General features: G+C 64.7%; 54 protein-coding genes (1 of these 54 only partly in view). 40 read left to right on the forward strand and 14 right to left on the reverse strand.

What is annotated here, in order from left to right:
* Positions 1-62 precede the first annotated feature (62 nt).
* From EDE08_RS02410 to fixL, 4 genes are all read right to left on the reverse strand, one after another.
* Positions 63-761 (reverse strand): helix-turn-helix domain-containing protein, encoded by a 699-nt coding sequence (locus tag EDE08_RS02410; protein ID WP_061878671.1) that lies wholly within the window; start codon positions 759-761, stop codon positions 63-65.
* A gap of 103 nt (positions 762-864) precedes the next feature.
* A complete protein-coding gene (locus EDE08_RS02415; protein ID WP_131866796.1) occupies positions 865-1278 on the reverse strand; it encodes a response regulator transcription factor in 414 nt (137 codons plus the stop codon).
* 43 nt (positions 1279-1321) lie between these two features.
* Entirely contained in the window at positions 1322-1939 is a 618-nt protein-coding gene (gene fixJ / locus EDE08_RS02420) for a response regulator FixJ (protein WP_131866798.1), read from the reverse strand.
* Between the two features lie 3 nt (positions 1940-1942).
* On the reverse strand, positions 1943-3460 hold the full coding sequence (fixL, locus tag EDE08_RS02425) for a sensor protein FixL (protein ID WP_131866800.1): 1518 nt from the start codon (positions 3458-3460) through the stop codon (positions 1943-1945).
* Positions 3461-3676: 216 nt separating this feature from the next.
* Between fixL and EDE08_RS02430 the strand changes: the two genes are divergently transcribed.
* The 10 genes from EDE08_RS02430 (at position 3677) to ccoS (ending at position 13228) form a co-directional block, all read left to right on the forward strand.
* Positions 3677-4510 (forward strand): universal stress protein, encoded by an 834-nt coding sequence (locus tag EDE08_RS02430; protein WP_131866802.1) that lies wholly within the window; start codon positions 3677-3679, stop codon positions 4508-4510.
* Positions 4511-4547: 37 nt separating this feature from the next.
* Positions 4548-4973: a CBS domain-containing protein gene (locus tag EDE08_RS02435; RefSeq protein WP_131866804.1), complete on the forward strand. Its 426-nt coding sequence runs from the start codon at positions 4548-4550 to the stop codon at positions 4971-4973.
* 343 nt (positions 4974-5316) lie between these two features.
* Positions 5317-6966: a cytochrome-c oxidase, cbb3-type subunit I gene (ccoN, locus tag EDE08_RS02440; protein WP_131866806.1), complete on the forward strand. Its 1650-nt coding sequence runs from the start codon at positions 5317-5319 to the stop codon at positions 6964-6966.
* Between the two features lie 12 nt (positions 6967-6978).
* The gene (gene ccoO, locus EDE08_RS02445; RefSeq protein WP_131866808.1) at positions 6979-7713 is read left to right on the forward strand and encodes a cytochrome-c oxidase, cbb3-type subunit II; all 735 of its coding nucleotides are present in this window, start codon (positions 6979-6981) and stop codon (positions 7711-7713) included.
* A gap of 13 nt (positions 7714-7726) precedes the next feature.
* On the forward strand, positions 7727-7891 hold the full coding sequence (locus EDE08_RS02450) for a cbb3-type cytochrome oxidase subunit 3 (protein WP_028179361.1): 165 nt from the start codon (positions 7727-7729) through the stop codon (positions 7889-7891).
* Positions 7892-7897: 6 nt separating this feature from the next.
* The gene (ccoP, locus tag EDE08_RS02455) at positions 7898-8773 is read left to right on the forward strand and encodes a cytochrome-c oxidase, cbb3-type subunit III (RefSeq protein ID WP_131866810.1); all 876 of its coding nucleotides are present in this window, start codon (positions 7898-7900) and stop codon (positions 8771-8773) included.
* A gap of 118 nt (positions 8774-8891) precedes the next feature.
* Positions 8892-10358, forward strand: a complete 1467-nt coding sequence (ccoG, locus tag EDE08_RS02460; protein ID WP_131866812.1) for a cytochrome c oxidase accessory protein CcoG — start codon at positions 8892-8894, stop codon at positions 10356-10358.
* A gap of 16 nt (positions 10359-10374) precedes the next feature.
* Complete coding sequence (locus tag EDE08_RS02465) at positions 10375-10860, forward strand: FixH family protein (protein WP_131866814.1); 486 nt, start codon at positions 10375-10377, stop codon at positions 10858-10860.
* A gap of 11 nt (positions 10861-10871) precedes the next feature.
* Positions 10872-13061, forward strand: coding sequence for a cation-translocating P-type ATPase (locus tag EDE08_RS02470; RefSeq protein WP_131866816.1), 2190 nt, complete (start codon positions 10872-10874; stop codon positions 13059-13061).
* Positions 13061-13228, forward strand: a complete 168-nt coding sequence (gene ccoS / locus EDE08_RS02475; RefSeq protein ID WP_061878267.1) for a cbb3-type cytochrome oxidase assembly protein CcoS — start codon at positions 13061-13063, stop codon at positions 13226-13228. Before EDE08_RS02470 ends, ccoS begins: the two co-directional genes overlap by 1 nt.
* Here ccoS and EDE08_RS02480 read toward each other — a convergent pair.
* Positions 13225-14427: an MFS transporter gene (locus EDE08_RS02480; RefSeq protein ID WP_131866818.1), complete on the reverse strand. Its 1203-nt coding sequence runs from the start codon at positions 14425-14427 to the stop codon at positions 13225-13227. The genes ccoS and EDE08_RS02480 overlap by 4 nt on opposite strands.
* A 100-nt stretch (positions 14428-14527) precedes the next feature.
* On the reverse strand, positions 14528-15010 hold the full coding sequence (locus EDE08_RS02485; RefSeq protein ID WP_131866820.1) for a cupin domain-containing protein: 483 nt from the start codon (positions 15008-15010) through the stop codon (positions 14528-14530).
* 238 nt (positions 15011-15248) lie between these two features.
* On the opposite strand from EDE08_RS02485, the gene EDE08_RS02490 reads away from it, so the two are divergent.
* Both EDE08_RS02490 and EDE08_RS02495 read left to right on the forward strand, forming a co-directional pair.
* Positions 15249-15533 (forward strand): hypothetical protein, encoded by a 285-nt coding sequence (locus EDE08_RS02490; RefSeq protein ID WP_131866822.1) that lies wholly within the window; start codon positions 15249-15251, stop codon positions 15531-15533.
* An 83-nt stretch (positions 15534-15616) separates the two neighbouring features.
* Positions 15617-16333, forward strand: coding sequence for a peroxiredoxin-like family protein (locus EDE08_RS02495; protein ID WP_131866824.1), 717 nt, complete (start codon positions 15617-15619; stop codon positions 16331-16333).
* Positions 16334-16493: 160 nt separating this feature from the next.
* Here EDE08_RS02495 and EDE08_RS02500 read toward each other — a convergent pair whose 3' ends face one another.
* Positions 16494-17381: a LysR family transcriptional regulator gene (locus tag EDE08_RS02500; RefSeq protein ID WP_131866826.1), complete on the reverse strand. Its 888-nt coding sequence runs from the start codon at positions 17379-17381 to the stop codon at positions 16494-16496.
* A gap of 176 nt (positions 17382-17557) precedes the next feature.
* On the opposite strand from EDE08_RS02500, the gene EDE08_RS02505 reads away from it, so the two are divergent.
* The 3 genes from EDE08_RS02505 (at position 17558) to EDE08_RS02515 (ending at position 20621) form a co-directional block, all read left to right on the forward strand.
* Positions 17558-18382 carry a 3-hydroxybutyrate dehydrogenase gene (locus EDE08_RS02505; RefSeq protein ID WP_131866828.1) on the forward strand — a complete coding sequence of 275 codons (825 nt, stop codon included), beginning with the start codon at positions 17558-17560 and terminating at the stop codon, positions 18380-18382.
* Between the two features lie 70 nt (positions 18383-18452).
* Positions 18453-19595: a DUF3734 domain-containing protein gene (locus EDE08_RS02510; protein ID WP_131866830.1), complete on the forward strand. Its 1143-nt coding sequence runs from the start codon at positions 18453-18455 to the stop codon at positions 19593-19595.
* 78 nt (positions 19596-19673) lie between these two features.
* Positions 19674-20621, forward strand: a complete 948-nt coding sequence (locus tag EDE08_RS02515) for an oxygenase MpaB family protein (protein ID WP_165935716.1) — start codon at positions 19674-19676, stop codon at positions 20619-20621.
* A 165-nt stretch (positions 20622-20786) separates the two neighbouring features.
* Here the strand turns inward: EDE08_RS02515 and glgA are convergent, their stop codons facing one another.
* Positions 20787-22202 (reverse strand): glycogen synthase GlgA, encoded by a 1416-nt coding sequence (gene glgA / locus EDE08_RS02520; RefSeq protein ID WP_061878261.1) that lies wholly within the window; start codon positions 22200-22202, stop codon positions 20787-20789.
* A gap of 192 nt (positions 22203-22394) precedes the next feature.
* Here glgA and EDE08_RS02525 point away from each other — a divergent pair, with 192 nt between their 5' ends.
* The 8 genes from EDE08_RS02525 to EDE08_RS02560 all read left to right on the forward strand — a co-directional run bounded on the left by EDE08_RS02525 (position 22395) and on the right by EDE08_RS02560 (position 31390).
* Complete coding sequence (locus EDE08_RS02525) at positions 22395-23591, forward strand: CaiB/BaiF CoA transferase family protein (protein ID WP_131866831.1); 1197 nt, start codon at positions 22395-22397, stop codon at positions 23589-23591.
* Between the two features lie 130 nt (positions 23592-23721).
* Positions 23722-25257 carry an ABC transporter substrate-binding protein gene (locus EDE08_RS02530; protein WP_131866833.1) on the forward strand — a complete coding sequence of 512 codons (1536 nt, stop codon included), beginning with the start codon at positions 23722-23724 and terminating at the stop codon, positions 25255-25257.
* A gap of 7 nt (positions 25258-25264) precedes the next feature.
* Complete coding sequence (locus tag EDE08_RS02535; protein ID WP_131866835.1) at positions 25265-26215, forward strand: ABC transporter permease; 951 nt, start codon at positions 25265-25267, stop codon at positions 26213-26215.
* Positions 26202-27074 (forward strand): ABC transporter permease, encoded by an 873-nt coding sequence (locus tag EDE08_RS02540; protein ID WP_131866837.1) that lies wholly within the window; start codon positions 26202-26204, stop codon positions 27072-27074. The genes EDE08_RS02535 and EDE08_RS02540 overlap by 14 nt, the downstream gene beginning before the upstream one ends.
* Complete coding sequence (locus tag EDE08_RS02545) at positions 27071-28063, forward strand: ABC transporter ATP-binding protein (RefSeq protein ID WP_131866840.1); 993 nt, start codon at positions 27071-27073, stop codon at positions 28061-28063. The genes EDE08_RS02540 and EDE08_RS02545 overlap by 4 nt, the downstream gene beginning before the upstream one ends.
* Positions 28060-29031 carry an ABC transporter ATP-binding protein gene (locus tag EDE08_RS02550; protein WP_131866842.1) on the forward strand — a complete coding sequence of 324 codons (972 nt, stop codon included), beginning with the start codon at positions 28060-28062 and terminating at the stop codon, positions 29029-29031. The genes EDE08_RS02545 and EDE08_RS02550 overlap by 4 nt, the downstream gene beginning before the upstream one ends.
* Before the next feature lie 83 nt (positions 29032-29114).
* Complete coding sequence (locus EDE08_RS02555) at positions 29115-30182, forward strand: alcohol dehydrogenase (RefSeq protein WP_131866844.1); 1068 nt, start codon at positions 29115-29117, stop codon at positions 30180-30182.
* A gap of 128 nt (positions 30183-30310) precedes the next feature.
* Entirely contained in the window at positions 30311-31390 is a 1080-nt protein-coding gene (locus EDE08_RS02560; RefSeq protein ID WP_131866846.1) for an isocitrate/isopropylmalate dehydrogenase family protein, read from the forward strand.
* Positions 31391-31424: 34 nt separating this feature from the next.
* Here the strand turns inward: EDE08_RS02560 and EDE08_RS02565 are convergent, their stop codons facing one another.
* Positions 31425-31703: a hypothetical protein gene (locus tag EDE08_RS02565; RefSeq protein ID WP_131866848.1), complete on the reverse strand. Its 279-nt coding sequence runs from the start codon at positions 31701-31703 to the stop codon at positions 31425-31427.
* A gap of 104 nt (positions 31704-31807) precedes the next feature.
* Positions 31808-32629, reverse strand: coding sequence for an enoyl-CoA hydratase (locus EDE08_RS02570; RefSeq protein ID WP_131866850.1), 822 nt, complete (start codon positions 32627-32629; stop codon positions 31808-31810).
* On the opposite strand from EDE08_RS02570, the gene EDE08_RS02575 reads away from it, so the two are divergent.
* Positions 32619-32957, forward strand: coding sequence for a hypothetical protein (locus EDE08_RS02575; RefSeq protein ID WP_131874985.1), 339 nt, complete (start codon positions 32619-32621; stop codon positions 32955-32957). The two genes, EDE08_RS02570 and EDE08_RS02575, sit on opposite strands and share 11 nt — an antisense overlap.
* Here the strand turns inward: EDE08_RS02575 and EDE08_RS02580 are convergent.
* A complete protein-coding gene (locus EDE08_RS02580) occupies positions 32912-33283 on the reverse strand; it encodes a helix-turn-helix domain-containing protein (RefSeq protein ID WP_020608151.1) in 372 nt (123 codons plus the stop codon). The two genes, EDE08_RS02575 and EDE08_RS02580, sit on opposite strands and share 46 nt — an antisense overlap.
* A 29-nt stretch (positions 33284-33312) precedes the next feature.
* Positions 33313-34362 carry a LysR family transcriptional regulator gene (locus EDE08_RS02585; RefSeq protein WP_131866855.1) on the reverse strand — a complete coding sequence of 350 codons (1050 nt, stop codon included), beginning with the start codon at positions 34360-34362 and terminating at the stop codon, positions 33313-33315.
* A 482-nt stretch (positions 34363-34844) separates the two neighbouring features.
* Between EDE08_RS02585 and EDE08_RS02595 the strand changes: the two genes are divergently transcribed.
* The 4 genes from EDE08_RS02595 to EDE08_RS02610 all read left to right on the forward strand — a co-directional run bounded on the left by EDE08_RS02595 (position 34845) and on the right by EDE08_RS02610 (position 38374).
* A complete protein-coding gene (locus EDE08_RS02595) occupies positions 34845-35111 on the forward strand; it encodes a hypothetical protein (protein WP_061878250.1) in 267 nt (88 codons plus the stop codon).
* 207 nt (positions 35112-35318) lie between these two features.
* On the forward strand, positions 35319-36050 hold the full coding sequence (locus EDE08_RS02600) for a cytochrome c biogenesis CcdA family protein (RefSeq protein ID WP_061878249.1): 732 nt from the start codon (positions 35319-35321) through the stop codon (positions 36048-36050).
* 242 nt (positions 36051-36292) lie between these two features.
* Positions 36293-36565, forward strand: coding sequence for a hypothetical protein (locus tag EDE08_RS02605; protein WP_131866859.1), 273 nt, complete (start codon positions 36293-36295; stop codon positions 36563-36565).
* A gap of 261 nt (positions 36566-36826) precedes the next feature.
* Complete coding sequence (locus tag EDE08_RS02610; protein ID WP_131866861.1) at positions 36827-38374, forward strand: peroxidase family protein; 1548 nt, start codon at positions 36827-36829, stop codon at positions 38372-38374.
* Positions 38375-38515: 141 nt separating this feature from the next.
* Here the strand turns inward: EDE08_RS02610 and EDE08_RS02615 are convergent, their stop codons facing one another.
* Positions 38516-39973, reverse strand: a complete 1458-nt coding sequence (locus tag EDE08_RS02615) for a sensor histidine kinase (protein WP_131867440.1) — start codon at positions 39971-39973, stop codon at positions 38516-38518.
* A gap of 380 nt (positions 39974-40353) precedes the next feature.
* On the opposite strand from EDE08_RS02615, the gene EDE08_RS02620 reads away from it, so the two are divergent.
* From EDE08_RS02620 to EDE08_RS02630, 3 genes are all read left to right on the forward strand, one after another.
* A complete protein-coding gene (locus tag EDE08_RS02620; protein WP_131866863.1) occupies positions 40354-41352 on the forward strand; it encodes a TRAP transporter substrate-binding protein in 999 nt (332 codons plus the stop codon).
* 83 nt (positions 41353-41435) lie between these two features.
* Entirely contained in the window at positions 41436-41951 is a 516-nt protein-coding gene (locus EDE08_RS02625) for a TRAP transporter small permease (protein ID WP_131866865.1), read from the forward strand.
* Positions 41948-43267, forward strand: coding sequence for a TRAP transporter large permease (locus tag EDE08_RS02630; RefSeq protein ID WP_131866867.1), 1320 nt, complete (start codon positions 41948-41950; stop codon positions 43265-43267). Before EDE08_RS02625 ends, EDE08_RS02630 begins: the two co-directional genes overlap by 4 nt.
* Before the next feature lie 65 nt (positions 43268-43332).
* Here the strand turns inward: EDE08_RS02630 and EDE08_RS02635 are convergent, their stop codons facing one another.
* Complete coding sequence (locus tag EDE08_RS02635) at positions 43333-44607, reverse strand: serine hydrolase domain-containing protein (RefSeq protein WP_131866869.1); 1275 nt, start codon at positions 44605-44607, stop codon at positions 43333-43335.
* A 163-nt stretch (positions 44608-44770) separates the two neighbouring features.
* On the opposite strand from EDE08_RS02635, the gene EDE08_RS02640 reads away from it, so the two are divergent.
* From EDE08_RS02640 to EDE08_RS02680, 9 genes are all read left to right on the forward strand, one after another.
* Positions 44771-45688 carry an intradiol ring-cleavage dioxygenase gene (locus EDE08_RS02640; protein ID WP_131866871.1) on the forward strand — a complete coding sequence of 306 codons (918 nt, stop codon included), beginning with the start codon at positions 44771-44773 and terminating at the stop codon, positions 45686-45688.
* Positions 45689-46199: 511 nt separating this feature from the next.
* On the forward strand, positions 46200-47516 hold the full coding sequence (locus EDE08_RS02645) for a CmpA/NrtA family ABC transporter substrate-binding protein (protein ID WP_131866873.1): 1317 nt from the start codon (positions 46200-46202) through the stop codon (positions 47514-47516).
* 60 nt (positions 47517-47576) lie between these two features.
* Positions 47577-48473, forward strand: a complete 897-nt coding sequence (gene ntrB, locus EDE08_RS02650) for a nitrate ABC transporter permease (RefSeq protein ID WP_131866875.1) — start codon at positions 47577-47579, stop codon at positions 48471-48473.
* A gap of 11 nt (positions 48474-48484) precedes the next feature.
* The gene (locus EDE08_RS02655; RefSeq protein WP_131866877.1) at positions 48485-49279 is read left to right on the forward strand and encodes an ABC transporter ATP-binding protein; all 795 of its coding nucleotides are present in this window, start codon (positions 48485-48487) and stop codon (positions 49277-49279) included.
* 341 nt (positions 49280-49620) lie between these two features.
* A complete protein-coding gene (locus EDE08_RS02660; protein ID WP_131866879.1) occupies positions 49621-51000 on the forward strand; it encodes an MFS transporter in 1380 nt (459 codons plus the stop codon).
* Positions 51001-51129: 129 nt separating this feature from the next.
* The gene (locus tag EDE08_RS02665) at positions 51130-51558 is read left to right on the forward strand and encodes a globin family protein (protein ID WP_131866881.1); all 429 of its coding nucleotides are present in this window, start codon (positions 51130-51132) and stop codon (positions 51556-51558) included.
* A 10-nt stretch (positions 51559-51568) separates the two neighbouring features.
* Complete coding sequence (locus EDE08_RS02670) at positions 51569-52786, forward strand: NAD(P)/FAD-dependent oxidoreductase (protein WP_165935684.1); 1218 nt, start codon at positions 51569-51571, stop codon at positions 52784-52786.
* Between the two features lie 15 nt (positions 52787-52801).
* The gene (locus EDE08_RS02675) at positions 52802-55504 is read left to right on the forward strand and encodes a nitrate reductase (protein ID WP_131866885.1); all 2703 of its coding nucleotides are present in this window, start codon (positions 52802-52804) and stop codon (positions 55502-55504) included.
* 227 nt (positions 55505-55731) lie between these two features.
* On the forward strand, positions 55732-56353 hold the 5' portion of the coding sequence (locus tag EDE08_RS02680) for an SMP-30/gluconolactonase/LRE family protein (protein WP_131866887.1). 275 nt of this gene lie beyond the right edge of the window; 622 of the gene's 897 nt are visible here — the first part of the coding sequence; its start codon is at positions 55732-55734; the stop codon falls past the right edge of the window.

Here is a 56353-nt window from a genome sequence, read left to right on the forward strand (position 1 = left end):
GGCAAAGGAGAAGGCCGGCCGAATCGGATTCGGCCGGCCAAGTCACGGGGGGAGAAAACCGATCAGGCGTCGAGATTGTGCAGGCGCTGGCGGTTGCGCAGCACGATCTGGCGGGCGCCGGAGAAACCGAGAATGCCCTGGGCGTGAAGCTGCGACAGTGCGCGCGACACGGTTTCGAGGGTGAGGCCGAGATAGTCGCCGATATCGCGGCGGCACATCGGCAGCGCCATCATGCCGGCAACGGCGAGGCGGCGGTCCATTTCGAGCAGGAAGGTCGCAACACGCTCCATCGCGGTCTTGCGGCCCAGGAGCAGCATGTGGTCCTCGGCATGACGAAGCTCACCGGCGGTCATCGTCCAGAGCTTGCGGGCAACCTGCACGTCGGTGCCGGCGGCCTTCTCGAGGCTCGCGCGCTTCACGAGGCGGACGGTGGTGTCGATGATGGCTTCCGCGGCGAGGCGGTGAGTGGGACCGGATTCGAGGCCGAACACGTCGCCGGCGAGATGGAAGGCGCCGATCTGACGGCGGCCGTCGGAGAGAAGCTTGTAGCTGCGCACCGCGCCGGTGACCACCTGATAGACGTATTCGGACGCCTCGTCCTCGCCGTAGATCTCCTCGTCCTTGCCGTAGGAGAACTCGGTGGCGACCAGGCCGACGTGGCCCGTGATCGCGCCGAACTGGTCGGTTACGGGGTGGGCAGGGGCAATCTTGCCACCGATTTGGGTGTTGATCGCCTGGGTGTTGATTGTCTGGGTCAGCATCTGCGCCATCTCCGTTGTGATGGCGCTTTCCTACGCGGTATCGGGGGCTTCGAAAATTTCGAGCGATATCTTAAGGAGGGTGCCTTACGTAGAATCCCGTAGGTCAGGCGCGGGTGCGGTCCTGGATGGCGCGGCGGATGCACTTGACCAGGTTTTCGTCGAGTAGCGGCTTCAAAACAACGTCCTTGATGCCCGCCGTCGCCGCCCTGGCCGAGATGTTCTCGTCGGGATAGCCGGTGATCAGGACCACAGGCGCGTCGCGGTCGGATTTGCGCAAGCGGCCGGTTAGCTCGATGCCATTGATGTCTGGCATCTTGTAGTCGATGACGTAGCAGTCCGGTCCGGGCGCGCTGACATTGAGCAGCGCCGTGCCGCTCCTGAAGGTCCGCACGGCGAAGCCGTCGGTCTCCAGCAGGAACCGCAGGGATCCCAATACGGCGGCATCGTCGTCGACCACAAAGACGGTGGGCTGTGGGGAGGACGACGTCCACGCACGATGTGAGCTGACCTCGATCATGCTTTCCGGTTAGCATGGCCCCGAAAAGGCGCTTTGACTTGCCTCAATCGTTGAGCATGCCGGCGCGCATCGCCAGGCGGACCAGTTCTGAAAGGCTGCTCGCCTGCATCTTGGTCATGACGTTGGCCCGGTAGACCTCGATGGTGCGCGGGCTGATGTCGTATTCGCGGGCGATCAGCTTGTTGGAGAGGCCCGCGACCAGCCCCTCCATGACCTGGCGCTCCCTGGGACTCAAGGACGCGACGCGGGCGGCGATGTCCTGCGCGACGGCTTCGTTCTTGGCGGCGGGCTCGGCCTGGCGGATCGCCGAATCGATCATGGCGGTGAGACGGTCGTCATCGAAAGGTTTTTCCAGGAAATCGACTGCGCCGAGCTTCATGGCTTCGACCGCGAGCGGCACGTCGCCGTGACCGGTCATGATCACGATCGGGAAGGGGCTTTGCTGCGCCTTCATCCGCTTCAGCAGCTCGATTCCGTCGAGGCCGGGCATGCGCACGTCGGAGACCACGCAGCCGAAATCGAGGCCCGGCAGGGCTTCGAGAAAGGCCAGGGCATCGTCGAACAGGGTGACGCCGAAACCGGCGGAATCCAGCAGGAAATTCAACGAGTCCCGCATCGCTGCATCGTCGTCGATGACGTAGACATGTCCCTTGGTCGTCATGATTCAGCTCTCGTCGGTTGCCGGCAAGGTGAAGCGGAATGTCGCTCCACCCGCCGCGTTGCTCTCGGCCCACATGCGGCCGCCGTGAGCCTCGATGATCGAACGGCTGATGGACAGTCCCACGCCCATGCCGGTGTCCTTGGTGGTGAAGAAGGTCTGGAACAGGTTCGGAATGACGTCGTCCCGGAAGCCCGAGCCGGTGTCGGAAACCTCAACCTCGATCATGTCGTCAGCGACGCGAGCGTTGGCGACGACGAGCTCGCGCCGCGGCGACTGCGCCATTGCTTCCAGCGCATTGCGGAACAGATTGACCAGCACCTGCTGGATCTGCACCCGGTCGGCAAGGACGAGATCGGCGTCAGGATCGAGGCTGAAGCGGAGCTGCACGTTCTGCTCGCGCGCGCCGGCGAGCCCGAGTGCGCCGGCTTCCTCGATCAGCTTCGACAGGCTCTCGACCCGCTTTTCCGATTCGCCGCGGGAGACGAAGTCGCGCAGCCGGCGGATGATCTGGCCGGCACGCAAGGCCTGCTCCGCCGCCCGATCGAGCGCGCTTTCGACCTTCGCCGAGTTGGGATCGCTGCTGCCGGCGAGGAGGCGCCGCGATCCCTTCATGTAGTTGCTGATCGCCGCCAGCGGCTGGTTGAGTTCGTGGGCGAGCGCGGAAGCCATTTCGCCCATTGCGGTCAGCCGCGACACATGCACGAGCTCGGCTTGCAGTTCCTGGAGCCGCGCCTGGGTCCGCTGGTGCTCGGTGAGGTCCCGCACGAAGCCGGTGAAATGGGGCTCGCCCGCGCGTTGCGTCTGCCCGACGGAGAGATGCATCGGGAAGGTCGTGCCGTCGCGGCGCTTGCCCGTCACAATCCGGCCGATGCCGATAATGTGCGGATCGCTCGTCCTGAGGTAGCGCGCAAGATAGCCGTCATGACGCGACTGATCGGGCTCCGGCATGAGAATGCTCACGTTTCGGCCGATGGCTTCCTGCTTGCTGTAGCCGAACAGCCGCTCCGCGGCGCTGCTGAAGAGCTGCATGATGCCGCGCGAATCGATGACGATCATGGCGTCGGGCACCGTTTCGAGAATCGAGCGAAGATGATTCTCCTGGGAGCGCAGGGCCTCCTCGAGCTGCTTTTCCTCGTTGATGTCGAGGAATATCCCGCTGAGATGACGTGGCGTGCCCGAATCGTCCCGGATCACGCCGGCCCTGGCCCGGATCCATTGACCGTCTCCGGACGCGGTGCCGAGCTTGAAGGACAGATCAAGCTCCCCGCCGCCTTCCGAGGTGCGCCCGATCGCCCTCAGGAAATTGTCCCGGTCGCTCGGCTCGAGCAGGGACAGAAAGAGATCGTAGCTGACGGCCCGATCCCGCTCGAGGCCAAACAGCCGCTTGGCCATCTCCGACCATTCAAGCTCGCGCGTCTTCAGATCGAGGTCCCAGGTGCCCACCCCGAATCCCTCGATGCGGCCCCGGAAATGCTCGCCACGAACCTCGTCTGCCGGATGGGTCACGCGGTTCGGCGCCAAGCTCTGCTCCTGTTCTCAGCGGGCAGGCAGGATGCCTTTACCGCTACGGCAATTTCGCCCAAGGCTCGCCCAGAGGCAAGCGCGGACGTTGAATTCGCGGCCGTATCTCTCATCGAACAGCGAGAGAGCCAGAAAACGCCCGTTTGATCTATCTCATCCTGCCGCGCGGCAGCAGGCTTACGATTTGAGAAAGTTTGGTGATGCTGGAGATACCCGATGACATACGCGACCGTCATGGTCAGCTTGGCGCTCGATCAGCCCAACGAAGCGCGTCTTCAGGTCGCGGGGGAACTCGCCGAGCGCTTCGAGGCTGCCATCGTCGGGGTCGCCGCAGCGCAGTTCGCGCCGCCGCTCTATTTCACCGACGGCACCGAGGCGCAGGCGCTGATCGACGAGGGCGAAGCTTCGGTCAAGCGGCGGTTGGCCGACCTTGAAGCACAATTCCGCGCAGCGACGAAGAATCGCGGCGGACACGTCGAGTGGCGCAGCGCAATGGATTTTCCGACGCGATTCGTGCTGGCGCAGGCGCGTTGCGCCGACATCGTCGTCAGCGGAGGGCGGAGCCCGGCCTTCTCCGATGCTTTCTCGCTCGCGAGCCCCAAGGATCTGGTGCTGCAGGCCGGCCGTCCGCTTCTCGTCGTCCCCGATCGGGCCAACTGGCTCGACCTGCGCAACGTGCTGGTGGCGTGGAAGGACACGCCGGAGGCGCGGCGGGCGGTGGCGGCCGCGCTGCCGTTGCTGCGCAAGGCGAGGGACGTCACCATCGTTGGAATTCCAGAGCAGGACGACGACCGCTCGGCCGTGATGGCCGGCGTCATCGACGTCGCCGCCTGGCTCGGCCGTCACGGCGTCACCGCGACCGCGCGCGTCTCGGAGGCCGCAAGAGACGAAAGCCCGGCGGCGCATCTGGAGAAGGTCGCCGGCGACGTCGGTGCCGGCCTGATCGTCGCGGGCGCCTATGGTCATTCGAGATTTCGTGAGCTGATCCTCGGGGGCGTCACCCAGTATCTGGTCACGCAAACCGCCCGGAGCGTGCTGCTGTCGCACTGACCGCCGCCCAGTCAGTATCGAACGAGGAGGACGCGTCATGTACAAATTTCTTGAACAGACTGTCGACGGCTACATGACGCGCAACGTCAAAACGGTGCAGCGCAGCCTCGATTTGTTCCAGCTCAGCGAGATGTTCGAGACCGACGATTTCAACTCCTATCCGGTCGAAGACGACGGGCAGGTGGTCGGCATCGTCACCAAATTCGACATCCTGAAGTGCTTCGCCTTCACGCCGACCCAGATGTTGCCGCGCTATGATGACCTGATGAGACGCAAGATCGGCGACGTCATGACTCCCGAGTTCATCTATGTCGGCCCCGACACGCGGCTGACACGCGTGCTCCAGATCATGGTCGAGCACCGCATCAGGAGCATCATCGTGCTCGACGGTGCACAGAAGCTGGTCGGCATCATCGCCCGTGAGGACGTCATCGCGGCGCTCAAGGCGACGGCGCGGGACTGACGTCTGGATCCTTCGGTCCACCTCCGTGATTTCACGGAGGTGGAACCTTCGCTAGCCGCCTCATCCTTCGAGACGGCGCTTACGCGCCTCCTCAGGACTAATCGGCGCCGGCGCGTCATGAAAACGTTGCCACCCACTCAGTCCTCATCCTGAGGAGCCCGCCCCAAGCGGGCGTCTCGAAGGATGGCCGCAGGGACAAACTCTCGCATGCGATGCGTGCGCGCGGGAAGAATTGGCGGCGCATTGCCTCACATTAACAGAAATCCATCCAGCTTGATTTCAATCAATTCCCCGAGAGGATGAATGTGATTTCTGGCGTTGTGTTCTTTCAGAGAGAATCCGCATGAGCCAGCCCTCCATCCCCAAATCCATGACCATCGGTGAAAGCGGCTTGGCTGTCGTGTTCGCAGTCACCGCTTTTCTTTGCGTGATCGCCTCGGCCAAGGCGCTCGATGCGCCCTTCGCCTTTCACGCCGCGCTCAGCGCGGCGGCGAGCCTGGCTGCGGTGTTCTTCATCGTCAACCGCTACTTCGAACGGCCGGCGGCGTTGCCGCCCCAGGAAATCAACGGCCGCCCGAACTACAACATGGGGCCGATCAAGTTCTCCGCCTTCATGGCGATGTTCTGGGGCATTGCCGGATTCCTCGTCGGCCTCATCATCGCCTCGCAGCTGGCCTGGCCCGCGCTGAACTTCGACCTGCCCTGGATCAGCTTCGGCCGCCTGCGGCCGCTGCACACCTCCGCCGTGATCTTCGCCTTCGGCGGCAACGTCTTGGTCGCGACCTCCTTCTACGTGGTGCAGAAGTCCTGCCGCGCGCGCCTCGCCGGCGACCTCGCGCCGTGGTTCGTCGTGCTGGGCTACAACTTCTTCATTCTGATCGCCGGTACGGGCTATCTGCTCGGCGTCACCCAGTCGAAGGAATATGCCGAGCCGGAATGGTACGCCGATCTGTGGCTGACCATCGTCTGGGTCGTCTATCTGCTGGTCTTCCTTGCCACCATCTTCAAGCGCAAGGAGCCCCACATCTTCGTCGCGAACTGGTTCTATCTCGCCTTCATCGTGACGATCGCGGTCCTGCATCTCGGCAACAACCCCGCGCTCCCGGTCTCGGTGTTCGGCTCGAAGTCCTACGTCGCCTGGGGCGGCATCCAGGACGCCATGTTCCAGTGGTGGTACGGCCACAACGCGGTCGGCTTCTTCCTGACCGCCGGCTTCCTCGCCATCATGTACTACTTCATCCCGAAGCGGGCCGAGCGGCCGATCTATTCCTACCGGCTCTCGATCATCCACTTCTGGGCGTTGATCTTCCTCTACATCTGGGCTGGCCCGCACCATCTGCACTACACGGCGCTGCCCGACTGGACGCAGACGCTGGGCATGACCTTCTCGATCATGCTGTGGATGCCCTCCTGGGGCGGTATGATCAACGGCCTGATGACACTGTCGGGCGCCTGGGACAAGCTGCGCACCGATCCCGTGCTGCGCATGCTCGTGGTCTCCGTCGCCTTCTACGGCATGTCGACCTTCGAAGGCCCGATGATGTCGATCAAGGTGGTCAACTCGCTCAGCCACTACACCGACTGGACCATCGGTCACGTGCACTCCGGCGCGCTCGGCTGGGTCGGCTTCGTCTCCTTCGGCGCACTCTACTGCCTGGTGCCGTGGGCCTGGAATCGCAAGGGCCTCTACAGCCTGAAGCTCGTCAACTGGCACTTCTGGATCGCGACCCTCGGCATCGTTCTCTACATCTCGGCGATGTGGGTGTCCGGCATCCTCCAGGGCCTGATGTGGCGCGCCTACACCTCGCTCGGCTTCCTCGAATATTCCTTCATCGAGACCGTCGAGGCGATGCATCCCTTCTACATCATCCGCGCCGCCGGCGGCGGCCTGTTCCTGATCGGCGCGCTGATCATGGCCTACAATCTCTGGATGACGGTTCGCGTCGGCGAACAGGAAGCCCAGATGCCCGTCGCTCTTCAGCCGGCGGAATGAGGAGCTAAAGAAATGTCGTTCTGGACACGCCACCAAATCTTCGAAAAGAACTCGATCATCCTGGTCGTCGGCATCCTGCTGGTGATCGCGATCGGCGGTCTCGTCGAGATCACGCCGCTGTTCTACCTCAAGAGCACGATCGAGAAGGTCGACGGGGTCAGGCCCTACACGCCGCTGGAGCTCGCCGGACGCAACGTCTACGTCCGCGAGGGCTGCTACCTCTGCCATTCGCAGATGGTCCGGCCGCTGCGTGACGAGGTCGAGCGCTACGGCCACTTCTCGCTCGCCGCCGAGAGCATGTTCGACCATCCGTTCCAGTGGGGCTCCAAGCGCACCGGTCCGGACCTCGCCCGCGTCGGCGCCAAATATTCCGACGACTGGCACGTGACCCATCTGACCAACCCGCGCGCGATCGTGCCGCAGTCGGTGATGCCGGGCTATCCGTTCCTCAGCAGGGCCGAGGTCGACCCGGACGCGATCGCTGGCGACATGCGCACGCTCAGGACGGTCGGCGTCCCCTACAGCGACGAGCAGATCGCCAACGCCGCCGTCGACCTGAAGGCTCAGGCCGATCCGGACAACGCCGGCACCGATGCCTTCGGCAAGCGCTACGCCAAGGCCGTCGTGCGCAATTTCGACGGCAAGACCGGCACGCCGACGGAGATGGACGCGCTGATCGCGTACCTGCAGATGCTCGGCACGCTGGTCGACTTCAAGATCTACAACGAGAAAGCCAATCTTCGCTGAGAAGGCATGAACGATGAAAGCCATCCTGACCGTCCATAATCTTGCGTCCGATCTCGTGACGACGATCTGGACACCGGTGTTCGTCGCGATCTTTCTCGCGATCGTCGCCTACGCATTCTGGCCCCGTAATAAGGCTGTGTTCGACAAAGCGGCGCACCTGCCGTTGCGGGAGGAGTAGAGAACCATGACCGATCATTCTAGCGACATCGATTCCGTCTCCGGCAAGTCCACGACCGGACACGAGTGGGACGGCATCAAGGAGCTCAATACGCCGCTGCCGCGCTGGTGGGTGATCACCTTCTATCTCACCATCGTCTGGTCGATCGGCTACTGGATCGTCTATCCGGCCTGGCCGCTGATCTCCAGCAACACCACCGGCGTGTTCGGCTACTCCTCGCGCGCCGACGTCGCGGTCGAGCTCGCCAACCTCGAGAAGATCCGCGGTGACAAGATGGCGGCGCTGGGAGCGGCCTCGCTCGCCGACATCGAGAAGGACCCGGCGCTGCTGGCGCTCGCCCGCGCCAAGGGCAAGACCGTGTTCGGCGACAATTGCGCGCCGTGTCACGGCTCCGGTGCCGCCGGCGCCAAGGGCTATCCCAACCTGAACGACGACGACTGGCTGTGGGGCGGCACGCTCGACCAGATCATGCAGACCATCCAGTTCGGCGCACGGTCCGGCCATGCCAAGACGCATGAGGGCCAGATGCTCGCCTTCGGCAAGGACGGTGTGCTGAAAGGCGACGAGATCGTCACGGTCGCCAATTACGTGCGGTCGCTGTCGGGCCTTTCCACCCGCAACGGCTATGACGCCGCCAAGGGCCAGAAGATCTTTGCGGAGAATTGCGCCGCCTGTCACGGCGATGCCGGCAAGGGTAACCAGGAGCTCGGCGCACCGAACCTGACCGACAAGATCTGGCTCTACGGCTCCGACGAGGCGAGCCTGATCGAGACCATCAGCCAGGGCCGCGCCGGCGTGATGCCGGCCTGGGAAGGCCGGCTCGATCCCGCCACCATCAAGGCGATGGCGGTCTATGTCCACTCGCTCGGCGGCGGCAAATAGCCGATCCGCGACCGACGACTTCCGGCGGGGGCGAAGAAAAGCGCCCCCGTTTGCGTTGGATCAAGGGCGTTTCCGGCGCCGGGTCTAGGTTTAATCGCACCTCTTGAAAGATTCAGCGATGAACAAGGCCGTCAATCCGAACGAACTCAAGCCAGCGGACGACAGCGGGCCACTCTATGCGGCCCGCAAGAAGGTCTACCCGCAGAGCGTCTCGGGCACGTTTCGGCGGATCAAATGGAGCCTGATGGCGGTCTGCCTCGGCGTCTACTATTTCCTGCCGTTCGTACGGTGGAATCGCGGCCTCGGCGCCCCCAGCCAGGCGGTGCTGATCGATCTTCCCAACAGCCGCTTCTATTTCTTCTTCATCGAGCTGTGGCCGCAGGAGGTCTACTACTTCACCGGCCTGTTGATCGTCGCCGCGGTGGCGCTGTTCCTGATGAATTCGGTCGGCGGCCGCATCTGGTGCGGCTATCTCTGCCCGCAGACGGTGTGGACCGACCTGTTCTACGCCGTCGAACGTCTGGTCGAGGGCGACCGGCGCGAGCGCATGAAGAAGGACAAATCGTCCGATCCGCTGAAGCTCGAGCGCATCTCCGAGATCGTGCTCAAGCATTCGATCTGGATCTTGATCGCGTGGTGGACCGGCGGCGCCTGGGTGCTCTATTTCAGCGACGCGCCGACGCTGGTGAAGGAGCTCGTCACCTTCCAGGCGCCGATGATCGCCTATGTCTGGATCGGCATTCTCACCGCGACGACCTACGTCCTCGCCGGCTTCATGCGCGAGCAGGTCTGCACCTATATGTGCCCGTGGCCGCGGATTCAGGCCGCGCTCACGGATGAATGGGCGCTCAACGTCACCTATCGCTACGACCGCGGCGAGAAGCGTACCTCCGTCAAGAAGGCCGCCGAGCTGCGCGCGCTCGGCCAGCAGGTCGGCGATTGCGTCGACTGCTATCAATGCGTCGCGGTCTGCCCGACCGGCATCGACATCCGCAACGGACCGCAGCTCGAATGCATCCAGTGCGGGCTCTGCATCGACGCCTGCGACAACGTGATGGCGAAGATCGGCCGGCCGAAGCGCCTGATCGGCTACGACAACGACATCAACATCCACCGCCGCCAGGAAGGCAAGGCGCCGATCTACCGCATCGTCCGCGCCCGCACCGTCGTCTACAGCGCGATCATCGCGGCGGTCGGCGGCATCATGATCTACACGCTCGCGACCCGCAGCCTGCTCGACGTCAACGTGCTGCACGACCGCAATCCGGTCGCGGTCAAGCTCAGCGACGGCTCGATCCGCAACGCCTACACGGTGCGGCTGCTCAACAAGAGCGGCTATGACCGCGTGATCGCGATCGACGCTGACGGGCCGGTCAATTCGACCGTTCACGTCGTCGGCGTCGATTCGGTGACCCCGGATCGGCCGATGATCGTGATCCCGCGCGACTCGACGAGCGAGCTCCGCCTTCTCGTCACCGCGCCGGCCGACAACAACCCGGAGAAGTCGATTCCGGTCAGCTTCCACGTCACGGACATCGGACTCGGCGTCGTCGCGTCCGCCACCGATAATTTCGTCTCGCCCTAAGGATCAGGAGACTGCCATGGCTTCCAAGCCTCTGACCGGAACCAAGGTCTTGCTGATGCTGGTCGCCTTCTTCGGCGTCGTGATCGGGGTCAACGGGACCATGATGAAGCTCGCGATCGCGACGCTGCCCGGCACCGACGTCGACAGCCCCTACGCCGCTGGCCTCGTCTATGACCGCGAGATCTCGGCGGCGCAGGACCAGGCCGCGCGCAAATGGAAGGTCAACGCCCATATCGAGCGCCGCAGCGACGGCGGCGCCTCGGTCCAGGTCGAAGCCCGCGATGCCGGCGGCCAGCCGATCTCCGGGCTCAAGTTCGGCGGCCGGTTGGAGCGGCCGACCGACAAGCGTGCCGACCTCGCCGTCGAGCTCACCGAATCCGGCATCGGTCTCTATCGCGGCAGTGCAGAGTCCGTCGCGCCGGGCCAATGGGACCTGGTGATCGAGGGCGAGGCGCGGGGAACACGCGTGTTCCTGTCGCGCAACCGCGTGATCCTGAACTGAAGGACTTCGTCATGCACGTCACGCGGGATTTCTCGCACTACGTCCGAAGCGCGGGTGAGGGCATTCAGCACATCGATCTCGCGGTCGAAGGCGTTCACTGCGCCGGGTGCATGGCCAAGATCGAACGCGGCCTGTCCGCCATTCCGGACGTCACGCTGGCGCGCGTGAACCTCACCGACCGCCGCGTCGCGCTGGAATGGAAGGCGGGCACGCTCGAGCCCGGCCGTTTCATCGATCGCCTCGAGGAGCTCGGCTACAAGGCCTATCCGTTCGAGACCGAAAGCGCTGAGGAGGCCGAGGTCGCCGAATCGCGTTTCCTGCTGCGGTGCCTCGGCGTCGCGGCATTCGCCACCATGAACGTGATGATGCTGTCGATCCCGGTGTGGTCGGGCAACGTCTCGGACATGCTGCCGGAGCAGCGCGACTTCTTCCACTGGCTGTCGGCGCTGATCGCGCTGCCGGCGGCGGCCTATGCCGGCCAGCCGTTCTTCCGCTCGGCCTGGCGCGCGCTGTCGGCGAAGACCACCAACATGGACGTGCCGATCTCGATCGGTGTGATCCTGGCGCTCGGCATGTCCGTGGTCGAGACCATCCACCACGCCGAGCACGCCTATTTCGACGCCGCGATCATGCTGCTGACCTTCCTCCTGGTCGGCCGCTTCCTCGACCAGAACATGCGGCGGCGGACCCGCGCGGTCGCCGGCAATCTCGCCGCGCTGAAGGCGGAGACGGCTGCGAAGTTCGTGGGCCCCGGCGAAATCTCGCAAGTGCCGGTAGCTGCCATCCATCCCGGCGACATCGTGCTGCTGCGGCCGGGCGAGCGCTGCGCGGTCGATGGCACCGTGATCGAGGGACGTTCCGAGATCGACCAGAGCCTGATCACCGGCGAGACGCTCTATGTCACGGCGGAGCAGGGCACGCCGGTCTATGCGGGATCGATGAACATCTCGGGCACGCTGCGGGTGCGGGTCTCGGCCGCCTCGGAGGCGACGCTGCTCGCTGAGATCACGCGGCTGCTCGACAACGCGCTGCAGGCGCGCTCGCGTTACATGCGGCTCGCCGACCGCGCCTCGCGGCTGTACGCGCCGGTGGTGCATGCCACCGCGCTTCTGACCATCCTCGGCTGGGTCATCGCCGGCGCGAGCTGGCACGACGCGATCGTCACCGGCGTTGCCGTCCTCATCATTACCTGCCCCTGTGCGCTGGGCCTTGCCATTCCGACCGTGCAGACGATCGCCTCCGGCGCGATGTTCAAGTCCGGGGTGCTGCTGAATTCCGGCGACGCGATCGAGCGGCTGGCGGAAGCCGACCACGTCATCTTCGACAAGACCGGCACGCTGACGCTGCCCGATCTCGAAGTGATGAATGCGGCCGACATCCCCGCCGACATCTTCGAGCTCGCGGGCCGGCTCGGGCTGTCGAGCCATCATCCGGTCGCCGCCGCCGTCGCTCAGGCTGCCGGTGCGAAGTCTCCGATCGTCGGCGCGGTCGAGGAACCCGGGCAGGGCGTCCGCGCTACCGTGGACGGCGTCGAGCTTCGCCTCGGCCGTCCGTCCTACTGCGGTGCCGAGGCGCTGGTCGGCGGTGCCACGCTCGATCCCGAAGCCTCCGTCGTCGCCTTCAGCAAGGGCAGCGAGAAATTCGTCCTCTCGGTGCGCCAGGGCCTGCGTCCGGATGCGCAGGCCGTGGTCGCGGCCCTGAAGGCGCGCAACATCGGCATCGAGATCCTGTCCGGCGACCGCGAGCCGGCGGTCAAGGCTGCGGCGCATGCGCTCGCCATTCCCGAATGGCGCGCCGGCGTCACGCCGGCCGGCAAGATCGCGCGGATAGAGGAGCTGAAGCAGCGCGGCGCCAAGGTGCTGATGGTCGGCGACGGCATGAACGATGCGCCGTCATTGGCGGCTGCCCATGTGTCGATGTCGCCGATCTCGGCCGCGCATCTCAGCCAAGCCACCGCCGATCTCGTCTTCCTCGGCCGGCCGCTCGCCCCAGTGGTTGCCGCGATCGATGCTTCGCGCAAGGCGCTGCACCTGATGCGGCAGAACCTCTGGCTTGCGATCGGCTACAACGTGCTTGCCGTTCCGGTCGCGATCAGCGGCATCGTGACGCCCCTGATTGCTGCAGCGGCCATGAGCGGATCCTCGATCCTGGTCATGCTGAATTCGCTGCGTGCCCGCAGCGCCTCGCGGGAGATCGTGTGATGGAGATCCTGGTCATCCTGGTGCCGCTGGCTTTGATGCTCGGAGGTGCCGGTCTCGTCGCCTTCCTCTGGTCGCTGCGCAGCGGCCAATACGACGATCTCGACGGCGCCGCCTGGCGCGCGATCGCCGACGACGAGCCGCCGCAGGAGGCCCCGGTCGAGCGTTAGCGCTTCAGGTCGAAGGTGAGCAGGGCCGCCAGCGCGAGCGCCACGCCCACACCGGCGACGCAGGCCTGCCAGCCCAAGGCATCGAACAGCCGGCCGAGCACGGCCGTGCCGACGAGCCCGCCGCAGAAATAACATGCAAGATAAGTCCCGCTGGCGATGCCGCGGTTGTCGGTTGCGGCCTGTCCGACGAAGCCGGTCGCGGCGGCCTGCGCGAAGAATGTGCCGACGCCGACCAGAACCATGCCGGCGAGCACCGTGCCCAGATGCGGAGCCAGCATCAAGGGCAGACCCAGCCCGGCGACAGCGAGCGCGCTCCAGATCGTGGGCCGCGTTCCCAGCCACGCGGCCACCTTGCCGGCCAGCAGCGTCGTGACGACCGACGGCAGGAAGACGAAATAGACGAGGCCCAGATCCATCATGCCCAGCGACAGCGGTGGCTGCACCAGCACGAAATTGACGAAGGTGAAGATGCCGATGAAGGCGAACAGGATGCAGAAGCCGATGCCGAAAGCGGCGCGCAGCCGCCGATCGCGCCAGTGCGCGATGGTGGCGGAGACCGGCGAAGCCGCCGGCATCATCGCATGCATCGGCCGCACGCGCTGGATGGTGAAATAGACCAGTAACGCGCCGGCCAGGTTCAGCGCTGCGAAGAAGTAGAAGTTCCAGGCGAGTCCGAGGCTATCGGCCACGGCCGCCGAGATCAGCCGGCCGACAAGGTTGGTGGCGACATTGCCGGTGATGTAGGCGGCAAACGCACTGCCGGCGTCCTTGGCACTGCATTGCTCGCCGAGATAAGCGAGGGTGAGCGCGAAGGCGGCCGCCATGCACAGGCCCTGCGCGACGCGCAGGACGGTGAAGACGGCAAGATTTGGCGCGGACGCCAGCAGGCCGGTGGGAATCGCAAGAAGTGCCAGGCTGAGCAGGATGCCCGTTCGCCGGTCGATATGCGGGCTGAAGAAGCCGACGACGAGACCTGCGACCGCCATGCCGAAGGTGCTGGCATTGACGGCAAAGCCCATCGCTGCGGGCGTGACGCCGTAGTGCCGCGTCAACGAGGGCAGGATCGCCTGCGTCGCGAAAAGGTCGACGACGGTCAGGAAGGCGGTGAGGCCGATCACGAGCGAGCGAAGCGCGAGACCAGGGGAATGCGCCTCGTTCGTCATCACGTCCGGTTCGATGGGAGCGGAAAGATCGGTCATGGCCTGATTTTCCTGTGAGGAATGTGGCGCCCGGTACGCCGGCGGCATGGGGGATCCCGGGCGCCACACCCGGTAACGAGTGCTGGGGCTGGGGCGCTCGTTACATGTGATTATCGTGGAGATCCTTGCGGACGTCGCCGACGTAGAGGATGACCGTCTCCTTGCCGAGATTCTTCCACCAATGCGAGGTGCCGTAGACTTCGGGGCGGATGTCGCCGACCTTGTGCACGATCGGATCGACGCAATTGGAGGCGTATTCGACGATCTCGCCCTGCTGCACGAAGATCAGGGCGGGGCGGTCGTCATGGCTGTGCCAGGGCACAATGCCGCCGGGCGCGATGGTCAGCCTGCGGAAGCGCAGCTCTCGGCCCTCGATACGGGCAGGCTGCTTGCCGAGATCGATTGCGCCGAGCGTGACGTCGGTGACGCCGACGGCCTTGTGGTCGACCATCTGCTGTGCGTTCGGCTTGATCTTGCCGGCTGGGCATTCGCCGGCGACTACCGGCTGCGCCGAGAGGGTCAGCGCGCCGACGATTGCAAGGCCTGGCCAGGTCAGGCGCGACAGAGCGTGGCTCGTGAACATGGGGAGGTCTCCTGTGTTGGCCGCAACCTCGCTGGTCGCCGGCTGTGGCAGGAGTTTCTTCGAGCCACGGCCCGTCCTGAAATGCCCTTTCGCTCTCGGTGCGATAGCGCGGCGCTATGCCGATAGGCGACGGCTATCGAACCGATTGTGGATCGGCATTTCCGCTTGCGCGGCTTCCACCGTTCGATGGCGAAGCGCCCGATTGGCGGGCGTTCACGTCAATCCGGAGGAGCATCCCATGACAAGACTGTCCAAGACCCTGATCGCCACCGCCGCGTTTGCGGTCATCGCCACATCGGCCCTCTCGGAGGCCACCTGGGATTTCAAGGCCGGCATGGCCTATATCTATGGTGGGCCCGGCAAGATGTCGGCGATGGCGATGGCGCCGGCCGAAAAGAACCACGAGGCCATGATGAAGCACGCGAAGAAGGTGCCCGACAACACGGTCTTCTTCATGGACAACGGCACGCTGTACTCTGCCTCGGGGCGGCTCGATCCCACCGGCAACTTCTACGTGAACTGAACCGATCCTGGCAGCGCGGCCGCCCCTTGCGGGCGGCCGAACCGGGAAACTACTATTCGCCCAGGGAATGCCGGAGCAGAAAGATGACGTCTCTCTCGCCAGCCGACGCCGAACAGCTCAGGCTCGCCTTCCAGCGCTGCCGCGACATGGACGGTACGCTGAACGAACAGCTCCGTGCCTATGCCGATGCCAGCCGCGAGGTCTTCCCGGCCTATGGCGAGGCGGTCGATCGGCTGGTGGCGCGATTGGACGGAAACGGCGGTGGCGCGACGGCGCCGCGCCCGGGCGATCCGATGCCGCCGTTCATGCTGCCCGACGAGGGCGGGCGTCTCATCGCGCTGCCCGCGCTGCTGGCGCGCGGCCCGCTCGCCGTGATGTTCTTCCGCGGCCATTGGTGTCCCTATTGCCGGCTCAATGTCCGCGCCGTGGTCCAGGCGCTCGATCGCATCAGGGCGATGGGAGCGCAGGTGGTCGCGATCATGCCGGAGACGCAGGAATATACCGGGCAGCTCAAGGCCGAATCCGGCGCGCCGTTTCCGATTTTGACCGATCTCGACAACGGCTACGCGCTGTCGCTCAATCTCGCGATCTGGCTCGGCACCGAGATTCAGCAGCTGCTGTCCTATCAGGACATGGCGAAATTCCACGGCAATGACGGCTGGATGCTGCCGATCCCGGCCGTGTTCGTCGTCGGCCGCGACGGCATCGTGAAGGCTCGTTTCGTCGATCCGGATTTCCGCAAGCGCATGGAGATCGACGATCTGGTTGAGGCGCTGGAGAACGCGAGCCGGGAGAACTAGTCTAGGTCTGCGCGGGCGGGCTGCTCGTCTTTCTCCCCTTGTTGTCGAACAGATACATGATGCTCTTGCAAGCAGTGAGATGCACATTGAAGTGCCCTCTCCCACAAGGGGCGAGGGCGCAGCAATGCGCATCTCGCTTGGTGCGAGAATGCTTCCCCAGCTACCCCGCGATCTCCCGCCAGTCTGCGCCGCGCAGCATGCGCATCACGGCATTGCCTACGGCCGTGCGCTGCCGGCCGGCGACCCCATAGAGGTTGACGGTACGGCGGGCATCCAGCCCCGCGACTGCGGCGCGCGTCAGCCGCTCAGGCACGGGCGAGGTGTGCGGCACCATGGCGACGCCGATGTCGGCTTCGACCAGCTCGATCAGATCGCGCTCGTTCGAGACCTCATGGCCATGTTCGATGTCGACGCCGTGTTCGCGCAGGCTCTCGGAGATGCGGCGCGCGTGCTCGCAGAAGGTGCGGCTCAGCAGCTGCTCGGATCGCAAATCTTCCAGATCGACGCTGGCGCGGCCGGCCAGGCGGTGTCCGTCGCCGACCACGAGCTCGAAATTCTCGGTGAACAGCGGCCAGACGTCGAGCCGGTCCCAGGCCTCGTCGATCTCCGCGGCGATGCCGAGCTCGGCTTCGCCCTTCTTCAGGAAATCGCCGACCTCCCGGTTCGAGCCGCGCAGAAAGCGGAATTCGAGCCGGTTGAACTGCCGCTTGATCTCGTTGAGATGCGGAATGAGCAGGGCGAGGTCGATCGAATGCGTCAGCGCAATGCGGAGCGCACCGATCTCGCCGCTCCTGAACGAGGAGGCGAGCGAGCGTGCGCCGGCGGCGGCGTCATAGCACTGCTTCAGAAGCGGATGCATGCGTTGACCGAGCTCGGTCAATTGCGCCGCCGGCCGTTCGCGGCGGAACAGGTCGCCGCCGAGCTCGGCCTCGAGCTGCTTGATCGCGCGCGTCAGCGACGGCTGCGTGACGTTGCACTCCTCGGCCGCGCGCGTGAAGTTCAAGAGCTGCGCCACCGCGAGGAAATAGCGGACCTGGTGCATTTCCATGGATCGGCTCCGAGCGAGAATGAACTCGATCTTATCGGATCGGCCGGCGAATGACATCCCGCCCGTAATAGCGCGCGCCTATGGATTCGGAAGCCAGCCGGTATTTCCGCTTGGGCGGGCGATGCTCCAGCTTCTGCGCAGGCTGGAAGCCAGCCATTGCCAATGGAGACCGCGTCATGAACATACCGGTGAAGCCGCAGACATCTCAACCTGCCCGCGCGCTGGCGGGCAAGGTGGCGCTGGTCACGGGCTCGACCAGCGGAATCGGCCTCGGCATCGCGCGTGCGCTGGCCGCGGCCGGCGCCGACATCGTGCTGAACGGGCTTGGCGTCGCCAGCGAGATCGGCCGGACCCGCGAGCAGATCGCCGCCGAGTTCGGCGTCAAGGCGAGTTACTCGCCCGCCGACATGACGAAGCCCAAATCGATCGCCGAGATGATCGCGGCCACCATCGCCCAGTCGGGCCGGCTCGACATTCTCGTCAACAATGCCGGCATCCAGCATGTCGCGCCGCTCGACCAGTTTCCAGTCGAAAAATGGGATCAGATTCTCGCGATCAATCTGACCGCGGCGTTCCACACGACGCGGCTCGCACTGCCGGCGATGCGGCGGAACGGCTTTGGCCGGATCATCAATGTCGCCTCCGCGCACGGTCTGGTCGGCTCGCCATTCAAGGCGGCCTATGTCGCCGCCAAGCACGGCATCGTCGGACTCACGAAAGTCACCGCGCTCGAGACTGCGGAGGAGGGCATCACCTGCAATGCGGTCTGCCCGGGCTACGTCTATACGCCGCTGGTCGAGGCGCAGATCGACGGGCAGGCCAAGGCGCACGGCATCTCCCGCGACGAGGTGATCCGCGACGTGCTTCTGGCACAGCAGCCGAACAAGCGTTTTGCGACAGTCGAAGAGCTCGGCGCGCTCACGGTGTTCCTGTCGACAGACTCGGCCGCGTTCATCACGGGCGTCGCGCTGCCTGTCGACGGCGGCTGGACCGCGCACTAACATGAGCCGGCGTAACAAGCCGCAGTCGGCAGCGAATAACCGGGCAGTGCAGGCTGATCAGGAGCGACCCATGAATGGCACGCAGACCAACATACAGCGCAAGGATATCCCGGGTCAGGTCGTGCTGGTGCTTCAGGGCGGCGGCGCGCTCGGCTCGTACCAGGCGGGCGTCTACCAGGCGCTGCACGAGGCCGGCATAGAGCCGGACTGGGTCATCGGCACCTCGATCGGCGCCATCAATGCGAGCCTGATCGCGGGCAACGCGCCGGCGCAAAGGCTCGCGCGCTTGAGGGAGTTCTGGAAACGGATGGAGCAGCAGCCGGTATGGGACTGGCGTGCCGCATTTCCCGGCTTCAACGAAAAGCTGGCCTATTGGTCGACCGTCACCCACGGCATTCCAGGCTTCTTCCGCCCCAATCCGCTGGCGCATGCCGGAGATTCCTATCCGCTGGGTCCCGATCACGCCGGCTATTACTCGACCGTTCCGCTGCAGAAGACGCTGAGTGAGCTCGTCGATTTCGATCTGGCCAATCGCTGCGCGCCGCGCCTGACGGTCGGTGCGGCTCATGTCGGCACGAGCGAAATGCGCTATTTCGACAGCCGCGACGGCGAGCTGACGGTAAGGCATGTGATGGCTTCGGGCGCGCTGCCGCCGGCTTTCCCGGCCGTGCGCATCGACGGCGAACTCTATTGGGACGGCGGCATCCTGTCGAACACGCCGACGGAAGCGGTGTTCGACGACAATCCACGCAAGGATTCGCTGATCTTCTCCGTGCATCTGTGGAATCCCGTCGGGCCCGAGCCGACCACGATGGCCGAGGTGCTGAACCGGCACAAGGACGTGCAATATTCCAGCCGCATCGCGAGCCAGATCGTGCGACAGCAGCAGGCCCATCGCCTGCGCCATGTGATCAACCAGCTTGCGGCACGGCTACCCGAGAGCGAACGCAACGACCCCGCCGTGCGTGAGCTGACGAGCTACGGTTGTCCGACCCGCATGCATGTGGTGCGGCTGCTGACGCCGCAACTCGAGCGCGAGACGCATACCAAGGACATCGATTTCAGTCCGTCCGGGATCACGCGGCGCTGGCATGCCGGCTATGCTCATACGAAGGCGGTGCTGGCGCGCAAGCCGTGGATCGGCGAGTTCGATCCGCTCGCCGGCGTGGTGCTGCACGAGCACATGGACGAGATGCCGATGGCGGCGGAATAGGGGCGGCGTCTCTCTTCATCGAATTGCCACGAGCCTTGCGGATCGTCGGTGTTGGCCCGCAGTCGAAAGTTCTCGCAAGTGGTGTCCGGGAGCGATCTGGAACTGTCCCTCGATCAGGTCCGTGCTCGCGCGGCGGGCCCGGTTGCCGGCGTGTTCGGCCCTGACACCGTCACCTGGCGGATCGACCGCGAGGCCGTGATCTTTCTCGGCGCGGGCCGCGCGCTGTTGCTGCAACTGGCCCACCCCTGGGTCGCCGCGGCGATCGCCGAGCATTCCAAGACCTTTGCCGATCCGATCGGCCGCTTCCATCGCACATTCGGCATCGTGTTCGCCATGGTGTTCGGCTCGCTCGACCGGGCGCTGTTGTCGTCGCGGCAGCTGCGCCGGCGCCACGACATGATCGTCGGCGAGATGCCCGAGACCGTCGGCCCGTTCGCGGCAGGCTCGCGTTACTGCGCCAATGACATTCCGTCGCTACGCTGGATCCACGCCACGCTGGTCGAGACCGCGTTGATGGCGCATGACCTCGTTCTGGCACCGCCCACTCTGGAAGAGCGCGAGTGCTACTGGGCCGAAAGCCGGATGTTCGGTGCCCTGTTCGGGCTGACAGGGAATGACCTGCCGGCGGACTGGACCGGCTTCGCCGATTACGCCGCGGCGATGTCGCAGTCGGAGACGCTGACGGTCAGCACGGCGGCACGCGAGATCGCCACGCAGATCTTCGCGGGCGCGCGTCCCTGGTTGCGGCCACCGCGATGGTACCGCGCCCTCACGGTGAGGATGCTGCCCGAGCGCTTGCGCGCCGGATTCGGGTTTGAGCTTGACGAGGGGGATATCAGGGCCGCCGACAACGCACTGAGTTGGATCAGGCGCGTCTATCCGAGATTGCCTGACAGGCTGCGCTATGTCGGCCCCTACCAGGAGGCGCAGGCGCGGCTGCGCGGCGAGACGCAGCCCGACTGGATGATCCGCTGTCTCAACCGCGCCTGGATCGGCCGGCCGCAGATGGACGTACGCGGGAAGTAGGGTCTTGGAAGTCGGTTATTCGCGCAGTTCACGGACCGCCGTCATTCCTCGGTCATTCCGGGGCGCGCGGAGCGCGAGCCCGGAATCCGTTTCTCAGAGCATTCCGGCCGCACGATGGATTCCGGGCTCGCGCCAAGCGGCGCGCCCCGGAATGACAGCGGCGCCTCACACCGACGCCAGCTTCCGGTACAGTGCGCTGTAGCTGCCGGCCGAGATGCTCCAGGAGAACGATCGTCCCATGGCGCTGCGGCGCATGGTATCGAGCTGGTCTTGCGCCATGAAGGCCGAGAAGGCCCGGCGGACGCCGCCGAGGAAGGACTCGTGCGAGGGCTTCGAAAACAGGAATCCGGTCTCGCCGTCAGTGATGGTCTCGGCGAGGCCGCCGGTCTGGTGCCCGATCGGCAGCGAGCCGAAGCGCTGAGCATACATCTGGCTGAGGCCGCACGGCTCGAAGCGCGACGGCATCAGCGTGAAGTCGCTGCCGGCGAAGATGCGCCGCGCCTGCGCGTCGTTGAAGCCGATCGCGACGCCGATGGCGTCGGGGCGGCGGCGATGCGCGTCGATCAGGGCCTGCTCGAGCGCCGGCTCGCCGGAGCCGGTGACCACGATCTGCCCGCCGGCGTCGACGATCTCGTCGGCTGCCGACAGCACGAGGTCGATGCCCTTCTGGTGTACGAGCCGCGCGACGATGCCGAACATCGGGCCGCGCGAGACCGCTAAGCCGAACTGCTTGCGCACGTAATCCGCATTGGCCCTCTTGCCGACCCAGTCGCCGGCGCCGAACTGCTGGGCGAGCTGGGCGCAGGAGCGCGGGTCCCAGCTCTCGTCGATGCCGTTGAGGATGCCGGTGAGCTCGGCCGCATCCGAGCGCAGGCGAAGCAGGCCTTCGAGGCCGCAGCCGAATTCGGCCGTGGTGATCTCCCGCGCATAGGTGCCGCTGACGGTGGTGAGGTGCGAGGCGTAGACCAGCCCGGCCTTGAGGAAGGAGACCTGGTCGTAGAACTCGACGCCGTCGATGTGGAAGGAGCTCTCCGGTGCGCCGATCCGCCGCAGCGAGTCCTTCGGGAAGAGGCCCTGATAGGCGAGGTTGTGAATAGTCAGGATCGACGGCAGCTTGGCGCCGCGCCAGGCGAGGTACGCCGGCACGAGCGAGGCCGGCCAGTCATTGGCATGGATCAGGTCCGCTGCCCAATTCTTGTCCAGCTTGCCCATGGCGAGCTCAGCCGCCGCCGAGGCAAAGCGCGCGAAGCGGATGTCGTTGTCGGGCCAGTCGCGTCCGGCCTCGTCGCCATAGGGATTGCCGGGCCGGTCGTAGAGCTGTGAGCACAACAGCACATAGACCGGCAACCCGTCCTTGGTAGCGGCCCGGCCGAGCGAGCAGGCCGGCATCTCCGCAAATGCAGGGCAGCGGCCGACGATCTGAATATGCGTGAGTTGCTCGATGATGTCGCGATAGCCGGGCAGCATGATCCGGATATCGGCGAAGGAGCGAAGTGCACGGGGAAGAGCGGCGGAAACGGCGCCCAGTCCGCCAACGCGGATGAAGTCATCCATCTCAGTGGTGACGAACAAGACCCTCAAGAACAGCCGCCCTCTTCCGATCCCGCTTGCTGCTATGCAAGAACGGGTCCAGTTGTCCTGGAATTTCCAAGCCCGCCCACGCGACGCGTCCGTGCGGTAACCACTTTCCTACTCGGCCGCCGCCCTCTAGGGTCGCCGCATCAACAACAAAGCACTTCGTTGGTTCCTAAGAGACCCAAGGCGTGAGCAGGCATGCAGTTATCAGATAAGCATGAGGGGACGTTGACAAAGGTCATGGCAGGTTTGCGGGTCCTGGATTTCTCGACCACCATCGCCGGCCCCCATTGCACGCGGATGTTCGCCGACATGGGCGCCGAGGTCATCAAGATCGAGACCGACGGCGGAGAGACGATGCGGACCCGGCCACCGCTGCGCAAGGGGTGTAGCACCGTGTTCGGCCAGCTCAATGTCGGCAAGAAGAGCGTGGTGCTCGACCTCAAGTCCGAGGACGGCAGGGAGGCGGTCCACCGGCTGGTCGGGACGGCCGACATTCTGGTGGAGAATTTCCGCCCGGGCGTGATGCACCGGCTGCGGCTCGACTACGACAGGCTGTATCAGGTCAATCCGAGGCTGATCTACTGCTCGATCTCCGGCTACGGCCAGACCGGCCCCTCGGCCGAGCTGCCGGCCTACGCGCCCGTGATCCATGCGGCCTCCGGCTACGACATGGCGCATCTGGCCTACCAGCCGGGCCGCAACCGTCCCGATTATTGCGGCATCTACCATGCCGACGTCGTCACCGGCGTCTACGGCTTCGGCGCGATCGCCTCGGCGCTCTATCAGCGCACGGTCACCGGGCTTGGCCAGCACATCGACGTCTCCATGCTGGAATCGATGCTGACCTTGACCGTGATCGAACTGCAGAGCGCGCAATTCGCGGTGAAGCCGCCGCCGCGCCCGATGTTCGGCCCGACCGAGACGGGAAACGGCTATGTCATGATCACGGTCGCCAGCGAGAAGACGTTTCAGGGATTGATGGGCGTGATCGGACGCCCCGAATGGATCTCCGATCCCCGCTTCGCCACCTACGCCGCGCGCCGCGAGAACTGGGCGGACTTGATGGATGGCGTCGAAGTCTGGTCGCGCCAGCTCACGACCGACGCATGCCTCCTTGCGCTCGGTGCGGCCGGCGTGCCGGCCTCGGCCTATCGCACTGTGTCCGAAGCGCTGGCCGATCCGCAGCTCGCGCATCGGCGGGCGCTTTCCGAAGTGCAGGACGAGGGTGGCTCCTTCCGGGTGCTCAATTTGCCGTTCCGGATGTCCGGTGCCGATACCACACCGGGCGAGACGGTCGCCGCGCTTGGCGAGCACACGGATGCGCTGCGCGACGAGCTCGGCCTCGCAGGCGATGGGAAAATTCCGCCAGGCAAAACAGCCGCGACATATTGAGCAACATCGCCGCCGCGTGAGGCGTTGAACTCCCGTGCGTTCCTCTTGCGGTGGCGAGCATTTGTCGCCAATCTCGCCCTCAAGTCGTTCAGCGATCCGAAACATCGGACGCGGGATCCCGGGAGGAACCATGACGAACATTGCTGCCGCAGTGCGCAAGCACGTGCCGATTTTTCTCGTTGCGGCGTTTGCGCTGGCCGGGCCCGCCCAGGCGCAGAAGCCGGGAGGCAGCATCACGGTCGGCCAGGAGCTGGATATCCCGGGCTTCGATCCCCTCAAGGTCGGCGTCTACGACACCTCGACCTTCACCGCGGCCGCCGCGATCTTCGACACGCTGACCACCCTCGACGACAAGGGCGAGGCCGCGCCAAAGCTTGCGGTGTCCTGGACTCATTCCGACGATTACATGACCTGGACCTTCAAGCTGCGCGAGGGCGTGAAATTCCACGACGGCACGCCGTTCAATGCGCAGGCCTTCAAGGAGAATTTCGACCGGCAGAAGGATCCCGCCAACAAGTGCCGCTGCGCCTTCTACATCACCAACGTCAAGGAGGTGCTGGCGCCGGACGACTACACCCTCGTCTACAAGCTCACCGACCCCTCGGTGAACCTGCCGGCGGTGATCACGATCCAGAGCCAGAATAACGCGATCCACTCGCCGACGGCCTGGAAGACCAAGGGCGACGACTACAACCGCAATCCCGTCGGCACCGGTCCCTACATCCTGAAGTCCTGGACCGCCGGCGATCGCATGGTGCTGGAGAAGAACCCAAACTACTGGGACAAGGGGCGGCCGTATCTCGACCGCATCGTCCTGAAGCCGTTGCCTGACGCGCAGTCGCGCTTCGCCTCGCTGCAATCGGGCGAGGCCGACATCATCTGGGACGACGAGAACGACGCCGACAACATCATGAAGGCGCAGAAGGACCCCAAGCTCACCGTGCACACCTACAAGGGCTCGGGCGCGCAGGTCTACGCCTTCAACACCAAGGTTGCGCCGTTCGACGACGTGCGCGTGCGCCAGGCGCTGGTGATGGCGATCGATCGTCCGAAGATGTCGCAGGCCATCAGCAACGGCCTCAGCCGGCCAGCGAGCAATCCTTACGGCGACGGCTCCTGGGTCAAGTGCAAGGACGACGGCGCGCTGCCGTTCGACGTCGAAAAAGCCAAGGCGCTGATCAAGGATTACGGCAAGCCGGTCGAGTTCAAGATGCTGGTGACGGCAACGCCGCGCGGCCGCATGATCGGCCAGGTGCTCCAGCAGTTCTGGAAGCGCGTCGGCGCCAACATGGAAATCGAGCAGGTCGACCAGGCCACCATTCCGTCGCGTGCCTTCACCCGCCAGTTCCAGCTGACGCCGTGGCGCATCGTCGATCTCGCCGATCCCGATCCGCAGATGTACGCGAACTTCCGCAGCGGCAGCCCGCTGGCGCTCTCCGGCTTCTCAAATCCCGAGCTCGACAAGCTTCTGGACCACGCGCGCGTCACTGCCGATCTCGGCCAACGTACCGAGGATTACTGCGCCATCAGCCGCCTGATCAACAAGGACGCGATCTGGTTCTGGACCTTCCAGAATACCTATTACGCGCTGTCCAGCGCCAAGCTGAAGGGTTTCCCGAAGATGTACAACGGCGTGATCGACGTCTCGAGGACCTGGCTGGAATGATGGCGCGATGCTGAACTTCATCGTTCGGCGGCTGCTCGCTTTGCTGCCGGTGCTGCTCGCCGTCTCGCTGCTGACGTTCCTGATCGCCGCGCTGCTGCCGGGCGATCTGGCACTCGTCATCCTCGGCGATCAGGCAACGCCGGAGAATGTCGCGGCGCTGCGTCGTGACATGGGGCTGGATCAGCCGCTGTGGTGGCGTTACCTGAGCTGGCTCGGCCACGTGTTGCAGGGCGATCTCGGCCGTTCGTTTCGCACCGGGCAGACGGTGCTGCAGGCGGTCGCCGAGCGCATTCCGGTCTCGCTGCAGCTGATGCTGATGGCCGAGTTCATCGGCCTCCTGATCGGTGTGCCAGTCGCGATCGCCTGTGCCGCGCGCGCCGGCGGCGCGTTCGACCGCTTCATGACCGGCAGCGCCTTCGCCTTGCTGTCGATGCCGTCTTTTCTCACCGCGATCCTGCTGATCTATCTGTTCGCGGTCGAGCTGCGCTGGCTGCCGGCCACCGGCTATGTGCCTTTCACCGAAGCGCCGCTGGCGAATCTGCGCTTCTTCGTGCTGCCCGCCCTGACGCTGGCGCTGGCGGAATGGCCGGGCATCATGCGCGTGCTGCGCTCCGACATGATCGCGACCTTGCAGGAGGATTATATCGCGCTCGCAAAGGCAAAGGGCCTCAAGCCATCCCGCATCCTGTTCGTTCATGCGCTCAAGCCTTCGTCGCTGACCCTGGTGACGGTGACAGGCATCAATATCGGCCGGCTGCTCGGCGGCACGCTGATCGTGGAATCGATCTTCGCGCTGCCCGGCATCGGCCGGCTGCTGGTCGGGGCGATCTACACCCGCGATCTCGTCATTCTCCAGGGCGTGGTGCTGCTGGTCGCCTGCGGCTTCGTCATCGTCAATTTCATCGTCGACATGCTCTACGCCGTGCTCGACCCGAGGATCCGCCATGGCCACGCTTGAGCTGTCCATTCAGGACGAGGCAGCGTCCGTACCCGTTCGCGGCGGGCGCAGGCTCGGTTTCCTGTTCTGGCTCGCGAGCGGCTGGGTCGCGATCATCCTGTCGCTCGCCATTCTTGCGCCGCTGCTGCCGCTGCAGAACCCTGTCGACATGGACATGCTGGAGCGCCGCGCGCCGTTCTCGACCGAGCACTGGCTCGGCACCGACGGGCTCGGCCGCGACGAGCTGGCCCGGCTGATCTTCGGTGCGCGGGTGTCGCTGACCGTCGGGCTGATCGCGCCGATGATCGGCCTCGTCGTCGGCGGCGCGCTCGGGCTGCTCGCCGGCTATTTCCGCGGCAGGTTCGAGACGCTGGTGGTCGGCAGCATGGACGTGCTGCTCGCCTTTCCGCCGCTGATCTTCGCGCTTGCCGTGACGGCCTATCTCGGCCAGTCCATTCCCAATCTCACCTTGATCCTCGGCGTGCTCGGCATTCCCGCCTTCATGCGCGTGGCGCGCGCTGCGACGCTGACCCTGGCGCGGCGCGAGTTCGTGATCGCGGCCGAGGCGCTCGGCGCCAGCCACGCACGTATCCTCCTGCGCGAGCTGCTGCCCAACGTGATCCTGCCGCTGCTCGCCTTTTTCCTGCTTGGCGTTGCCGTCACCATCGTTGTCGAGGGCGCGCTGTCCTTCCTCGGTCTCGGCGTGCCGCCGCCGATGGCGAGCTGGGGCAGCATGATCGGCGAGGGCCGCGAAAGCCTCGACGTCGCGCCGCGGCTGGCGTTCCTGCCGGCGGCGGCCCTGTTTGTGACCGTGCTGGCGTTCAACCTGGTCGGCGACACCTTGCGGGCGCTGACCGATCCGCGGCAGGGGGCACTGTGAGCGCGCCGCTGCTGACGATCGAGGACGTCGCGGTCGAGCTGCCGACCCCGCGCGGCAATTTGCGCGCCGTGGATCATGTCGATCTGTCGCTGGAGGCCGGCCGCACGCTCGGCATCGTCGGCGAATCCGGCTGCGGCAAGACCATGCTGTCGCGCGCAGTGCTTCAGCTGCTGCCGAAGAAGGCCCGGCTCACGGGCCGCGTGATGTTCGATGGTCAGGACCTGGTGCGGCTCGCGCCTGAAAGGCTGCGTCGACTGCGCGGGCGCGATCTCGCGGTCGTCTTCCAGGATCCCATGACTTCGCTCAATCCGGTGCTGACCATCGGCACGCAATTGATGGAGACGATCCAGGAGCATCTGGAGCTGGATGCTCCGGCGGCGCGCAAGCGCAGCATCGAGCTGCTGGCGGCCGTCGGCATTCCCGCGCCGGAGCAGCGGCTTGCGCAATATCCGCATCAATGTTCCGGCGGCATGCGCCAGCGCATCGCGATCGCGATCGCATTGTCCTGCGAGCCGAAACTGCTGATCGCGGACGAGCCCACCACCGCGCTCGACGTCACCATCCAGGCGCAGATTCTCGATCTGCTCGCGCGCGAGCAGCGCCGCCGGCACATGGCCATGATCATCATCACCCATGATCTCGGTGTCGTCGCCGGCCGTGCCGACGAGGTCGCGGTGATGTATGCGGGCCGGGTGGTGGAGCGCGCGCCGACACAGGCGTTGTTCAGGTGCATGCACATGCCCTACACCGAGGCGCTGCTGGCCGCGATCCCGAAGCTGGAGACCGCGCCGCATACGCCGCTGCCGGCCATCTCCGGCCGACCGCCCGACCCGACACGCCCGCTTCGCGGCTGCTCCTTTGCGCCGCGCTGTCGCTATGCCGCGGCACGCTGTCACGAGGTCAAGCCGGAGTTGAAAGGCGCCGAGATGCCCGGGCACCTCTATGCCTGCTTCCATCCGATCCGAATGACGGAAAGGATCGGCGCATGATGCAGCTTGCCGTGCGCCCCGAGCCGCTTCTGAATGTCGACAATCTCGTCGTCGAATATGGTCTCGGCAACAAGACGGTGCACGCCGTCTCCGGTGTCAGCCTCAAGGTCGCACGCGGCGAGACGCTGGGCTTGGTCGGCGAATCCGGCTGCGGCAAGTCGACGCTGGGACGCGCGGTACTGCAGTTGCGCCGCGCCAAATCAGGTCGCGTGCTGTTCGACGGCGAGGACCTCACCGCGATGGAGGGCGAGGCGCTGCGAAAGATGCGCCGCCGCGTGCAGCTGATCTTCCAGGATCCGATTGCTTCCCTCAATCCGCGCCGTCGCATCGGCGACATCGTGGCCGAGCCGCTGATCATCGCCGGCGTCAAGGATGCCGCCGAGCGCAAGCGGCGCGTGAATGAGGTGCTGTCGGCGGTCGGGCTCGATCCTGATCTCGTGGCAGGCCGCCTGCCGCACGAATTCTCCGGCGGCCAGTGCCAGCGCATCTGCATCGCACGAGCACTGGTGCTCAACCCGGAGTTCATCGTCTGCGACGAGCCGGTCTCGGCGCTCGACGTCTCCATCCGCGCGCAGATCCTCAACCTGCTGGAGGAGATGAAGGCGCGCTTCGGGCTGACGCTGCTGTTCATCGCGCATGATCTGGCGGTGGTCAAAGCGGTCAGCGACCGCGTCGCGGTGATGTATCTCGGCCGGCTCTGCGAAGTCGGGCCGTCGGAGCAATTGTTCGCAAGGCCGGCGCATCCCTACACCGGCCTGTTGTTGCAGGCGATCCCGGTGCCCGATCCGGACGTTCGTCCCGCCGAGAGCGTGGCGACCGGAGAGCCGCCATCACCGATTGCGCCGCCGTCCGGCTGCCGCTTCCGCACCCGCTGCCCACGCGCCGACCAGCGATGCAGCGCGGAGATACCGGAGTTGCGCGAGATCGCACCCGGCCAGTTCGCGGCTTGCCATCATCCGCTGGCCTGAACTAAGACCGCTCGCGGGTTTGTCTCGTCTCGCCGGTCATGGCATGCTGCGCTGAGAACGAGAAGCATTCCGGGAGGACGCCAATGAAGAGTTTCAAGGTTGCCGATTTCAAGGCGCCGCTGCAGGAGGTCGATGAGGCGACTCCGCAGCCATCGGGCACGCAGGTGTTGATCAAGGTGAAGGCGGCCGGCGTCTGCCACAGTGATCTCCACATCTGGGAAGGCGGTTACGATCTCGGCCATGGCCGCAAGCCGTTGTCACTGAAGGACCGCGGCATCAACCTGCCGCTCACGATGGGCCACGAGACCGTCGGTGAAATCCTGGCGTTCGGTCCCGACGTGAAGCCGACCGATCAGGGCGAGCTGAAAATCGGCGATGTCGGGCTGGTCTATCCCTGGATCGGCTGCGGCAAGTGCCCCACATGCCTGGCCGGTGACGAGAACATGTGCCTGACGCCGCGCTCGCTCGGCGTCTATTGCGACGGCGGCTATTCCGACCACATGCTGGTGCCGCATCCGCGTTACCTGCTCAATCTGAGAGGGCTCGACCCGGCGACGACAGCGCCTTATGCCTGCTCGGGCGTCACCACCTATAGCGCGCTGAAGAAGGTCGAGCAGCATTTCGACACGCCGATCGTGATGTTCGGCGCCGGCGGCCTCGGCCTGATGGCGCTGTCACTGCTCAAGGCCATGGGCGGCAAGGGTGCGATCATGGTCGATATCGACGCGAAGAAGCGCGAGGCTGCCGAGAAGGCGGGCGCGCTGGCGACCGTCGATCCCAAGGCGCCGGATGCGCTCGAGCAGCTTGCGAAGAAGGCAGGCGGCCCGATCCGCGCGGTGATCGATCTGGTCGGCAATGCCGCGACGACGCAGCTCGGCTTCGACTGCCTGACCAAGGGCGGCAAGCTCGTCATCGTCGGCCTGTTCGGCGGTGGCGCGACCTGGGCGCTGCCGCTGATACCGATCAAGGCGGTGACGATCCAGGGCAGCTACGTCGGCAATCTGCGCGAGACGCAGGAACTGCTCGAGCTCGTGCGAACGAAGAAGGTGCCGCCGATCCCGGTGACGCGGCAACCGCTCGCCAAGGCCAATGACGCGCTGGTGCAGTTGCAGCAGGGCGCTGTGGTCGGCCGCACGGTGCTGACGCCGTAGTTTCTTCCGTCATTCCGGGGCGGTCCGCAGGACCGAACTACGGTGCGCAATTGCGCACCTGAGAATCTCGAGATCCCGGGTTCGGCTCTTCGAGCCGCCCCGGGATGATGCATCCCTCCAGGAACCCCATGTCCGCAAACAACGCCTTCCACATTGCCGTGCTCGCCGGTGACGGCATCGGTCCCGAAGTCATGGCGCCGGCGCTCGAGGTGCTGCGTAGGGTCGGCGAAAAATCCGGCCTGCGCTTCCGGTTCACCGAGGCGCCGGCCGGGGCCAACAATTATCTCGCCACCGGCAAGTCGATGCCGGATACCACGATCAAGCTGTGCGAGGAGGCGGATGCGATTCTGCTCGGGGCCTGCGGGCTGCCGTCGGTGCGCTATCCTGATAATACCGAGATCGCGCCGCAGATCGAGCTGCGCTTCATCTTCGATCTCTATGCCGGCGTGCGTCCGGCGCGGCTCATTCCGGGCGTGCCGAGCCCGATCGTCGGCGCCGACCAGCGTGGCATCGATCTCGTCGTCATCCGGGAATCCACCGAAGGCCTGTTCGCCTCGATGGGCAAGGGCGTCGTCACCCATGAGGACGCGCGCGAGACCATGGTGATCACCCGCAAGACGTCCGAGCGCCTGTTCGAGTTCTCGTTCCGCCTGGCCGAGCGGCGCAAGGCGCGGGGCAAGCCGGGAATGCTCACCTGCGTCGACAAGGCGAACGTGTTCAAGGCGTTTGCCTTCTTCCGCGGCATCTTCGACGAGATCGCCAGGAAGCATCCCGAGGTGAAGACCGACCGCCTCTATGTCGATGCCTGCTCGGCGATGCTGGTGAAGCGTCCCTGGGATTTCGACGTGATGGTGATGGAGAACATGTTCGGCGACATCGTCTCTGACATCACCGCCAGCCTGATCGGCGGCCTCGGCATGGCGCCCTCGGCCGACATCGGCGACAAGTACGCGGTGTTCCAGCCGTGCCACGGCACCGCGCCCGACATCATGGGACAGGGCAAGGCCAATCCGACCGGCATGATCCTGTCTGCGGCGATGATGCTGGACTGGCTCGCCGACAAGCACGGCGTCGAGAGCGCGGCCGAGGCGGGCGAGACCATCGAGCGCGCGGTGGACCAGGTCTATGCCGGCGGCATCAAGCCGATGGAATTCGGCGGCAGCAACGGCACGGCGGATATTACGAAGGCCGTGCTCGCGGCGCTGTAGTCGAAGAAAGGGGCCCTCACGGGCCCCTTCGCGTTCACCAGCGGTGCCAGTGGCGGTGACGCCAGCCCCACGGACGCGAGCCGTAGAAGCGCGGGCCGCCGTAATAGCCGTAGGCGCGATAATAATTCGGGCGCCACCAGCAGCGGCCCCAGGGGTTACACACCCAACGCACCTGCTCGACGTCGGCGGACGGACCGCTTGCAATCCTGTCGGCCTGCGGGATGCCGTTGGGCATCGCTGCGAGGGCCGGTCCCGACGCGAGGGCCACACCGCCGATGGCGGCCAGACCAAGAACAGCAGATCTGAGTTTCATCGCAATCTCCCTCGTTGGTGGCGGGAGAACTTGCGCGACATCAAGTGGTTGCGGTTGCGTAAAATTGCACGAGGAATTTAATCTACCTGAACGCCGGTTCAGCTTCAGCGACCCCTAAACTTCGGCTTGCGCTTCTCCATGAAGGCCTGCCGGCCCTCGCGGAAATCCTCCGAGTCCATGCAGGCATTGCCGATCGCCTTGATCGCCTCCATGTCGCGTCGGCTCTCGTCTTTCAGCACCTCTGCGATGGTGATCTTCGCCGCCTTGATCGCGAGCGGGGCGTTTTGCGCGATCGTCGCGGCGATTGCCATGGTTTCGCCCCAGAGCTCGTCCGCCGGGAACAGGCGCTCGACGAGGCCGATGCGTAGCGCTTCGGCTGAATCGATCCGCATGCCCGTGTACATCAGAAGCCGCGCCCAGGACGGGCCGACCAGCGACACCAGATGCCGCAAGCCGTCATAGCCGTAGGCGATGCCGAGCCTGGCTGCGGGAATGCCGAACTGGCTGCCGTGCGAGGCGAGGCGGATGTCGGCGAGCATCGCGACCTGCATGCCGCCGCCAAGGCAATAGCCGTCGATGCAGGCGATGGTCGGCTTGGGATAGTCGGCGAGCAGCGCGCGCTGGGCGGCGCTGCGCCTGGCGTACTCCTCCGACGCCGCCGCATTGTGCCTGACCTTCTCGAACTGGCTGATGTCGGCGCCCGAGACGAACGCCTTGCCCCCGGCGCCGCGCAGGATCACGACGCGCACGGTGTCGTCGTCGCGCAAGGCTGTCAGCGCCTCGCCAAATCCCTCCCACATCTCCAGCGACATCGCGTTGCGCTTGTCGGGATTGTTGAAGGTGACCACGCCGACACCATCGGCCGAGTGCTTGAGGATCTTGCCGTCGGCGTAAGGAGTTCCGGTCGTGCTGGAAATGTCGGGCATCGCGCGCTCGCTTTTCGGTGGCCGAGCAATGTGCGGCGTCGCCGCTGCCGTGGTCAACCGGCGCAGGGGAGGAGAGCTTGCATCCGCCTGTGCTGGGATTGCATGGCGCGCGAAGTTCGGCAAATGGCGGCAAGCCGCCAAAGGGCGGCCGGGCCGCCCGAAACAGGCCGCCCGCATGCGCGCGGGCACAGAGATATCTCGTCGGATCTCGTCCAATCCGGCCGCGCATCTGCGGCGCGGCGGATTGAACATCGGCCGTAAAGGCCAGGCCGACGATCGGCCTCAGCTCTCGTTCGCCGCGATCGATTCCATCAGCGAGACGAGCTGACGCTGCACCGTCTGATCCTTGATCTTGCTGTAGGCACGCAGCAGGCGGAGGCTGAAGGCGGAGTCGAGGAAGAGCAGGCTCTCGACTTCGCGGGCCTTGTTGTCGCCGTCGTAGAAGAAGGTCACGGGCACATCGAGGGCGGAGGCGATCTGCTGAAGCCGGGCCGCGCCGACGCGATTGACGCCCTTCTCGTACTTCTGAACTTGCTGGAAGCTCACACCCAGCTTCTCGCCGAGTTCGGCCTGCGAGATCTTCATCTCGACGCGCCGCAGACGGATCCGCTTGCCAAGCTCGATGTCCGGCTTGCCGGCACTGCGCTGCTTCATTCTTTTGGCCGCTGCTTTCATCTCTGTTCTCACCTTTGTTCTTCGGTTGAAAATCCCCCGAAGAGCTGGGTCAGGGGTTCGCCCATATACGAGTCCTTGAATTCGTGCGGGTGCACGAACTCTTCCTTAAACCACGGGAAGCGAGCCGGATTGAAAGCGTCGATCAGCCAGTCAATCATGTGCCGCACGCGCGGAATGCGGCCGCTACCAGGATGGTAGGACAGCCAGATATCCAGCGGTCGGTTCAGCTCGACCTCCAGTGGAATCAACTTCCCGCCGAGCGCAATGGCGTAGCTCGGGAATACGCCGATGCCGGCGCCATTCGCGACCGCCCAGTAGTTGGCGCTCGAGACGTTGGTCTTCATGACCAGGAGGTCACGTTCCGAAACGCCCGGGAAGAAGCTCTCGAATGTTTCCTTGGCGGCAAGCTGGTCGGCGAATTGCAGCACCAGGCGGTGCTTGATCAATTCCGCCGCCGAGCGCGGCGCGCCATGCTTTGCGATGTATTTCTCGGAGGCCCAGAACATCAGATGCATGCGGCCGAGCCGCACCAGCTTGACGTCGAGCGCAGAGGGACGCGACAGATGGATGGCGACATCGGCCTCGTGGCGGGAGACGTCGGCCGAGCGCATCGCGCAATGCAGGTCGACCAGGATCTTCGGATAGGCCTGCTGGAATTCGACCAGCCGCGGGGCGAGCCAGAACGTCCCGAGGCCTTCGGTGACGGCGACGCGGACCTCGCCGGACAGGACGTTGGCGGTCGAATCGCTGGTTCGCAGCACGTCGAAGGCGGCGGCCTCCATCCGCTCGACGGCGGAGACCACCATCGCACCTTCGTCGGTCAGATGGGTGCCGTGAACGTCGCGGGTGAACAGGGTGGTGCCGGTCTGACGCTCGAAATCATCGATCCGGCGGCGGACGGCGTTGATCGACAGCGACAGGCGTTCGGCTGCCGAGCGGAAACTTCCGCATCGGACGACTTCCAGGAAAATGCGGGCCGCATCCCAATCGGAGAGGCCGCTGATATTTGTCTTTAGGCGTTCTTCCAGCGGAACGCCCCTTTCCGCCAAGGAGTGCATACAATTCCCTTTGGGAAGCTAAACTGGCAGAATCTGACGCAAACCACAACCACGACGGGTTGGGGAATGACGAGTTTTGAACGTCATCCTTATCAACTTGTGGGCGGTATTGGGGTGCGGTATTGGGGTGGGATTGGGCAGGCTATCGCCCGTTGAGGGGAATGTGGCGTGAGTTCCGTTGCGAGCCGTGAAATGGCTGCGGGATGGCCGGCGCTGTCCGTGATGGAAATTCATGCGCGAAGGCGGATGCCGTCTCACGCGATGGATCAATCGCACCGCGCAAGACGTTTGCTCCCGGACCAGTTCGGCGATTGCCAATGCTGCTGCGGGGCGACTGCGGCCAGAACCGCGGTCTCACCACAGAAACACACTGAAATCAGGTTCGGAGGCGCAGTAGCCTCGTGCTATCTTTGGTCGTCCATGCGGGCCAAAGGGGGCGCCACAAATACGTCTCGCAGGCCGAATTAACGGAAAGAGCGCAAGTGTCGCATTCAGACGAACAGTTGCAGGCGGTGCTGGGAACGCTCGAGGAGTGCCGCAGGGCTCTCAACGAGTGCAACAACCGTGAGTCGGCCGAGATGCTGTCCATCGTCATCCTCGACGTGCGGATGAAGCTGAAAGGAATTGACAGTGCCGATCTCAAGGCGCTGTGCGACGAAATGCTGCGGAGCGCTGCGAGCGAGCCGCCGACCCCTTCCAAGCAGACGCAGGACCAGCCCCGGCGTCCGCTGCTCCGCGTGGTGAAGTAGCCGCGCCGCCGAATCTCGCTTTTTGGCGAGGTTTGTGCGCGTCCCGATGCCGCATCTGTGATCACGGATGGCATCGGGAGGAGCCTTGGTTTTCGTGCGCCTCTGTTGCGCATTCTCAGCCATCGGCTACACCAGAGCCGGTTCGGCTCCGGCCGGGCGCATTCCCTTGCGCGCCGTACCGGTGCCTGAGATGGCTTCGACTGCATCATGCAAAATGTTTCGATCCCGGCGGCGCTGATTGCCGGCCTCGTCAGCTTCCTCTCGCCCTGCGTCCTGCCTCTGGTTCCGCCCTATCTGGTCTACCTGACGGGCGCCACGATCGAGCATGTTGAGAGCGACGAGCCGGCCGCGGCCTCCAAGCGCGCGATCATGATGTCGGCGCTTCTGTTCGTGCTCGGCTTTTCCACGGTGTTCGTGGCGCTCGGCGCCAGCGCTTCGCTGGTCGGCGGGCTGATCCGAGCCTGGTCGGCGGAGCTGTCGATTCTCGCCGGCATCGTCATCATCATCATGGGCCTGCACTTCCTCGGCCTGACGCGCATCGGCCTCTTGATGCGCGAGGGGCGGCTGCCGATCCCCAAGCCGGTCGGCCTCTGGGGCGCCTATATCATGGGCCTCGCTTTCGCATTCGGCTGGACGCCCTGTATCGGCCCGATCCTTGCCGCGATCCTCTCGATCGCCGCGGCCGAAGCCACGGTGACGAAGGGCGCCGGCCTGCTCGCGGTCTATTCCGCGGGCCTCGGCATTCCCTTCCTGATCGCCGCGCTGATGATCGAGCAGTTCTCCGCGCTGTTCGCGCGCATGAAGGGCCACCTCGTCAATGTCGAGCGCGCCATGGGCGTCTTGATGGTGATCACCGGCATCGGCTTTCTCACCGGCGCGGTCTCGAATGTGAGCATCTGGCTGCTTGAGACGTTTCCGGCGCTGCAGACGATTGGTTAAAGCATGATCCGGAAAAGTGCGAAGCGGTTTTCCGGAAAGATCATGCACAGACTACAACCTAAAGCGCGATGACGATTCATCCAAATCTCATCGCGCTTTAGGGCGCGGAGACCGGGTTTTCACGGACAAAAAAGTAGAGGAACCGCTGAAATCCGTCAGGCATGCTGTCACGGAACGACGATGCCAAACCTTTCCAGTCCCGAGGCGTTGCATCGGGGGACAACTCGCATGGTGGAGATCACGTGAACAAGACACTGCGCATAGAACCCTTGTCGGACAACGCTGCTTTGGTTGCCTGGCAGTTTTTGGGACAGCCGTTGCAGGAGTGGCCGAGCTGGGTTCAGTCGAATTGCTCGCTGCAGAAGGATGCCGATGGAAAATTCGAGCTTCGGCACGAGCGGCGCAGCGGCACCCAGATCGTCTATCTCGGCGAGTGGCTGGTGAGAGATCTCGATGGGGGCGTGGACTTCTACACGGACGCCGAGATCTGGTCGCGGTTCGCAGCCAAACGCTGACGCGCAAAGAAGATTGAGCCGGCGCGTCGATCGCGCCTTAGTCTTTCCTGCTCGAGCTCCAGGCAATCAAAAGCCTGTGTCGTTGGTGGGGCAAAAAGCCTCGCCGGTGGGACTCACCGACAGAATGCAATCTGTAGTAATATTTCATTGTACTACACCCTGAGGGGCAATTCTTCTGAACATATACTGAAACGAGAATTTTAGACCAAGCGACATCTTCGGCGCCCCTCTCCCTTAAGCATTCTGAAGCAGGAGCAAGCGATGGGAACCGACGTGAATGTTCATCCCGGTCATGGCAAGGCCGGACGTCAGCCGACGCGACAATTTCTGGATACGCTTTCCGGACACGACGATCCGGGCATGTTTGGTCGGATGTTTCCGACCCTGGAGCCGCTGGCTGTCGACGACGGTCCGCTGCATGAGCTCGCCGACGCGATGAAGGATCCCGCCCCCGGCGACGCCGCGGGAAACAATCTCAAAGTCCCCGCCGGCTTCACCTATCTCGGGCAATTCATCGACCATGACATCACGCTCGATCTGACCTCCTTCGGCGAGAAGGAAGCCGACCCGACGGCGGTGACGAATTTTCGTACGCCCGCACTCGATCTCGACAGCATCTACGGTCTCGGTCCCGACGGAAGCCGCCATTTGTACGCGCGCAATTCGGCGAGCGATAGCGGCAAGACACCGGGTCCCAAGCTGCTGATCGGCAAGACCGTCAACGTCGACGCCATCACCGGCGATCATCGCAACGACCTGCCGCGCAATCCGGAGGGGTTTGCGCTGATCGGCGATCACCGCAACGACGAGAACCTTCTCGTCGCGCAAACCCATCTTGCGATGCTGAAGTTTCACAACAAGGTCTGCGATCAGCTCGCGGCGTCCGGCAAGCCGGCGGGCGAGATCTTCGAGGAAGCGCGCCGCATCGTGACCTGGCACTACCAATGGATGGTCCTGCACGATTTCGTGGAGCGGATCACCGAGAAGGGCATCGTCGCAAAGATCCTCGAGCAGGGTCGGCGCTTCTACCGCTTCAAGAAGATTCCCTACATGCCCGTCGAGTTCTCAGGGGCGGTCTATCGTCTCGGCCACAGCATGGTGCGCCAGGTCTATAGCCACAACAGGATCTTCACGCCCGGCCCGGGCGGTATTCCTGCAACTCTCGATTTGCTGTTCAGATTCACCGGTCTTTCGGGAGGAATCATCGGCGACCTGGCGCCGAACCCGATAACGCCGCCGCTCCCGCTTCCGGTGCTTTCGAGCAACTGGATCATCGATTGGCGCCGCTACTTCCAAGTGCTGCCGAACAATCCTGCGGGCGTGACGCTCAATCCGTCGCGCAAGATCGATCCTTTCATCGTGCCGCAACTCCACACACTGCCCGGTGACGGCGGCAGTCTGCCGTTCCGCAATCTCAAGCGCGGCGTGTTGCTGGGATTGCCGTCGGGGCAGGACGTCGCCAAGGCCATGAAGATCAAGAATCCACTGTCTCCGGAAGAAATCTCCAAGGGGAGCGACGGTGCCGTGGCGAAGAAGCATGGCCTGCACCAGCACACCCCGCTCTGGTACTACATCCTCAAGGAGGCGGAGCAACGAGGCAACGGTGAACGGCTCGGGCCGGTCGGCGCGACGCTGCTCGCCGAGGTCTTCATCGGCCTCGTCCACGGCGATCACCAGTCGTACCTGTGGCTCAAGGGCAAGACCTGGAAGCCGACGCTTCCATCGCAAGTGCCGGGCGAATTCACGATGGCCGATCTCTTGCGTTTCGTCGGGGATATCAGCCCGATCGACGGCATTACGACGGTCTAGATCTCCCGCCCGGCGATCGCCGCGCGCATCGATGCAGTCGGGCCTGGAACGTTTCCGTCCTTGCTGGCGATGGCCCAGACCGGCGCGCATGGCGCGCCGGTCTGGGCGTGCAGGACGCTCGTGTTGCGCTTGCGCCATGGATCAGGGCGCCTCGTCCAGCGTGCAGATCACCGTGCAGACCACGCCGCGCGGCAGGAAGTCGACGGTTGCCTCACCGTCGAGCTGGTCGCGCGCGCTACGCTCGATCAGGCGCGAGCCGAAGCCGCGCTGCACCGGCGCCGTCACCGGCGGCCCGCCGGTCTCGGTCCATATCAGCCGCAGTCGCGGCTTCGGCGTATCAGCGATGACTTCCCAGTCCAGCGTCACCCGGCCGGTCTCGTTGGACAGCGCGCCGTATTTCGCGGCGTTGGTGGCGATCTCGTGCACAATCATCGACAGCACCACGGCGAGCCGCGGCGACAGCGGCACGGCCGGGCCGGCCATGCGGATGCGGTCGTGATTGCTCATCCGGAACGGCTGGAGCGCGCGGGTGATCACGTCCCGGAGTTCCGAGCCCGCCCATTTCTCCTGGCTCAGGAGATTATGCGCTTCGGCCAGCGCGCCGAGCCGTCCCCCGAACTTGGTCCGCTCGTCCCGACTTGCGCTGCGGAAGGTCTGCACCGCGATCGCCTGCATCAGGGCCAGCGTGTTCTTGACGCGATGGTTGAGCTCCTCGATCAGGAGATCGTGCAGCATCTCGCCGCGTGCGATCGTGGTCGCCATCCTGACTGCAAAGGTGAGGCCGACCAACAGCAGGATGCCGCCGATCAGGCTCGTGATCGCGATGTCGCGCCAGAGCGGCGCGATCAGCGAGCTCTCGCTGACGCCGGCCACGACCGTCCAGCCGGTCAGCTGCGATCTGGTGAAGGCGGAGGATAGCGCGACGCCGTCGAGCGAAACGGTCGAAAGCGCGGCCTCGGGCGTGTGCGACATCGCATCGTAGAGTGCGCCGGAAGCCTGCTTGCCGAACGTCTCGGCAGGGTTGGGTGTACGCGCGAACACGCGAGCCTTGGTATCCAGCAGCGACACCGTCCATTGATCGTTTGGCCGCTGCTGCTCGACCAGTTTCTGGAATATCGCGATCGGCGGACTGAAGGAGAGCGCATAGGCCACTTCGCCATTGCGAAGCACGGGAACTTCCACGGTCACGATCGGCCGTTTCTCGGTCGAACCGACGAACAGGTCGGAATATTGCGGCGCCTTGCTTGCAAACACCCGCTCGACGATCTCTCGATTGTTGCGCGGCGGCAGGCTCGCTGTTTCCGTCGTCACGGTCGAAAACAGCTGCCGGCCGGATCCGTCGGCCAGCAGCAGGACGCTGTCGCCGCCATACTGGCTCGTGAATTCGACCGCCAGCCGGCGGAAGCCGTCGAAATCTCCGCTTTGCAGGGAATCGCTGAGCGCGAGCACCTGCAAGCCGCCCGTCATCCGCTGCACCTCGGAGTCGAGTACGAGGCGCATGCTTCGCACGGTCTCCAGCACCCGGCGCGTTGCCTCGCTGCGATCCTGGCGATAGTTGGAATAGGCGAGGCCGACGGCAAAGACGATCAGCGGCAACATCGTTCCCGCGACCAGGAGGGCGAGCCGGACCGGCAGGGTAAGCTTTGACAAGCGTGGGCGTCCCGGTTCCAGCGCAGCGGCGCCGGATCATGATTTTGGGAGGACCATAAGGGCAGTACTTGCCCGGTGCCACGATTTTCACGGCCGGAGCGATCCCGCGAAAGACGCTGCGACGCAGTCTGGAGTGGCGTCAGATCATCGCGATCGCGGCAGTGCAGCAGGCGGCACCGGCGGAGCTCTGCGACGAAGAGGACGTCCAGCCCAAGCGAAATGACTTCCGTCCCGCCGTAGTTTTTCATACGCTCCATGAATGCAAGCCGCATAGCGGCTGCGCTCACGCCCCGGCGACAGGGGCGGAGCCTCAAAGGGAGGGGAGACGGATGAAGCGAAGGTCATTTCTCGCTGGTATCGGTGCGACCACTGCAGCGGCTACGCTCGGCATGCCGTCGATCCTCAGGGCGCAAGCCCCGATCACGCTGAACGGCGCGGTCCAGTTCAATGACGACCATGCCTTCAACCGGGCGCTGATCCGGTTCGAGGAGCTGGTGAAGAAATACTACGGCAAGCCCGTCAATTTCACCCTGCACAAGAACTCCTCGCTCGGCCTCGAGAAGCAGTATTTCGAGTACATGTCGCAGGGCAAAGCTGTCGATTACGGCATCGTCTCCCCGGCTCACATGTCGACCTTCGCCAAGGCGGCCCCGTTCATCGATGCGCCCTTCGTGTTCAAGGGCATCGATCACATGAACAAGGTCGTCGAAGCCAACATCCTGGCGCCGATCGCCGACGAGGTCGCCGCCAAGGCCGAGGTCGTTCTGATCGGTTATGCCGGCGGCGGCATCCGCAACATCTTCGCCAACAAGCCGCTCAAGAATCTTGCCGACCTCAAGGGGCTCAAGGTCCGAGTGCAGGGCGCGCCGATCTGGTCGAAGACCTTTGCGGCCGTCGGCATGAGCCCGACCGTGATCGCCTACAACGAAATCTACAACGCGATCCAGAACGGGGTGATCTCGGCCGGCGAGAACGAGGCGGCCGGCGTCGAGGCGATGAAGTTCTACGAAGTGGCCCCGCATCTCAACCTGACCCAGCACGCCGTGTCGATCCGGCCGATCTGCTTCTCGGTGAAGACGCTGAAGACCTTGCCGAAGGATTTGCAGGACGCGATCATGAAGGCCGGCAAGGAGGCCGGCGACTACGGCCGCCAGCTGGAGTCGAGCGAAGAGGTCGTCAAGCTCGACACGCTCGAGAAGGCCGGCAAGCTCAAGCGCGTTCCGTTCGAAGAGCGCGACGCCATGAAGAAGCTCGCCGATCCCGTGATGGCCACCTACGCCAAGGAGATCGGCGCAGAAGCCATTTTCGAGAAGATCAACGTCGTCTGAGATCCTTGCGTCCGCCAGCGATCGGCCGGGCAGGCCCCCGCTTCCTGCCCGGACGTGGCGGATGAGCGCCGTACGGAGCCCCAATGTCCGACATGCACGTCCCGCCCACACCGTCGCTGTGGCGTCGCGCCACTGCGGCCTATGCGAAGTTGCTCGAATTCCTGCTGGCCGCCTGCGTCGGCATCATCGTTGTTCCGGTCACGCTGCAAATCATCTCGCGCTACACGCCGTTCATTCCGTCCTACATCTGGACCGAGGAAATGGCGCGCTTCCTGTTCATCTGGACGATCATGATCGGTGCCATGGTGGGAATCCGGGAGGCGCAGCATTTCGAGGTCGATGTGTGGCCCGACCTGTCGCGGCGGTCGGAGGCCGCGGTGCGGATCCTCGCGCGACTCGGCGTGCTGGCGCTGGCGCTGGTGTTCGTAACCGCCGGCATCGAGTTCACCCGTTTTGCCTGGAACAGAACGTCGGAATTGGCCGATCTGCCGCTCTGGCTGATCCATGTCGCCTGGCCGGTGGCCGGTCTGACGTGGATCGTCTTTGCGGGTGAACAGATCATCGATGAACTGCGCGTTCTGGCCGGGGCACAGAGATGAGCGGCACCGTCCTTTCTGCCGGACAGGCTGCGATGCTGCTGTTCGGGGTCTTCATCGGCCTGCTCATCGCGCGCGTGCCGGTCGCTTTCGCGCTCGGCCTTGCCTGCGTGCCGATCCTGCTGATCGAGCCGCACCTGTCGCTGATGACGCTCGCGCAGGAGACCTTCAATGCGTACAATTCATTCATACTGCTGGCGGTGCCGTTCTTCCTGTTGACGGCGAACCTGATGAGCATCGGCGGCATCACCGATCGCCTCGTGACGCTCTCGCGCTCGATGGTCGGGCACTGGCCGGGATCCCTGGCACAGATCAACGTCGTGCTGTCGGTGTTCTTTGCCGGCATCTCGGGCTCCTCCACCGCCGATGCGGCGAGCCAGTCCAAGATCTTCATCGATGCGCAGAACAAGGAGGGCTACGACCTTTCGTTCTCCATCGCCATCACCGCGGTGTCGGCGGTGCTTGCAGTGATCATTCCGCCGTCGATCCTGATGATCGTGTGGGGTGGGCTGATCTCGACCTCGATTGCGGCGATGTATCTGGCCGGCATCGTGCCGGGCCTGCTGATCGCGGGCGCGCAGATGGTGACGGTGCACATCTATGCCGTGCGCCGGGGCTACCCCACCTATCCGAAATCGACCTGGGTCGAGATGGGATCCGCCATCTGGCGGTCGATACCGGCGCTGATGACGCCGTTCATCGTCGTCGGCGGCATTCTGCTCGGCTGGTTCACAGCGACCGAGTCCGCCTGCGTCGCGGTGCTCTATTCCGCGGCGCTCTCGACGTTCTTCTACCGCGAGACGGGCCTGCGCGAATTGTACAAGGCCTTGCTCGACACCGGGCGCCTTGCCGGCGTGGCGCTGTTCTGTGTCGGCACCGCAAGTGCGTTCGGCTGGCTGCTCGCCTACTACAAGATCCCGCAAGAGCTGCTGGCCAACGTCTCGACCTGGGGCATGGGCGCTGTTGCGGCCGGTTTCTTCATCTCCTTCTGCTTTCTGGTCGTGGGCTGCTTCCTCGACGCCATCCCGGCGATCATCATCGTCGGCACCGTGCTGGAGCCGCTCGCCAAGTCGGTCGATCTCCATCCGGTCCAGTTCGCGATCATCTCCATCGTATCGCTCGCCTTCGGACTGGTGACGCCACCCTACGGCCTGTGTCTGATGATCGCCTGCTCGATCGCCGGCGTGCGGCTGCGCTATGCCCTGAAGGACACGGTGATCATGCTGATCCCGATGCTGCTCGTGCTGGCCGCTGTCATCGTCTGGCCCAGCGTATCGCTGTTCCTGCCGCGTCTGATCGTGCCGGAGATGCTGAAATGAGCGCCTGCAAATGAGCTTCTGAATGCGATCCCGCGGCGGGCGGCCGCGGGATCGGCCGCGATTGGTTACAGATTGCTCTCGGTGATGGCGGCGTAGACCATGCTGCGCAGCTCGCGGCGGATCGGATAGGCGCTCGACGGCAGCACCTGCGTCATGAAGATCGTGATCAGCTCCTCGGCCGGATCGATCCAGAACGAGGTCGTGGCCGCGCCGCCCCAATTGTACTCGCCCGGGCTGCCGGCAATCAGCGTCTCGGCCGGGCGCATGGTGACGGCGAAGCCGAGGCCGAAGCCGATGCCGTTATAGGTGGCTTCGGAGAACAGCGAGCGCGACACCTCCGGCAGCGCGCGTCCGCCCGGGATGTGGTTCGTCGTCATCAGCGCCAGCGTCTTCGGCCCGATCAGCCTGACGCCGCCAACCGCCCCACCGTTGAGCAGCGCGCGGCAGAAAGTGAGATAATCGGCGACCGTGGAGCAGAGGCCGCCGCCTCCGGATACGAAGGAGGGCGGTGACAGGAACGAGCTCGTCGTCGGATCGTCCTGAAGAGTGAGGCCCTCGCGGCGTTGTCCGGCATGGAAGGTCATGCCGCCGCCGGGGTCCGCGGAGTAGCAGGCGGCGAAGCGATGCGCCTTCGAGGCCGGCACTTGGAAATCGGTGTCGGTCATGCCGAGCGGATCGAGAATCCGCTGCTTGAGAAACTGCTCGAAAGGCATCCCCGAGATCTTGCCGACGAGGTAGCCGATCACGTCGGTTGAGACGGAGTAGTTCCAGGATTCGCCCGGCGAGAATTCGAGCGGGATCTTTGCCAATCCCTCGATCATGGTCTGGAGCGTGCCTGACTTCTCGACCTCACCGATCTTCTCGCTGCGATAGGCGGCATCGACATTGGAGCGCTGCTGGAAGCCGTAGGTGAGGCCGGAGGTGTGGCGCAGCAGGTCGACGATCAGCATCGGCCGGGAGGGCGGCCGGGTCAGGAAGGCCGGGTAGGTGCCGGCGACGAAGACGCCGAGATCCTTCCATTCCGGAATGTACTTGGCGACGGGCTCGTCGATCGCGACGAGGCCCTGCTCGACCAGCATCATGAAGGCGACGCTGGTGAGCGGCTTGGTCATGGAATAGATCCGGTAGATCGTGTCGTCCTTCACCGGCGCCTTGCGTTCGACGTCGGCAAAGCCCTGCACCGAGCTGTGAGCGATCTTGCCACGGCGGTAGACGAGAAGCTGGGTCCCCGGGAAGCGGCCGGCATCGATGTACCGGTTCTTCAGATGGGCATCGACGCGGTCGAGCGCGGCCTTGGACATGCCGACGGATTCGGGCGAGGCGGGGGTGGGGGCGAGCATCAGTTCCTCCGGGGCGTTTTGTCGGAAAGTTGATACCGAAATGGCGGCCCCATTCCAAGTCGGTTGCGCTTAACGCGGCCGGGCCGACTGGTGTAGGCTCGGCTTCGGAACGCCTCCAGGGAGCCCGCCCGGGCCAGCGAGAAAAACGCGAGGGCAACGCATCATGACGCAGTTCAACGAGACCGAACTCACCGAAGCCGTCGTTCGGAGCTTCGACCAGACGCCTGATACGCGCGCAAAATTCCTGCTGCAGGAATTGGTGAAGTCGCTGCACGATTACGTGAGCAAGTCCGGCCTGACCTTCGAGGAATGGGAATACGCCATCGATTTCCTGACCCGGACGGGGCAGAAATGCACCGACACGCGCCAGGAGTTCATCCTGTTGTCCGACGTGCTCGGCGTCTCCATGCTGGTCGACGCCGTCAACCACCGCGACCGCGAGGGCGCGACCCAAACGACAGTGCTCGGTCCGTTCTATGTCGGCGAGCACAAGGTGACCGCGCATGGCACCGACATCTCGCCGAACAACGAGACCGGCGAACGGATGTTCGTGCAAAGCCGCGTCACCGATCTCAAGGGCAAGCCGCTCGCGGGCGTTCCCGTCGATGTCTGGCATGCCGACGATGACGGCTTCTACGACTCCCAGAAACCGAACTATGACGAGGTCGGTGCCTCGGCACGGGCGCGCTTCATCACGGACAGCGACGGCCGCTTCTTCTTCCGCACTATCCTGCCGTGCAGCTACCCGATCCCGACCGACGGGCCGGTCGGCGAGATGATCGTGCAGACGGGTCGCCACCCGATGCGCCCGGCGCATGTGCACTTCCTGGTCAATGCGAAGGGCCATGAACCGCTGATCACCCACGTCTTTATCGGCGGCGACAAATATCTGGACTCGGACGTCGTGTTCGGCGTCAAGGACGACCTCGTCGCCAAGGTCGAGCCGCGCAACGATGCTGCGATGCCTGACGGCACCAAGACGAGCGGGCGTTGGCACCTGATGAGCTACGAATTCCACCTCAAGCCGGGCGGCGGCATGGCGCCGAAGCCGCTGGGGGTGAAGGCGACCGAGCCGGCGTGAGGCGGATCCGTTGTTCTAGCGCAGCTTTCTCCACGACCGCCGTCGCCGTCCCGTCGAGCCGGGCGTGCTCGTGGGTTGCGCTCATGATGAAACGTGCATCGATGAACTCGTAGTCATCGTCCGTCGTCAGCAGGAAGGTGTCGCCGGCCTGCTGCTGACGCTCTTGCAGATCCTGATTGAATTGCTGCACAAGCTTTGTGCGTCGCACAAGCAATGTGCAGGTCGCAAATTTCGCATGCGGAACCGCTCTGCGACAGTCTGTCGCTTACGATGTAATATATTGATTTGTTTACTATTTTCATGGCGTCGGGCTTGGCATGAAGCTTGAATAGTTCCAGCCGACGCCATTGAAGCCGTCCCGCGAGAATTCTCATCCGATTTGCTGACGCCACCAGACGGGGGTCATCCCCGTCGCGTTTGCATGCGCCAAATTCGGCGCCACCGGACGGACGGGCTGCTCGCGCACACAGCCGCAAATCATTCCGCAAAGACGCAAAGGACGACACAGCCTATGACCAAGCGCATTCGCCGGCCCTCCGAGACTGGCATCAACCGCCGTCAATTGTTGAAGGCCACCGGCGCGACCGCCGCACTTCTCGCTGCCGCAAAAATGAATTTCCCCGCCGGCGCCTTCGCGCAGGACGCAGGCCCTGAGGTCAAGGGTGCCAAGCTCGGCTTCATCGCACTCACCGACGCAACGCCGCTGTTCGTTGCCAAGGAGAAGGGCTTCTTCGCCAAATATGGCATGCCCGATGTCGAGGTGCAGAAGCAGGCCTCGTGGGGCACCACGCGCGACAACCTCGTGCTCGGCTCAGAAGGCAACGGCATCGACGGCGCGCACATTCTGACCCCGATGCCGTACCTGATCTCGGCCGGCAAGGTGACGCAGAACAACCAGCCGACGCCGATGTACATCCTGGCGCGCCTCAACCTGAACGGTCAGTGCATCTCGGTCGCCAAGGAATATGCCGATCTCAAGATCGGCGTGGATACCGCGCCCTTCAAGCCGGCACTCGAGAAGAAGAAGACGTCAGGCAAAGCGGTGAAGGCGGCGATGACCTTTCCCGGCGGCACACATGACCTCTGGATTCGCTATTGGCTCGCCGCTGGCGGCATCGATCCGGACAAGGATATCGAAACCATCGTGGTTCCGCCGGCACAGATGGTGGCCAATATGAAAGTTGGCACCATGGACTGCTTCTGCGTCTGCGAGCCGTGGAATCTGCAGCTCATCCACCAGAACATCGGCTACACCGCGATCACCACCGGTGAGCTCTGGGACAAGCATCCCGAAAAGTCGTTCGGCATGCGCGCGGCCTGGGTCGACAAATATCCGAAGGCAGCGAAGGCGCTGCTAATGGCAGTGATGGAAGCGCAGCAATGGGCCGAGAAGATGGAAAACCGCGAGGAAGCCGCGGTGATCTGCGCCAAGCGTCAATGGATCAATTGCCCGGTCGAGGACATCACCGACCGCATGAAGGGCAAGTTCGACTACGGCACAGGTCGCGTCGTCGACAACTCACCGCAGCAGATGCGCTTCTGGAAGGATCATGCCTCCTATCCGTTCCAGAGCCACGATCTCTGGTTCATGACCGAGGACATCCGCTGGGGCAAATACGAAGCCGGCTTCGACACCAAGGCGCTGATTGCCAAGGTCAACCGCGAGGACCTCTGGAAGGACGCGGCCAAGACCCTCGGAGTTTCGGCCTCGGACATCCCGACCTCCACCTCGCGCGGCAAGGAGACCTTCTTCGACGGCAAGGTGTTCGATCCGGAAAATCCGGCCGCCTATCTGAAGTCGCTCGCGATCAAGCGCGTCGAAGTCTGATGGAGCCAGCGGCCGCCTTCGGGCGGCCGCATCGTCCCTTGGAGCCGGAGAGATATTGCGATGAACATGACTGCCACCAAGATCGAGGTTGAGACCGCGACGCCCGCCGCAACGGTTGCGCCAGTCGTCGCGCTGACGCCGAAGCGTCCCCCGCGAACTGAGGTTTACGCTCGCATGGTCCGGGAGACGGCCGTGCGCGTGATTCCGCCGCTGGTCGTGATCACGCTGCTGACGCTGATATGGGAGCTGATCTGCCGCCGCGCCGGCTCGGCGCTGCCGCCGCCGTCGAAAGTTTTCAGTGATACCAAGGAGCTGATCTTCGATCCGTTCTTCGACAACGGAGGCATCGACAAGGGGCTGTTCTGGCATCTGTCCGCCAGCCTCCAGCGCGTAGCCTTCGGCTACTCGCTGTCGGCCATTGCCGGCATCGGGCTCGGCGTGCTGGTCGGGCAGTCGGTCTGGGCGATGCGCGGGCTCGATCCGCTCTTCCAGGTGCTGCGCACGATTCCGCCGCTGGCCTGGCTGCCGCTCTCGCTCGCGGCCTTCCGCGACGGCCAGCCTTCGGCGATCTTCGTCATCTTCATCACGTCGATCTGGCCGATCATCATCAACACCGCGGTCGGCATCCGCAACATCCCGCAGGACTATCGCAACGTCGCCGCGGTGGTGCAGCTCAATCCGCTCGAATTCTTCGCAAAGATCATGATCCCGGCGGCGGCGCCCTACATCTTCACCGGCCTTCGCATCGGCATCGGCCTGTCGTGGCTTGCGATCGTCGCGGCGGAAATGCTGATCGGCGGCGTCGGCATCGGCTTCTTCATCTGGGACGCCTGGAACTCCTCGCATATCAGCGAGATCATCCTGGCGCTGTTCTATGTCGGCATCATCGGCTTCGTGCTGGATCGCCTGATCGCGGGGCTCGGCAAGTTCGTCACCCACGGTACCGCGCAGAACTGAGGAGAGGGGACATGACCGCTTATCTGAAGCTCGACCACATCGACAAGGCCTTCACCCGCGGCGCCGCCACCACGGAGGTGCTGAAGGACATCAACCTCACGATCGAGAAGGGCGAGTACGTTTCGATCATCGGCCATTCCGGCTGCGGCAAGTCGACCCTGCTCAACATCATCGCAGGGCTGACCGGCGCCACCACGGGCGGCGTGCTGCTGGAAAACCGCGAGGTGAACTCGCCGGGGCCCGACCGCGCCGTGGTGTTCCAGAACCACAGCCTGCTGCCGTGGCTGACCGTCTACGAGAACGTCAGGCTCGGCGTCGACAAGGTCTTTGCCAGGACCAAGTCCCGTGCCGAGCGCGACGCCTGGGTGATGCACAATCTCAACCTGGTGCAGATGGCCCATGCCAGGGACAAGCGTCCTTCGGAGATCTCCGGCGGCATGAAGCAGCGCGTCGGCATCGCGCGGGCGCTCGCCATGGAACCGAAGGTGCTGCTGCTGGACGAGCCGTTCGGCGCGCTCGACGCGCTGACCCGCGCGCATTTGCAGGACTCGGTGATGGCGCTGCATCAAAAGCTCGGCAACACCATCCTGATGATCACCCACGACGTCGACGAAGCCGTGTTGCTGTCCGACCGCATCGTGATGATGACGAACGGTCCGAGCGCGCGCATCGGCGAGGTGCTGGAGGTGCCGCTGGCGCGGCCGCGCAAGCGGCTCGAACTCGCGACCAACACCACCTATCTGAAGTGCCGCCAGCGCGTGCTCGAATTCCTCTACGAGCGCCACCGCTTCGTCGAGGCCGCGTAAACGAAGAGTTCAGCGCGACGACACGTGCGCGCCCAAATAATCGTCACCTCGCTCAATCCTTGTGCGTCGCACAAGGATTGAGCGAATCGCAAACCAAGCGTGCGAATAAGCGCTGCGAACGTTTCGGGCGAGACGAACAACATCCTGAAATCCCTGCGTTTCCAGCATGCGCGCAACTGGCACGGAAATTGAAGCGCATTTGCGCGACGCCAACGACGACGTCCCTCAACATCATCAATCAGCATCGTGAACTCGCCACCGGGGTGAAGCCTCGGAGCGCGCCTCCCTGTCTGGAGGCTGAGCCTGCAACGACGCAGCGGTGAGACTGGAAGGGATATGCAATGACGAAGAGTCCCACTTGGATTTCTGACTGGCGCCCCGAGGATGAGGCGTTCTGGAACACGACCGGCAAGACGATCGCGCGGCGCAACCTGATCTGGTCGATCGTAGCCGAACATATCGGCTTCTCGGTCTGGCTGATCTGGAGCATCGTCACGACCAAGCTGCCGCAGGCCGGCTTCCACTACACCACCGACCAGCTGTTCCAACTGGTCGCCGTGCCGGGGCTGATCGGCGCCTTGATGCGCTTTCCCTATACCTTCGCGGTGACGACGTTCGGCGGCCGCAACTGGACCATCTTCAGCGCGGCGATCCTGTTCATTCCGACCTTGTCGCTCGCCTATTTCGTGAGCCAGCCCGACACGCCGTTCTGGCTGATGCTGCTGGTCGCCTCGACCGCGGGTCTCGGCGGCGGCAATTTCGCCTCCAGCATGACCAACATCTCCTTCTTCTTCCCCGACCGAATGAAGGGATGGGCGCTCGGCCTCAACGCGGCCGGCGGCAATATCGGTGTCTCCAGCGTGCAGCTCTTGACCCCGATCCTGATGACGTTCGCTATCTTCAACCTGTTCCAGGCAACGCCCGTCGACGGCATCTTCCTGCAGAATGCCGGACTCATGTGGGTGCTGCCGATCGCGATCGCGGTGTTCGGCGCGGTGTTCTTCATGAACAATCTCACCACGGCGAAATCGTCGGTGAAGAACCAGCTTGCGGTCGTCAAGCGCAAGCACACCTGGATCATGGCGTATCTCTACATCGGCACGTTCGGGTCCTTCATCGGCTATTCCGCGGCGTTTCCGCTTCTGATCAAGACGCAATTCCCCACCGTGACGATCTCGATCGCCTTCCTCGGCCCGCTGGTCGGCTCGCTGTCGCGTCCGCTCGGCGGCTGGCTCGCAGACCGGGTCGGCGGCTCCATCATCACCTTCTGGAACTTCATCGCGATGGCGGGCGCCACGGTCGGCGTGCTCTACTTCGTCGGGCAGAAGGATTTCATCGGCTTCTTGTCGATGTTCCTGATCCTGTTCGTGACGACGGGCATCGGCAACGGCTCGACCTACCGCATGATCCCCTCGATCTTCCGCGAGGAGAACCTGTTCAAGGTGCGCGGCAAGGGCGATGGCGCACGTGCGGCCGCGCTGAAGACCGCGAGCATCGAAAGCGGCGCTGCTGTCGGCTTCATCGGCGCGATCGGTGCCGTCGGCGGCTATCTGATCCCGAGCGGTTTCGGCAAGTCGATCGCCATGACCGGAGGGCCGCAGCTCGCGCTCGCGATCTACCTCGCCTTTTATGCCTCCTGCCTCGCTCTGACCTGGTGGTTCTACCTACGTCGCAGCCCGCAGGGTGAAGGCGCGCCAAGCCTCGCCGAAGCGCGGGTCTGAGCGTGATCACTTGGCACGAATGTCGCTTCTCCCCGTACGCGGGGAGGAGTCTCTCTGATGACGTTTGACCCATGAACTTTTTCCGCAATGGCGCGGACGAAGGCAGACCGAAACAGACAGGAGAACATCATGACGCCAGAGCAGATCGCCCTCATTCAGCAGAGTTTCGCCAAGGTCGCGCCGATATCGGAGCAGGCCGCGGTGTTGTTCTACGATCGCCTGTTCGAGGTGGCGCCGTCCGTGCGTGCGATGTTTCCCGGGGACATGACCGAGCAGCGCAAGAAGCTGATGGGCATGCTCGCCGCCGTGGTCGGCGGCCTGTCGAACCTGGAGTCGATTCTTCCCGCGGCCTCCGCCCTCGCCAAGCGTCACGTCGCCTACGGCGCCAAGGCCGAGCACTACCCTGTGGTCGGCGCGACCTTGCTGTGGACCCTGGAGAAGGGTCTTGGCGAAGCCTGGACGCCCGAGCTCGCCACGGCCTGGACCGACGCCTACGGCGTGCTGTCCGGCTACATGATATCCGAGGCCTATGGCGCACAAGCGCAGGCCGCCGAATAGGAGATGCCTCGTGAGTGAACCGCTGGTCATCGTCGGTAACGGTATGGCGGCCGCGCGTCTGGTCGACGAGCTCGCGAAGACCGCGCTCGGCCGCTACGCCGTGGCCGTGATCGGCGAAGAGCCGCGGCTCGCTTACAACCGCGTGTTGCTCTCCTCCGTGCTGGCCGGCGAGACCGGCTCGCACGAGATCGAGCTGCGGCCGGCCGACTGGTGGCGCCATCGCGGCGTCACGGTGCGCTACGGCTATCGCGTCACCGAGATCGACACCGGCCGCCGCGAGCTGAAGATCGAAGGCGAGGAGAGCATGGAATACTCCAAGCTCGTCCTCGCCACGGGATCGACGCCGCTGCGGCTCAACGTGCCGGGGGCCGATCTCGCCGGCGTGCACACCTTTCGCGACACCCGCGACGTCGACCTGCTGCTGACGCTGGCCGCGGCGAAGAAGCGCGTCGTGGTGGTCGGCGGCGGCCTGCTCGGGCTCGAGGCGGCCTACGGCCTTGCCAAGGCCGGTGCCCCCGTTACGCTGCTGCATCTGATGGACCGGCTGATGGAGCGCCAGCTCGATCCGCCCGCCGCCGACCTGCTCAAGACGCTGGTCGAGCGCAAGGGCATCCGCATCCTGCTCAACGCCAGCACGAAGTGCATTCATGGCGACGGTCAGGTCGAGGCCGTCGAGCTCGCCGACGGCAGCCGCATCGAGGCCGACGCCGTGATTTTCGCGGCCGGAATCAAGCCGAACGTCGTGCTGGCGAAAGAGGCGGGGATCACGGTCAATCGCGGCGTCGTCGTCAACGACGTGATGCAGACCTCCTCGTCCGACATCTTCGCGCTCGGCGAATGCGCCGAGCATCGCGGCACCTGCTATGGCCTTGTCGAACCCGCTTATGAGCAGGCGCGCGTGCTGGCGAGGCATCTTTCCGGCCGCCCCGCCGCCTATCAGGGCAGCGTGGTCTCGACCAATCTGAAGGTCTCCGGCGTCAGCGTGTTCTCCGCCGGCGACTTCATGGGCGGGGAGAGCAGCGAGAGCCTCGTGCTGTCGGACCGCAGCCGCGGCACCTACAAGAAGCTCGTGATCGCCGACGGCCGGCTCACCGGCGCCGTGCTGATCGGCGATACCGTCGATGCGCTCTGGTACCTCGAGCTGATCCGCAATCGCGACAAGGTTGCGGCGATCCGCACCGACATGATGTTCGGCCGCGCGCTGGCGCACCCCTCCAAGGCTGCTTGACAAGGCTGTTTGACGATGACGGCGATCGATCCCGCGCTCCGCACCACCAAGACGACGTGCCCCTATTGCGGCGTCGGCTGCGGCGTGCTCGCGACGCCCGACGGCAAGGGCGGTGCGGCGATCGCGGGCGATCCCGATCATCCCGCCAATTTCGGCCGGCTGTGCTCCAAGGGCTCGGCGCTCGGCGAGACCGTCGGCCCCGAAGGTCGGCTGCTGTATCCGATGATCCGCTGCAAGGGCGTGCTCGAGCGGGTCGCCTGGAGCGATGCGCTCGACCACGTCGCCCATCGCATGAAGCACATCGTGGCGCGCGACGGCGCGGACGCAGTCGCCTTCTATCTCTCCGGCCAGCTCCTCACCGAGGACTATTACGTTGCCAACAAGCTGATGAAGGGGTTTGTCGGAACGGCGAATGTCGACACCAATTCGCGGCTCTGCATGTCCTCCTCGGTCGCGGGCCATCGCCGCGCCTTCGGCGCCGACACCGTGCCCGGCTGCTACGAGGATCTCGACCAGGCCGACCTGCTCGTCTTCGTCGGCTCGAATGCGGCCTGGTGCCATCCCGTGCTGTTCCAGCGCATGTTGAAGAATCGGCAGGAGCGCGGCGCGCGCATGGTCGTGATCGACCCGCGCCGTACCGACACCGCCGGTGATGTCGATCTCTTCCTCGGTCTCAAGCCCGGCACCGACACGGCGCTGTTCTCCGGCCTCCTCGTGCATCTGGCCGACAATGGTGCGTTGGATCGGGACTACATCGCGCAGAACACCAGCGGATACGACGACGCGCTGGCGCGTGCGCGCAACATCGCCGGCAGTGTCACTGCGACGGCGCTTGCCACGGGCCTCTCCGAGCAGGACGTCGCCACCTTCTTCAGGATGTTCCGTGACACCGAGAAGGTCGTCACGCTCTATTCGCAAGGGGTCAACCAGTCGGCGCAGGGCACCGACAAGGTCAACGCCATCCTGAATTGCCATCTTGCGACGGGGCGCATCGGCAAGCCCGGTGCCTCGCCGTTCTCGCTCACCGGCCAGCCCAACGCGATGGGCGGTCGTGAGGTCGGCGGCCTCGCCAATATGCTTGCCGCCCATATGGGTTTCACGCCGCCCGACATCGATCGCGTCAGGCGGTTCTGGAAGGCGCCGCGCATCGCCACCCATGAGGGGCTGAAGGCGGTGCAATTGTTCGAGGCCATCAACCGCGGCGAGATCAAGGCGCTCTGGGTGATGGGTACCAACCCCGCGGTGTCGCTGCCCGATGCCGACATGGTCCGCGATGCCCTGAAGAAGCTCGAGCTGTTCGTGGTCTCCGAGAACGTGCTCTCCAACGACACCGTCGCGGCCGGCCCGCATGTGTTGCTGCCGGCGCTGGCCTGGGGCGAGAAGTCGGGCACCGTGACCAATTCCGAGCGGCGTATCTCGCGCCAGCGCGCCTTCCTGCCTGCGCCCGGCGAGGCGCGCCCCGATTGGTGGATTCTCAGCGAGATCGCAAAACGTTTCGGTTTCGGCGACAGCTTCAACTACAAATCCGCCGCCGACATCTTTCGCGAGCATGCCGCACTCTCGGCCTTCGAGAACAATGGCAGCCGCGATTTCGATATCGGCGCGCTGAGTTCGGTGTCCGACGAAGCGTTCGACGCCTTGGAGCCGGTGCAATGGCCCGCGCGCGAGGGGCAGACGCCCGGCGAGCGCTTCTTTGCGAGCGGCGGGTTCTTCACCAATGACGGCAAGGGCCGCTTCGTCGCGCCGGAAGTGCCGGCGCTGCGCGCCGAGACCGGACCGTCGCGCCCCCTGCGGCTCAACACCGGGCGCATCCGCGACCAGTGGCACACCATGACACGCACGGGGCTCAGCCAGCGGCTGGGCGCGCATTTGCCGGAGCCCTTCGTCGAGATTCATCCCGATGACGCCAGCAAATACGGCATCGCCCATGACAGCTATGCCCGCATCACCACCGATTATGGCAAGTGCATCCTGAAGGCCGTCGTCAGCGACCGGCAGCAGCGCGGCACCCTGTTCGTGCCGATCCACTGGAGCGCGATGAACACCTCGCACGGCCGCGTCGGCGCGCTGGTGCAGTCCTTCACCGATCCGTTCTCGGGCCAGCCGGAGGCCAAGGCGACGCCGGCGGCGATCGCTCCTAACGAATTCGTCTTCCGCGGCTTCGCGCTGTCGCGAAACCAGATCGACCTGCCGGAGAACCTGTTGTGGACCCGCGTCACGGTCGCCGGCGGCTTCGGCTATCTCTTCGCGGACAACGGCGATCTTTCGCGCTGGCCCGCCTGGCTCGAGAACGTCGCGGGCGAGGACGTTGCCGAGTACCGCGACTTCGGCGGCGGGGTCTATCGCGCCGCCTCGTTCGCGGGCGAGCGCATCGAGACCTGCCTGTTCGTCGGACCCGCTCACGACGCCGGCGATTGGGAGGTGGTGAAAAGCGCATTCGCCGCCGACCAGGTGACCGACGAGCAGCGCCGTATGCTGCTGTCCGGCAAGTCGATAGAGGGCGCCGCTTCGACCGGCCCGATCGTCTGCGCCTGCTTCGGCGTCGGCCGCGGCACCATCTGCGACACCATCGCTGGCGGTGCACGCACCGCCGCCGAGATCGGCGCCAGGCTCAAGGCCGGCACCAATTGCGGCTCCTGCATCCCCGAGCTGAAGCGGTTGATCGCGACGACGGAAGTGCCTGCACAGCAGGCGAAGGTCGCGAGCGCGGCGGGGTAGGGAGGACGTTCTCAGTCGCTGCAGACTCCGTTGTCATCGCCCGGCTTGACCGGGCGATCCAGTATTCCAGAGACAGCGAGAGATACGGAGAAGCCGCGGCGTACTGGATTCCCCGCTTTCGCGGGGAATGACAGTGAGGGCGGGGCGCCCATGCCCCCGCGCCAATCGACGCGCCCTCGATTGTGCCCTATGCTGCCGCGCTCCCCTCAACAAACACAACAACAATCATGTACCTGGAAACGCCGCCGCGCCTGATCGAGACCGCGATCTTCTCCGCCATGCCCGACAAGTTCCGCCGCAAGGGCGAGCGGACCGATTGGGCCGACGCCAACCGGCCGGGCATTGCCACCGACAGCTTCATCGAAGGTCCTTCATTCGACAAGGATGGCAACCTCTACATCGTCGACATTCCCTTCGGCCGCATCTTTCGTATCGCGCGTGACGGCGAGTGGTCGCAGGTCATCGAATACGAGGGCTGGCCGAACGGGCTGAAGATCGCATCCGACGGCTGCATCCTGGTCGCCGACTACATGCACGGCCTCATGGAACTCGATGCAAAGGCCGGGCGGATCAAGCCGGTGCTGACGGCGCGCAATTCGGAATCGTTCCGCGGCTGCAACGATCTCCACCTCGCCAGCAACGGCGACGTCTATTTCACCGATCAGGGCCAGACCGGCCTGCACGACCCCAGCGGTCGGGTCTATCGACTTGCGTCGAACGGCCGGCTCGATTGCCTGATCGACACCGGCATCAGTCCGAATGGCCTCGTGCTCGACCCGACCGAGACCGTGCTGTTCGTCGCGATGACGCGCGACAACGCGGTGTGGCGGTTGCCGTTCATGAAGGACG

This window comes from Bradyrhizobium sp. R2.2-H (assembly GCF_004346455.1).
Classification (GTDB): Bacteria; Pseudomonadota; Alphaproteobacteria; order Rhizobiales; family Xanthobacteraceae; genus Bradyrhizobium; species Bradyrhizobium diversitatis.

Excerpts from the sequence above, each read along its gene's own strand:
- EDE08_RS02410 (WP_061878671.1), bottom strand. The coding sequence starts at position 761 with ATGCTGACCCAGACAATCAACACCCAGGCGATCAACACCCAAATCGGT.
- EDE08_RS02415 (WP_131866796.1), bottom strand. The coding sequence starts at position 1,278 with ATGATCGAGGTCAGCTCACATCGTGCGTGGACGTCGTCCTCCCCACAG.
- fixJ (WP_131866798.1), bottom strand. The coding sequence starts at position 1,939 with ATGACGACCAAGGGACATGTCTACGTCATCGACGACGATGCAGCGATG.
- EDE08_RS02430 (WP_131866802.1), top strand. The coding sequence starts at position 3,677 with ATGACATACGCGACCGTCATGGTCAGCTTGGCGCTCGATCAGCCCAAC.
- EDE08_RS02435 (WP_131866804.1), top strand. The coding sequence starts at position 4,548 with ATGTACAAATTTCTTGAACAGACTGTCGACGGCTACATGACGCGCAAC.
- ccoN (WP_131866806.1), top strand. The coding sequence starts at position 5,317 with ATGAGCCAGCCCTCCATCCCCAAATCCATGACCATCGGTGAAAGCGGC.
- ccoO (WP_131866808.1), top strand. The coding sequence starts at position 6,979 with ATGTCGTTCTGGACACGCCACCAAATCTTCGAAAAGAACTCGATCATC.
- EDE08_RS02450 (WP_028179361.1), top strand. The coding sequence starts at position 7,727 with ATGAAAGCCATCCTGACCGTCCATAATCTTGCGTCCGATCTCGTGACG.
- ccoP (WP_131866810.1), top strand. The coding sequence starts at position 7,898 with ATGACCGATCATTCTAGCGACATCGATTCCGTCTCCGGCAAGTCCACG.
- ccoG (WP_131866812.1), top strand. The coding sequence starts at position 8,892 with ATGAACAAGGCCGTCAATCCGAACGAACTCAAGCCAGCGGACGACAGC.
- EDE08_RS02465 (WP_131866814.1), top strand. The coding sequence starts at position 10,375 with ATGGCTTCCAAGCCTCTGACCGGAACCAAGGTCTTGCTGATGCTGGTC.
- EDE08_RS02470 (WP_131866816.1), top strand. The coding sequence starts at position 10,872 with ATGCACGTCACGCGGGATTTCTCGCACTACGTCCGAAGCGCGGGTGAG.
- ccoS (WP_061878267.1), top strand. The coding sequence starts at position 13,061 with ATGGAGATCCTGGTCATCCTGGTGCCGCTGGCTTTGATGCTCGGAGGT.
- EDE08_RS02480 (WP_131866818.1), bottom strand. The coding sequence starts at position 14,427 with ATGACCGATCTTTCCGCTCCCATCGAACCGGACGTGATGACGAACGAG.
- EDE08_RS02485 (WP_131866820.1), bottom strand. The coding sequence starts at position 15,010 with ATGTTCACGAGCCACGCTCTGTCGCGCCTGACCTGGCCAGGCCTTGCA.
- EDE08_RS02490 (WP_131866822.1), top strand. The coding sequence starts at position 15,249 with ATGACAAGACTGTCCAAGACCCTGATCGCCACCGCCGCGTTTGCGGTC.
- EDE08_RS02495 (WP_131866824.1), top strand. The coding sequence starts at position 15,617 with ATGACGTCTCTCTCGCCAGCCGACGCCGAACAGCTCAGGCTCGCCTTC.
- EDE08_RS02500 (WP_131866826.1), bottom strand. The coding sequence starts at position 17,381 with ATGGAAATGCACCAGGTCCGCTATTTCCTCGCGGTGGCGCAGCTCTTG.
- EDE08_RS02505 (WP_131866828.1), top strand. The coding sequence starts at position 17,558 with ATGAACATACCGGTGAAGCCGCAGACATCTCAACCTGCCCGCGCGCTG.
- EDE08_RS02510 (WP_131866830.1), top strand. The coding sequence starts at position 18,453 with ATGAATGGCACGCAGACCAACATACAGCGCAAGGATATCCCGGGTCAG.
- EDE08_RS02525 (WP_131866831.1), top strand. The coding sequence starts at position 22,395 with ATGCAGTTATCAGATAAGCATGAGGGGACGTTGACAAAGGTCATGGCA.
- EDE08_RS02530 (WP_131866833.1), top strand. The coding sequence starts at position 23,722 with ATGACGAACATTGCTGCCGCAGTGCGCAAGCACGTGCCGATTTTTCTC.
- EDE08_RS02535 (WP_131866835.1), top strand. The coding sequence starts at position 25,265 with ATGCTGAACTTCATCGTTCGGCGGCTGCTCGCTTTGCTGCCGGTGCTG.
- EDE08_RS02540 (WP_131866837.1), top strand. The coding sequence starts at position 26,202 with ATGGCCACGCTTGAGCTGTCCATTCAGGACGAGGCAGCGTCCGTACCC.
- EDE08_RS02550 (WP_131866842.1), top strand. The coding sequence starts at position 28,060 with ATGATGCAGCTTGCCGTGCGCCCCGAGCCGCTTCTGAATGTCGACAAT.
- EDE08_RS02555 (WP_131866844.1), top strand. The coding sequence starts at position 29,115 with ATGAAGAGTTTCAAGGTTGCCGATTTCAAGGCGCCGCTGCAGGAGGTC.
- EDE08_RS02560 (WP_131866846.1), top strand. The coding sequence starts at position 30,311 with ATGTCCGCAAACAACGCCTTCCACATTGCCGTGCTCGCCGGTGACGGC.
- EDE08_RS02565 (WP_131866848.1), bottom strand. The coding sequence starts at position 31,703 with ATGAAACTCAGATCTGCTGTTCTTGGTCTGGCCGCCATCGGCGGTGTG.
- EDE08_RS02575 (WP_131874985.1), top strand. The coding sequence starts at position 32,619 with ATGTCGGGCATCGCGCGCTCGCTTTTCGGTGGCCGAGCAATGTGCGGC.
- EDE08_RS02570 (WP_131866850.1), bottom strand. The coding sequence starts at position 32,629 with ATGCCCGACATTTCCAGCACGACCGGAACTCCTTACGCCGACGGCAAG.
- EDE08_RS02580 (WP_020608151.1), bottom strand. The coding sequence starts at position 33,283 with ATGAAGCAGCGCAGTGCCGGCAAGCCGGACATCGAGCTTGGCAAGCGG.
- EDE08_RS02585 (WP_131866855.1), bottom strand. The coding sequence starts at position 34,362 with ATGCACTCCTTGGCGGAAAGGGGCGTTCCGCTGGAAGAACGCCTAAAG.
- EDE08_RS02600 (WP_061878249.1), top strand. The coding sequence starts at position 35,319 with ATGCAAAATGTTTCGATCCCGGCGGCGCTGATTGCCGGCCTCGTCAGC.
- EDE08_RS02610 (WP_131866861.1), top strand. The coding sequence starts at position 36,827 with ATGGGAACCGACGTGAATGTTCATCCCGGTCATGGCAAGGCCGGACGT.
- EDE08_RS02615 (WP_131867440.1), bottom strand. The coding sequence starts at position 39,973 with ATGTTGCCGCTGATCGTCTTTGCCGTCGGCCTCGCCTATTCCAACTAT.
- EDE08_RS02620 (WP_131866863.1), top strand. The coding sequence starts at position 40,354 with ATGAAGCGAAGGTCATTTCTCGCTGGTATCGGTGCGACCACTGCAGCG.
- EDE08_RS02625 (WP_131866865.1), top strand. The coding sequence starts at position 41,436 with ATGTCCGACATGCACGTCCCGCCCACACCGTCGCTGTGGCGTCGCGCC.
- EDE08_RS02630 (WP_131866867.1), top strand. The coding sequence starts at position 41,948 with ATGAGCGGCACCGTCCTTTCTGCCGGACAGGCTGCGATGCTGCTGTTC.
- EDE08_RS02635 (WP_131866869.1), bottom strand. The coding sequence starts at position 44,607 with ATGCTCGCCCCCACCCCCGCCTCGCCCGAATCCGTCGGCATGTCCAAG.
- EDE08_RS02640 (WP_131866871.1), top strand. The coding sequence starts at position 44,771 with ATGACGCAGTTCAACGAGACCGAACTCACCGAAGCCGTCGTTCGGAGC.
- EDE08_RS02645 (WP_131866873.1), top strand. The coding sequence starts at position 46,200 with ATGACCAAGCGCATTCGCCGGCCCTCCGAGACTGGCATCAACCGCCGT.
- ntrB (WP_131866875.1), top strand. The coding sequence starts at position 47,577 with ATGAACATGACTGCCACCAAGATCGAGGTTGAGACCGCGACGCCCGCC.
- EDE08_RS02655 (WP_131866877.1), top strand. The coding sequence starts at position 48,485 with ATGACCGCTTATCTGAAGCTCGACCACATCGACAAGGCCTTCACCCGC.
- EDE08_RS02660 (WP_131866879.1), top strand. The coding sequence starts at position 49,621 with ATGACGAAGAGTCCCACTTGGATTTCTGACTGGCGCCCCGAGGATGAG.
- EDE08_RS02665 (WP_131866881.1), top strand. The coding sequence starts at position 51,130 with ATGACGCCAGAGCAGATCGCCCTCATTCAGCAGAGTTTCGCCAAGGTC.
- EDE08_RS02675 (WP_131866885.1), top strand. The coding sequence starts at position 52,802 with ATGACGGCGATCGATCCCGCGCTCCGCACCACCAAGACGACGTGCCCC.